Raw genomic sequence first — 53,636 nt, 5'->3', positions numbered from 1 at the left:
TTTATGCTCGTAGAGTACATCTGACGCACAATCTTTGTGCGGTATTGCCTTAAAAGAGTAATGTTTCACGTGAAACAAACCAAGAGGTGAACCTATGAAAACCTGGAAAAAAATCATACTTGTCACGCTATGCAGCCTGTTTTTGCAGCTGCTGCACTGGGTGATCTACCAGTGGACATCCTTCCCGGCAGGATTGCTGTTTCTCACGCCATTGCTGCTGTGTGCGGTGTACCACGTTTACCAATCCGATACCCTGGAAAACCGTGGAATACGCCGGCTGCATGTATTTTTCGGCGGCGTGCTAATTCCTCTGGTGCTCAGCGTGCTGGTATCCCTGGGAATGTTCCTGCATAACCCGGATATGTCCCTGTACCACCCATTCCAAGAACCCCAGGGCGGTGCTGCGGAAACAGTGGCGCTCTATTCCGGGCGGATGATGCTCACTTCCCTGTATCTGCTGATTTTTTCCGGCATTGACGTTCTGCTGCTCCATTTGCAGGACAGCCGCCGGGAGCGCAAGTCTGCCGGAGGTGCCGCATGATCTGGCTGGGAATATTGGGGGCATTGTTTCTGCTGGTGCTGCTCTGGTTCTGCGTGGAACAGAATCTGCTGCTGGTGCGGAAAAAACAGATCACTCTGGAGCGTCTGCCACGGGAATGGGACGGCGTAACGCTATTGCAAATTTCGGATATCCATCATCGGGAACTGGGACGGGAAAATTGCCGTATCGTGCAGAAAGCACGTGAACTACAGCCCGATTATATCGTAATCACAGGCGATCTCATCTCCCGGGATATGCAGGATTTCTCCGGAATTGCGTCATTTTTACAGCAGCTGCGCAGTATCTGCCCCGTGTATCTTTGCCCGGGAAATCATGAACTGGATTTGTCTCAGGGCGTGTGGATGGAACTGCAAAAAGTGATCGGTGCATCCGGCTGTCACCTGCTGCTGAATGAAACAATTCCCCTGACTCGGAACCCCGGCGGTGCACCCTTATATCTGGCAGGTGCCACGCTGGCATCGAATATTTACCGTGACGAAAACAGGGGCTTTCGCCATCTGGCGGAATATACTGCTGCCGATCTGGCACAGGCGCTGGGGCAGCCCCAGGGATGTACCATCCTGCTGGCGCACAATCCTTTTCTGCTGGACACCTATGCCGGATGGGGTGCAGATCTGGTGCTGTGCGGCCATGTTCATGGTGGTCTGATACGCTTGCCCTTGGTGGGCGGCGTATTGTCTCCGGAGCGGCGGTTTTTCCCGAAATATGACAAGGGCTGGTACCAAAAAGGCAAGACCCAGATGTATGTATCCGGCGGCCTCGGAAAGCCGAGATTCTGCAATCCGCCGGAGATCAATTTGCTCTATTTGAACAGCGTCCAGACGTAATAGATCAGTCCATAGAGCATGGATGCCCCTGTGCCATACAGGATCACTGGTCCGGCAATGGCGAAAATACGTGTGCCAATGCCCAGGATCCAGCCCTCAGAACGTGCTTCAATAGCGGAGGAAACGACGCCGTTGGCGAATCCGGTGATGGGTACTAGTGTACCTGCGCCGGCGTGCTTGCCCAGTTTGGCATACCAGCCAAGGCCTGTGAGAATGGCGCTGATGGCGACAAGGGCAATGGAGACCCAGGCGGAGGCAGGCTTTTTGTCCATGCCGCAGTATTCTGTGAGAATATGGATGCCGGCTTCGCCGATGGTGCAGATGAGACCGCCGATGAGGAAGGCAAGGGGGATGTTTTTCCAGGATTTCGACCTGGGCGCAGTCTGATCCTGCATGGTTTTGTAAAGTTCCTGACTGATTTTCATAGTAAGCGCTCCTTTCGAGGAAAGTATGCGCAAAGTAAAGAAATTTATGCATAAGAAGTTATCACCCAGACTTGTCTCAGATTTATAATATTCGTAAGGCAACATCGCACAAAGATTGTGCGTTAGATGCGCCGTCAGATTTTTCGTCAGATGAAACAAAAAGCGGAGTGAATACTTTGTGTATTCACGAGCATTTTTGTGAAATATGACGGAAAAGATGCAAGCATATGACGTGCAAAGCCGTTAGGCGCTCTTTGTGCGGTGTTGCCGTAAGATTCCAACCACGCCGCAGGCGGCAATGAAGTTTTTTGATCCAGCAATTTTTCAAAAATGCTGGTGGGGTCAAGGGGCAAAGCCCCTTGTCGCCGTCCGCAGACGGCGAAACACCCCGGCGCATACTTTTGCGCCGCGGAGAAAAGGGGTGAGAAAAGCGACAGCTTTTCGAGGGGGCTGAACATCTTTGGTGAAGTCTGTCGAAGCCATTTCCGCTGGGCTTCGATTGGAAGCGGACAAGACCGCTTTCCCCTTGTAAACCTTTTTCAATAAGTAAAATTTTGAAAACGTCCCGGTGGGACGTTTTCAACGCAACTTCTCTCTCAATTATAAATGTTTCACGTGAAACATGTGTTCCTCGGATTTTGGCTCCAATGGGTAACGCAATATTCTGAATGTGCCTCCGCAAGACTGTCCGGCGAAATTCGCTCGCTTGTGCTCGCTGTTCGCCTGGGGCGCAAAGCCGTTGTTGGGTTGGATAGGGTGATGTACTTTTCATTTTGTTTTTTTGAGACGGGCGGCGGTTCCTTTTTTATGACGGCTTTGCGCTTTGCTGTTCTGGGTTTGGCTTTTTGCAAGGGGTGTTTCTTCTTTTTCTTTTTGCTGAAAAAAGAAAAAGAAGAAAAAAGAAAAAAGAGGTCTCGCTTCGCTCGGGTTCGGATTTGTTAACCCTATTGAATTTTTTTCCAAATGGTGTACTGATATAGTACGCCATTTTTTTGTATAATTTCATCCCTGCGGTGCATACTACTGCTGAGGTGATTCACATGGTACGCACATTATCCCGAGCCGTTTTTCAATACACTGCTCCCCCGCAGATCATCGGCTATGCATCCACTGTCGGTCAGAAAGAAGGCGACGGCCCCATGGGCAGCTGCTTCGACCACATCGAACCCGATGCCCATTTCGGACAGGATACCTGGGAACAGGCGGAAAGCACCATGCAGCGGCAGACCATTCAACTGGCATTATCCAAAAGCGGTCTGAAAGACAGCGATCTCAGCTGCATCTGCGCCGGCGATCTCCTGAATCAATGCATTGGTTCTACCTACGGTCTCCGTCCCCTGGAGATTCCCCTGCTGGGGATCTACGGCGCTTGTTCCACCATGGCAGAGGGCATTCTCGTGGCATCGCTCCTGGCGGAAAGCGGTGTGGGCGAATATACAGCGGCAGTCACGTCCTCCCATTTTTCCACAGCAGAACGCCAGTTCCGTTTTCCCCTCTCCTACGGCGGTCAGCGTCCGCCCACGGCGCAGTGGACATGCACCGCTTCCGGCGCTGTGATTCTCCAGCAGCCTGACGGCGAACCCGAGGGCGTCTGCGTCACTGGTGGCTGTATCGGCACCATGGTTGACCTGGGCGTGACCGATGCCAATCACATGGGCGCAGCCATGGCGCCTGCCGCTGCGGATACGATCGTCCGTTATCTCAAATCTGCCGGAACCCAACCCACTGCCTATGACGCTATAGTCACCGGCGATCTGGGACTGGTAGGCAGCGAATTGCTCTGTGATCTGGTCATGAAACAGGGCTATGATATTGCAAATGTGCACAAGGACTGCGGCGCAATGATGTTTGACCCGGATACCCAGGACACTCACGCCGGCGGTTCCGGCTGTGGATGCAGCGCCAGCATTCTCTGCGGCCATTTTCTCCCGTCCCTGCAGCGTGGCGGATTGAAAAAAATTCTCTTCGCCGCAACAGGCGCTCTCATGTCCCCCACGGCATCCCAACAGGGCGAAAGCATCCCCGGCATTTCACATCTTGTGGAATTGACCAGTTTTCAAAAATAAGGCATTGCATTGTGGAAAACAGGGCATAAATGAAATGCATCGTGTATAATTTCGGGGTTTACTGCGCTCAGAAAACAAAAATATTCCCAATATTGTTTGAGGCAACACCGCACAAAGAGCGCCTGACGTCTTTGCACGTCATATGCTTGCATATTTTGCGTCATATTTCACAAAAATGCTCGTGAATACACAAAGTATTCACTGCGCTTTTTGTTTCATCTGACGAAAAATCTGACGGCGCACCTGACGCGCAATCTTTGTGCGGTATTGCCTTGAATATTTCATCGCAGGCAATACCGTGCTTGTGCAAAATGAACTACGCATCCATCTTCAGACTGTTTTCCACAATTTCCAGTGGAAAACAGAAAAAATTGTGGAAAAGACTCTCGGAATAAGCGCATAGTGCTGTCAAAGGAGGAAAGGTTATGATCAAGGACTTAATCTGGGCATTTATCGTGGGCGGTGTGCTGTGCGCCATCGGACAGGTGCTCATTGACTATACAAAGCTGACCCCAGCACGAATACTGACTGCTTATGTTGTGGCAGGTGTGCTCCTGTCAGCGGTAGGCATCTACCCAAAGATGGTGGAGCTTGCCGGCGGTGGTGCCAGCGTGCCTCTGACAGGCTTCGGGAATCTCCTGGCGGAAGGCGTCAAGGAATCCGTGGACGAAAAGGGCATTCTGGGCATCTTTATGGGCGGACTTACGGCATCCTCAGCCGGAATTACGGCGGCAATGGTATTCGGCGTGATTGCAGCGGCAATTTTCAAGCCGAAACAAGACTGAAGCGTATTTATCGTGACAGTCTCGAAAATCCGGCATATCTCCCAGAAAAGCAGCGAGAAACTGCACAGGTCAACTATATCACCAAATAAGATACAAAGAACGGTCTGTGTTTTGTGCAAACAGACGAATTTCAAAAAAAACCTTGACAATTGTCTGGAAATGTAGTATACTATCATAGTCGCAGGAAATGCAGAAACGGTGTGAAATGCTGTTTCAGAACTGCTTTTTGATGTGGCGGCATAGCTCAGTTGGCTAGAGTACTCGGTTCATACCCGATTGGTCGCTGGTTCGAATCCTGCTGCCGCTACCATACGGCCCGTTGGTCAAGAGGTTAAGACACCGCCCTTTCACGGCGGAATCATGGGTTCAATTCCCGTACGGGTCACCAAATCACATTCCCGAAAATGACGCATAAACGCCATTTTCGGGATTTTTCTTTACAGCCATTTGTAAAATAATATCCCGAAAAAAGGACTGCTCCGGAACAAAACCGTTCCCGAACAGTCCTTTTCTGTAAGAGCAGTCAGCAGCCGCCCATAATCGCAGTGTTACCTGTTTTTTTTCTTTTTTCTGTGATAAGGTTGTGCCTTCGTACCGCTGGAAATAGGGGTACATTTCTTCTGTTCCTGGTAGACCCACCAGGTGAACTTGTCCGCCATAGCAAGCACTTGTTCCAATTTGACAACATGCAACATCGTTTACAATACCACACCATTCTGTTCCAACAGCGCCTGTGCCGTCTCCACGGAATCCACTCCAGTAGCATTTTTCACCGGTGCAAACTCCTTGGCACGCTCTACCTCAAATGCAAGGCAGCTGTCCTGCATGTGTACCATATCCAGCACTAGTGTCTCGAATTTATAGCCGTTTGGTTCCTCAGGCTTTATAAATTTTCCATCCTGGTTGAGATACGGGATTTTCTTGTGGGCAATGTGCAGAGGAAAATCCGATCCCAGGGTGTCCATGAGTGCATCCACCCGGAACAGATAGTTCAGAATCACGCCGAACCGATAGGCAAGACTGCCGTCCGCATTGCGCAGAGTGCGCATTTCCTCTGTCATCTCATAATATTCCACAATGGAGGGCTTGTTATCCTCCAGACAAAGCACACCCACACGCTCGTCCGGCGCTGCCTTGCTGACAACTTTTCCGCCGGATGCACAGCCCGAAGCAATGGTAGCACCAATGAATACCGGATCTGCGATCTGCTGGAGCACATTGTCCACTGCAAAGACATTGAGCCATTCAATGCCGATCTCCTCTACGGTTTTCAACAGTCCGGCACGCTGCATAGAAGAGAACCAGCCGCCGTTGCCGTTTGGTGACAGTACGATCTGATCCGGCGCAGACATGAGTACCTTTCCTGCTTCGTCTACCGCCGGTTCTGTTTCCTGTTTGAAGAAATGCACATTGTCTGCGCTGTAGCCGAAATAGTTGTGTTCCTTCAGAAATGCACGTGTTTCTGCATCATTCTGTTCGCTGGTCATGATCATCAGCGGCACATATGCACTGGCTTCGTTCGTCACCCGGAGGAGATTCTGGATAAGACACTGGAAAATATACAGCTCCCGGGTCTTTCCCATATTAAACATCCCCTTGGGATGGTCAAAGCCCAGCCGGGAACCCTGACCGCCGGCAAGGAGTACCGCACCCACCTTGGCATTTTGAATCGCCTCAATGCCGATCTTGCGATAGGTTTCCTCGTTGGCGCGGATCTCTTCTAATGTCAGTGCACCCAGGGGAGAAAATTTCCCCCGCTTCTGGGTGAGCGCACTGCGATCCCGGAACTGGGGGCGTTCCAGTCCCAGACCGGCGATCTGTTCCAACAGCTTTTCCTGCTGCTGGGGCAGCAAATTGTCATAAAACCGAAGCAAATGCTCCTGTCCGTGTGCAGTTAGATACTGCAACGCTTCCTCATATGTCATATGTCTGTTCCTTTCTGTTTCATGTGCCGGTTTTCCCCTTCTGCCGGCAGCTAGGGTGAATAAGGTAGTAACCGTATTATACCACAATATTTGAAAAAAAACAAGATGTTTTTACAGAAAAACACGCAAATCAATTTATTTTTTTCGCTATAAACCCCTCCACCGCCTGTCGGCGGTTCCTCTCCCCTTTCAAGGGCGGCTAAGAACGTCGAAATTAAGCAAATGGTGGATTTCTCGATTCATGCCTCCCCTGAAAGGGGAGGGGGGACCATTGCACAGCAATGGTGGAGGGGTTCGTACCAATACCGTATTATGACAGTTTCAAACAAAAGATTACAAAACGGGACATATTCTTTGTTTCAATATTTGTGGTAACTGCACAAGATCAGGAGTCGAATTTTGTACAAAACTATTCAGAATCGTAAAAAATTGGAACAAACCGAGCAAAAGTCTTGCAAATCGGTTACAAGCATGGTATAATAGCATATGTACGGTGACCACTGCCTCCCGGCGGACATGCTTTCTGCATGTGTTCCGGAGGACAACCGTCTGCCGTCCGTCTGTCCAAAGCATTCCGGCAGACGGGGCAATGCAGGCGGCGCACAAGTTCCAAGGGGATCGAAGATCCCAGGCGGATTGTCCGTGTTACGACAGATCCTCTGATCCGTCAGGACAATGCCGGCAGAGCGTAAAACAGCCATCCGCCCCAGGACCGGACAGGCGTGTGCCGTTGTTTTTATTCAGTTCTCTTACAATTGAATATGACGCGCATTGCAAGCGGCGGCTCTGCCGTACTGCGATGCAGCGGCTGCTGTAGACGCAAAAATCTTAAAGGAGCGAAAGTATGCGTAAAAAAATCATGGCAGTCGTTTTATCCTGTCTTACATTTCTGACACTGGTCTTTTCTTCCTTTGCTGTCCCCCTGCGGGCGTCGGCAGTTTCTGTGGATGAGATGACACAGGTCGCAGTGGAAATTATCACACGAAACGAAGGAACCTATGGTTCCATTAACCGCAACGATAACGGTGCAGTGAGCATCGGTATCCTGCAATGGCACGCAACCCGTGCACTCCAGCTGATGCGCTCGATTGCAAACGCTGACACAGCATCTGCACAGAGCATTCTGGGAAGCACTTTTTATAATGAAGTCATGACCGCCTCCAGCTGGAACACCCGGACCTTTTCTGTGGCAGAGGGCACAGCAGCATCGAACCTGCTGACCACTTCTGTGGGAAAATCCAAACAGGACGCTCTGGCATTCAGTGATGTACAGGGCTATATCAATGCCGGAAAGAAATATGGTCTGACAAATGCCGGCGTTTTGGTTTATTATGCAGAGCTCTATAACCGCGGAAGCGGCGTGGCTGCACGAATTCTCTCTGCCGCAAAGGGCAGCGGTTCCTATGCAGACATCACCCTGGCAACTCTGCACAATGCGGCACTCACTGACCGCGGAAACAGCTCCGGCTATTACACCAGCCGGCTGAACGATGCCTATAACACCGTGATCTCCCTGGGCTGGGGGGATGCGTCTGTGACAGAGGGCACATCTGCACAGCCCAGCACACCGGACACCTCTGATTTTTCTGAGAGCTATGCCGGTACATATACCGTGACCGCTTCTTCTCTGAACATCCGCAGCGCACCCTCTACCTCCGCTTCGAAGGTGGGTTCCATTCCGAACGGTGCGACAGTAACTGTTTCTTCCGGAAACGGCAGCTGGGCGGCTGTTTCGTATAACGGCGTGAATGGTTACTGCTCTATGGATTATCTGAAGGCAGCAGCTGCACAGACAACTGCTCCGGCAGCTACCACTACTGCGGCGACCACCACAACGACGACGACAACAACAGAAGCAGTTACCACCACAACAACAACTACCACAACCACCACTGCTGCGGCAGAGACGACCGCAGCACCGAGTCAGACAACCACAGCAGAAACCACTGCTGCAACGGTACAGTCCTCTGTCGCTGTTGTAGGCGTTGCCGATCCGACTTATGCTTCGATTTACGGCGACGTGAACTGTGACGGCACAGTAGATGCCGCAGATGCAGTTCTGCTGCAAAAATATCTGAACGGCTGTGTATTCCTCAATTATACCCAGCTGTCCAACGCAGATTGTCAGCGTGACAACGTACTGGATACCACTGACGTAACAGTCATTATGCAGTACCTCATCGATAATCTGATTGCCCTTCCGGTAGTATAAACCGGAGGTGCAGAATGCATTTTCCTGAGACCGGGAATATGTAAGACAACGATAAAACGACGATCCGCCGTATCACGATTGTGGTACGGCGGATTTTTGGTTATGAACTTGAAAAAAGGGACTGTTGCAGCATGGGAATCAATTTAATAGGAAAGAACCCCTCAGTCACGGCTGCGCCGTGCCAGCTCCCCTTTCAGGGGAGCCTTAGCTGCAATGTCATTAACTTAAAACGGCCTTAGCTGCCTCCCCTGAAAGGGGAGGGGAACCATTGCGCAGCAATGGTGGAGGGGTAATTTGGTTGAAACATAAGGCAACACCGCACAAAGACCGCCTGACGGCTTTGCACGGTATTGCCTTCATTTTTATCGCTCTTCTAACGGCACATAATTCTGGGGTTCGGATACGGAGAGATACGCCGGGCGAATGATCTTCCGGCAATTGATCAGCTCCTCCAGCCGGTGTGCAGACCAGCCAGCGATCCGGGCAATGGCAAAAATAGGCGTAAACAGATCCATGGGCAACCCCAGCATCCGATATACAAACCCACTATAGAAATCCACATTGGCACAAACGCCCTTATAAATCTTCCGGTTCTGGGTAATAACCTCACCGGCAAGGCGTTCTACCGTTGCATAGAGCTGGAACTCATCGTGGCAGCCCTTTTCCGTAGACAGCTGTTCCACAAAGGATTTCAGGATCACCGCACGGGGGTCGGAAACAGAATAAATGGCATGACCCATGCCATAGATCAGCCCCGTATGGTCGAAGCCCTCACCCTTCAGCAGCCCCTGCAAATAGGCACGCAGAGCGTCCTCGTCCTTCCAGTCGGGACAGTGCGCCTTCAGATCTGCAAACATCTCCATGACCTTGATGTTTGCGCCGCCGTGCTTCGGACCTTTCAGGGAGCCCAGTGCCGCTGCAATGGTGGAATAGGTGTCCGTTCCCGAAGAGGAAACCACGTGGACAGTAAATGCCGAGTTGTTACCGCCGCCGTGCTCTGCGTGGAGCACCAGACACAGATCCAGAAGCTTTGCCTCCAGTTTGGTATACTTTCCGTCGGGACGCATCATATAGAGGATATTCTCCGCAATGGTCAGCTTCGGGTCGGGCTTCTGAATGAACATGCTCTTGTCATTCCGGAAGTACATGGATGCCTGATAGCCGAACACCGCCAGAGAGGGAAACTGGGAGATGAGCTGGATACACTGGCGCATAACATTGGGCAGGCTGGTGTCGTCCGGCTTCGGGTCATAGGCGTGGAGTGCCAGGACACATTTCGCCATGGTGTTCATAATGTTGTCGCTGGGCATTTTCATGATAACGCCGCTGTTGAAATGATTGGGCAGCAGCTGATAATCCACCATCAGCTGATGGAACTGGGTCAGTTCATCCTGCTTCGGCAGATGTCCCATAAGCAGCAGATAGACGATTTCCTCAAAGCCGAAACGATCGTGGGTCACAAATCCCTCTACCAGTTCTTCGATGGGAATCCCCCGATAATAGAGCCGTCCCGGACCGGGAACTTCCCTGCCGTCCACCATCTGCGTTGCACAGACCTTACTGATGGTAGTCAGACCGGCACGCACGCCCCGTCCGTCCAGATCACGCAGTCCACGCTTGACTTCGTGCTTGACATAGAGTTCCTGTTCGATCTGATAGTGCGGCTCAGCGTCAGCAGTGAGCTGGTCTACCAGTTGCATGTCGTGCTTGTACTGTGCGATCATTTGTTGGATCTTTGCGGAATGCAGCAGTGTTTCTCTCTTCATATGGTCAGTCCTTTCTGAAGCGGCTTCTTGCCGGATGCCGGAAAACACGGCATTTCGGGCAATTTTATCTTGCTTCGTTTCACATCGGATGGGCGGATATTGTTTTTCCATTTGTGCATCTATCACCCTGCACAATATACTTATGAAAAAGTTGATTTCTTTTTATTATACCAGATTTCCACGATTCTGTCAAGCCAGCGGCTGTAAGCATCGCAAAAATCCATTTTATGACATATTACAATATTTTTCAAACAAAACATGGAACATTGTAGGGGCGAACTGTGTTCGCCCGAAAATCCTCCGAAGAACATAAGGAAAACTCATTGTAGTATTTTGTAATACTTAAAAATGTATCCTACCCGTTTTCAAAAAGGTTGCTCAGGCTGCTGGTCCAGCTGAGCACAGCTGGCGCAGGTCCAGGGTTGCGGAAGCCCTGGCAGAGTCCAGGGACAGCGTCCCTGGTCGCTGTCCGCAGACAGCGAAACACCCCGGCGCATTCTTTGCGCCGCGGAGAAAAGGGGTGAGAAAAGCGACAGCTTTTCGAGGGGAAAGCGAACAAGACCGCTTTCCCCTTGTAAACCTTTTTCAACAAGCAAAATTTTGAAAACGTCCCGGTGGGACGTTTTCAACGGAATAAATTTTAAGATGTGACAGGGTAGTAGGGGCGACCATTGATCTCCCGTTTTGGTTTGCCTGAATTTTTGGCGGGCTACAGTTGCACCGAATTTGTGTAATTGTGGGGAATATGGCGGGCGGATGATATCCGCCCCTACAAAGGGTTCTCCTTAGGTTCTTCGGGAACGGTGGGAGCAAGCCCCCGTCCTACGCTTCTGGTTTTCAAATCAATAGCAGTAGGGGCGAACTGTGTTCGCCCGCACTTCCACTGATTTACACAGCACTTGCATAAGACACTGGACTTTCTATCAAGATTATGGTATAATAATAGCATTCTCATTCTGAACCGAAAGGAAATGTTGCATGAAACGTGTGGTTCTCTTTGCAGCTTCAGCTGCCACTCTGGTACAATTTACAAAAAATGACCTCACTGCCCTCCAGACCCTGGGCTGTGAGATCCATATGATCTGCAATCTGGAGCAGCCGAATCTTTCGCCGGCTGCACTGCATGAATTTAATCAGAACAATCCGAAGCTCATCTGGCATGATCTCCCCTTCTGCGACAGCGTCCACGGGCTGCGCCGGAACCACAGAGCATTTCAGATGCTGGATGAACTGCTGGGAGAACTGAAGCCCGATCTGCTCCACTGTCACGGCACCATTGCCGGCATGTACGGACGAAAGGCTGCACGAAAGCGGCAGATTCCTGTGTTTTATACTGCCCACGATTTCCGGGTATACCGTGGCTGTGTACCGGCAGAACGGCTGTTTTTTTCCTCCCTGGAACGGCGGTACAGCAAAGATACCGATGTGATGTTCACCGTCTGTCCCGAGGACGCTGCCTATGCAGAAAAGCGGCTTCATGCCGAAAAGGTGGTCTCTCTGCCGGATGTGGGACTGGATTATGACAAATACGCCACACCTATACGCAGCCGCAGTGAGATGCGCCGGGAACTGCATATTCCCGAGGATGCCGCTGTATTGCTCTCTGTAGGAACGCTCCGGATGCAGAAGCGGCTCCGGGTGGTGTTGCAGGCAATGGCACGTCTGCGGAATCTGCAAAATCTCCATTATGTCATCTGCGGCGAGGGATCGGATATGCTGTTCCTGCAAAAACTCACCCAGAAGCTTCACCTCACAGAACGGGTGCATCTTCTGGGCTATCGGACAGATATTCCCGATCTGTTGGGGGCGGCAGATATTTTCTGTATGCCGTCCCGCCGGGAAGGCTGCGGTATGGCAGCACTGGAGGCAATGGCAGCCGGACTGCCCCTCATCACCGTGCGCAGCCATGGTACAAAGAGCTATGCCCACAATGGCGAAGGTGCCTTTTGCCTCAAGGGTGATCTCGTGGTGTCCTGTGTAGACGCCATTGCACAGCTGGAAGAAAACCGGCTTCTCCGGAAACAAATGGGTGCATACAACCGTGCCGCCGCAAAGGCATTCTCATCTGAGGGCATGATGATGCAGATGCGGGGATATTATCAGAAGGCACTGAAATGCTAATGAATGGGCTGTTGCAGACAGTGAAAATCCAACAGGAACACGGTGCGATCATGGAAATCAATTTTATAGGAAAGAACCCCTCAGTCACGGCTACGCCGTGCCAGCTCCCCTTTCAGGGGAGCCCTAGCTGCCTCCCCTGAAAGGGGAGGGGAACCATTGCGCAGCAATGGTGGAGGGGTGATTGGATTGAAACATAAAATTGATTTCCGTGCGGTGCGATCCTCACATCGATCTGTGAACCAGGATTTTACTGCCTTTGCAACAGCCCGTTATTTCTCGAAAAGATTCCCCTGCAATTCCTCCCACGGACAGACCACGGAAACCCTTTTATGGGTATCCGGGTCGGGAAATTCCACCGAAGTGCAGTGGAGCATGTGCCGCTGAAACCGGGACAGATCGCCGCCGTACAGGGAGTCCCCTGCCAGCGGATACCCCACATGTGCCATATGTACCCGGATCTGGTGGGTTCGTCCCGTTTCCAGGGTCAGCTCCAGGAGGGTATACTGTCCGTCATTGCCCAGAGGGACAAAGTGCGTCACTGCCGGCTTTCCGTCTGCTCTGACACAGCGGCGGATAATGGAGTCGGATTCCCTGGCAATGGGCGCATCCACTGTGCCGGGAGATGTGAGAATACCGCAGACCAGGGCAAGGTATCGTTTTTGAATCTGTCCCTGGAGCAGCTTTGCGCTATAGGCAGATTTTGCGATCAGGCAGATGCCGCTGGTATCTCTGTCCAGGCGGTATACAGGGCGAAAGGGCAGCGTTGGAAATGCCGCCGCAAAGACATTCCCCAGGGTATCGTCATGGTGCCTCTGAGAGGGATGGACTGGCATGCCAGGGGGTTTGTTGTAGAGAAGATAGGACGCTGTTTCCGCCAGGATCGGCACGTGAATATGGGGTGATGGTGACAGTTCTGAAGCATGTTCCGGCTCGGTGAGGACGATGCGGTCGCCGGGAAATATGGGGTCAATGGTGCGGATGGGTTTTCCGTTGCAGCAGATGCCGCCGGGGGTGTGCTTCAGCCGCACCAGCATCCGATGGGAGATGCCCTTGTGCCGCCGCAGGAATTGTTCCGCCGTCATAGGCTGTTCCAGATCATCCGCCACAAAGACCAAAGAATTCGCCATAAGTTTTATCCTTTCTTATTGCACGAGAAGTTATGTTAAAAGCCAAATCGCCGCAGGCGGCAATGAAGCTTTTTATAAATGGGAAGGTGACTTTCTGATTGTTACAGAATGCGGCGTGCTGTATTTTTCTTCTGCTATGCGCACACGGATATTGAAAAATACCGTCACCGCTACCCCTGCCCGGGGCAGAATCCATGGAATCGTCACAATGGGCAGCATCTGCATCGTATACCACGCCAGTATCCCCAGCAATTCCCGTCTGCCCCCACGCATAACATCCATGGCACGCAGCGGAATACGCCACAGCGGCAGCTCCGGCTTTGAAAACCACACAAACGGCACACAGCAAAGCCCCAGACTCACATAGATCCACACACAAAAACACGCCACGCCCAGCACCGCCAGCTGCACAGCGCCGAATAACCAAGGTGCACTTTCCCTGTGCTGCGCCGCAGTTTCCCACATCCGGTACGCTCCGAAAAAGCACACCGTCACACTCTGGAGCAGCACCGTCCGGATCAGTTCGTTCTGAAACGCCAGAAGCAGCATTTTCCCCCTGGAATAATGCCGTTTTTCCGGCAATATCCCCGCAGCACGGGTACAGCGCAGCCATACTGTCCAGCTGCACCAGATCCACGCCAGACCGCATGGAATTCCCAGGAATATCTGCACCAGCCGCCATAGTATGCCGTCCTCTGCCATCAGTGCCGCCGGCGTTTCGCCGCGGATACGCAATAACAGTACCGCCGCCGACCATTCCAGCAGCTGCATGAGACCCAGCAGCACCAATAGTCCCGGAATCTCCCACAAAAGCCGCCGGTTCTCCCGGAGTACCGTTCCGGCAAAGCGCTGTCCCTCCAATATCTGCATTCCATTCCCTCCCGTGCGTTTTGTCAGGAATAGTATGGCAGGATTGGGGGGATTCATGCAATGGCGTTTCGGTTGAGTTCTTCTGGAATACTGTAGTACATAGTCCCACTTAAAACTTCATCTTACTACAATTGAAGATTTCAGATAAATACGGCGGGAGCAAGCCCCCGCCCTACGTTTCTGATTTCCAGACAGAAAGTAAAGTTTTAAACGTGACAATGTAGTAGGGGCGAACTGTGTTCGCCCGATTATTTCCCGGCATTTCCGGCGGGCGAACACAGTTCGCCCCTACAATTTCATTCCTTGCCGTCAGCGGCGTAATTATGCATTATACGGCGTCATTCCCAATATCTCAAACGCCTGGGAGCGCTGCCACAGATCTGCGGTGATATGAATATCAAAGCCCTCTCCCGGCTGGCACTGCAATTCCTGCGCCGGAATTTTCGGCAGTCCGAATCCGGCAAGCATATTGGCAATGATGCCGCCGTGGGTGATCATGGCGCAGTGGAGCAGATCTTCCTGCATCATGTCCGAGATAACCTCCCGGAGCGCCCGGAAAATACGCAGCTGTATCTCCTTTACGCTTTCGCCCTGGGGCGGACGGCAGTCCACACCGCCCTTGAGCCACTCCTTGAAATCCTCCCGGTTTACCAGCTCATCCGCAGATTTTCCCTCGAATTCGCCGAAATCCATCTCAATGAGATTGTCCACCGTCTGCACCGGCACATCGGGAAATAAAATTTCCGCCGTTTCCATACAACGCCGCAGAGGACTGCTGTAAACACGTGCCACATTGGGGTACACAAACTCGTCCATTTTTCCGGCAAGCTCCGCCGCACCCTTGTCCGACAGAGGATAGTCCGTTCTGCCGATGTAAATGCCCTTGTCGTTTGCGGCTGTTCTGCCGTGGCGAATGACGCTGATGCGATATCCTTTCATGAAAAAGACCTCCTTATGTCTGCAATTCGAAATAAGAAGTTAGGAAATACCAACTCCCTATTTTGGCGAAAATTATTGATTTTTATCTTGTGGTCACCTCTAAAAACCCGCTCACCCGTCATCTGCGGCGCATCTTTACGCCATCTTCCCTTGTGGAAAAACTTGAAATACATCGAGTATTCCTGCGTTTTTCCGCAAGGGAATCTGTCGCAAATCTGCACCACATCTGACGGATTCGGGGTTTTTAGAGATGCCCTTATTATTTTCAGGGAAATCCAAAAAATAATTTGGTTTCAAAAAAGACAATGTTTTTCGGTTTACAATGCTGTCGATTTGTATTATAATGAGAAATGGGTTTTTTGAAAAAATCGGACAATTGCCCGAAAGGTATACTATGAAGTACACTGTATAGTATATCATGTTCCGACCATAAAGGAAAGCATTATTTTATGATTTGGAAAAAACTTTTTTCATCTGTTCTGCCTTTGGTATTTCTGACATCCTGTGCCGCACCGGCAGAACAGACCCGGACAAAAACGGTGTGGGTCATGGATACGGCGTGTACTATGACCCTCCAGGGCGGCGATACAGAAGAGGTTGCCCAGCTGCTCCAGTCTCTGGACAAAGCGCTGGACAATTATGCCCCGGACAGCGCTGTTTCCCGGCTGAACCGGGATGGCACACTGTCGGGGAATGCCTATGTATCCGACCTGGTTTCCCGGACGCTGGAGTACAACGAACGCTACGGCGACCTGGTGGATATTACCATAGGCGCTCTGACGAAGCTCTGGGGTATCACTACGGAGACACCCCATGTACCCTCCCAGGCGGAGCTGGATGGGGTTCTGCCCACGGTCTCCCCTGCCCATGTGACGGCGGAGAATGACACAGTCACTCTGACAGACGGTGCTCAGCTGGACGCCGGGGCGGTGGCAAAGGGCTATGGGCTGGACTGCGTGAAGCAGCTGCTGGATGAAGCCGGGGAGACGAGCTACGGCACAGTTTCCATGACCTCGTCCATTTTGTTTTACGGCGAAAAGCCCGGCGGAAAACCCTTTACGGTAGAGATCCGTGACCCGGACGGAGACGGCATTCTGGGGACAGTCTCTACAGAAGCCTGTTTCCTGTCCACATCCGGCGGCTATGAACGCTATTTCACCGCCGATGACGGCAAGGAATATTGTCATATTCTCGACCCTGTCACCGGAATGCCGGCGGAGTCGGATCTGACTACCGTGACCGTATTCTGCGGCAGCGGCTTACAGTCGGATTTTCTCTCCACCCTCATCTGGCTGGAGGGCACGGAACATATTGACCGCCATTTGCAGGCAGAGGACTACAAAATTGTCGCCCAGGACATAAGCGGAACGCTGTATATCAGCGATGGGCTGCAATTTGAGACAATTTGAAACATTTTTGTTTGTGAAAGAACCCCTCCACCATTGCTGTGCAATGGTTCCCCTCCCCTTTCAGGGGAGGCATTAGGTGATTATTCACGGAAAATCTGCCTCCCCTGAAAGGGGAGGGGAACCGCCGACAGGCGGTGGAGGGGTATTCAACATAAACAAAAAAATATCGTCAAAATCTGAAAGCATGAAAAGAGAGGAGAAAACCTATGAAAAAACTGCATGGTGTCCACCTGGCGCACCATAAAAACACAGAGAACAGTGCATCTGTTTCCCTGCCGCTGCCAAAGCTGGTGCGGATTCCCATGAGTATGCACATCGGCGCACCCTGTACACCTGTGGTAAAGCCACGGGATACGGTGCTGGTGGGGCAGAAAATCGGCGATACAGATGCCTTTATGGCAGTACCCATTCACTCTGGTGTATCGGGAACGGTGAAGGCGATCTCCACCTACCGCATGTCCAATGGCAGAACCTGTCCCATGGTGGAAATCGAAACGGACGGACAGCAGACCGTCTGTCCCGATGTGAAGCCCCCGGAAATTACTGACAAGGCAAGCTTTTTGGCTGCCATCCGGGAAAGCGGTCTGGTGGGCATGGGCGGCGCAAGCTTTCCCACGCACGTGAAGCTTGCACCCAAGCAGAAGGTGGATACCCTGTGTATCAATGGGGCGGAATGTGAGCCGTATATCACATCCGACTATCGTCAGATGGTAGAAGCACCTGACGAAGTACTGGATGGTGTATTGCAGGTGCTCCACTGGCTGGAGATTCCCAAAGCCATGATCGGGATCGAGGCAAACAAGCCCGAAGCCATCCGTGTCCTGACGGAAAAGGCAAAGGCGCACCCGGAGATCCAGGTGGTGACATTGCCTACCACATATCCCCAAGGTGCAGAAAAGGTGCTGATTTATAATACCCTGGGACGTGTGGTCATGGAGGGACAGCTTCCGGCAGATCAGGGCGTTATCGTCATGAATGTATCCTCTGTTGCCTTTGTGAGCCGTTACCTCAAGACAGGTATGCCCATGGTGCAGCGTATGGTGACTGTGGACGGCGATGCAGTAGGAAAGCCCTGCAATGTCATGGTACCCATGGGAACACCTGTGCAGGATGTACTGGACTTTGCCCAGTGCGACATGGAACGGGCGAAAAAGCTTCTCTACGGCGGCCCCATGATGGGCATTGCCATCCCCGACCCGGCAGACCCGGTGCTGAAAGCCAACAACGCTATTCTGGCGCTGGAGAAGTTCGTCTCCCCGAAGGCGTCCGCCTGCATCCACTGCGGCAGATGCGTCCAGGCATGTCCTCTGCGGCTCATGCCCACGGAGATCGCAAAGGCGTTCCGGAATGAGGACGCCGATGCACTGGGCAAGCTGAAAGTTACCCTGTGCATGAACTGCGGCTGTTGTACCTACGCCTGTCCGGCAAAACGTCCTGTGGCGGAAAATAATCAGCTGGCAAAGGCGTTTTACATGTCAAGCATTAAGAAATGAGAATGGATGTTTCGCTTTTGTTTACTGGTATAATACCCCTCCACCATTGCTGCGCAATGGTCCCCCTCCCCTTTCAGGGGAGGCTCGATATAGGCTCCCCTGAAAGGGGAGCTGGCACGGCGCAGCCGTGACTGAGGGGTTCAATCGTAAACAATTGGCATATCACATTTACAATAAGGAGGAAGAAAAAACATGGCATCATTATTCACCGTATCACCGTCACCTCATGTGCGGAGCGGTATGACCACCCAGAAAATTATGCTGCTGGTGGTGCTGGCGCTGGTTCCGGCAATTGTGGCGGCGACTGTGTTCTTCGGCCCCCGTGCCCTGCTGCTGGTGGTATTCTGTGCCGCTGTCAGCATATTCACGGAGCTGGTCTGTCAGAAGCTTATGAAAAAGGAGGTCACCATCGCCGACGGCAGCGCACTACTCACCGGTGTGCTCCTGGCACTGAATCTCCCGGCAACGCTGCCCCTGTGGCAGGCTGCCATTGGCTGTATTTTCGCCGTGGCTGTGGTAAAACAGCTGTTCGGCGGATTGGGCTGCAACTTCGCAAACCCTGCTATTACGGGACGTGTATTCCTGCTGTTGTCCTGCGGCGAAAGCATGACCACCTGGGTGAAACCGTTCTATTACCAGGATGGCAGTATGTTCGCCTCATCGGGCAATCTGGCAGACGGCGTGACCGGGGCAACACCTCTGGCATCGGGAGATGCAAACCTGCTGGATCTGTTCCTGGGCAATGTGGGTGGCTCTCTGGGTGAGACTTCTGCCCTGGCACTGCTCATCGGCGGTATTTTCCTGCTGGTCATCGGCGTGATCTCCTGGCATACGCCGGTATCCTATCTGGGCGGTCTGGCTGTGCTGGAGCTCTGCTATGTCCTGGCAACCGGCGGCGAAATGACCGATGTGCTCTACGCACTCCTCAGCGGCGGCGTGATCCTGGGGGCATTCTTCATGGCAACAGACTATGTCACCACGCCTATGACCGGCGCAGGCAAGCTGATCTTCGGTCTGGGCTGTGCCATACTTACCTTTGTTATCCGGGAATTTGCCAATATGCCTGAGGGCTGTTCGTTCTCCATTCTGCTCATGAACCTGCTGACTCCGTATATCGACCGTTTCACCATGACGAAACCCCTGGGTGCAAAACCTGTGGAAAAGGAGGCGAAGAGCAATGGCTGATGCAGCAAAATCCTCTGCAAAACATATGATCGTACCACCTCTGGTACTGGCACTGATCTGCGCTGTATGCTGCGGTATGCTGGCAGTTGCCAACAGCGTGACCAAGGACAAGATCGCCGCTGCGGAAGCAGACGCTATCCAGTCCAGCTTACAGGAATTGCCGGATGCAGGTACTTTCGAAGAGATTACCGATTTCACCCCGGCAGACGGCGAAAAAGCCGCTGCTTCGGCACTCTATGTGGACGAAAAGGGACAGGCGGCTGTTCTCGTTACCGCAGACGGCTATAACAAAGGCGGCTTACAGGTCATTATCGGCGTGGACAAGGACGGCGCTGTCACCGGTGTCTCCTTTGTTTCCGTCTCCGAAACACCGGGTCTGGGTACCAAGGTGGAATCCGATCCGGAACTGCTGGTAGACAAGCTGGTGGGATTAACTGACGCTGCCGCTGTGGACGGCGTGGATAATATCACTGGCGCAACCTATTCTTCCAAGGGTATGAAAGCCGCCGTCAACTGTGCACTCGAAACAGTCAGCGCAAATCAGGAGGTGATCGGCGCATGAATTACGGAAAAGAATTCACCAAGGGCATTATCCAGGAAAACCCCACCCTCGTGGGATTGCTGGGTATGTGTCCGACACTGGCGGTAACTACCGGCGCATTCAACGGCATCGGCATGGGACTTTCCACCATGTTCGTGCTGATCTGTTCCAATATCGTCATTTCCCTGCTGCGGAAGGTGATTCCGGAACAGGTGAAGCTCCCCTGCTATATTGTCATTATCGCATCCTTTGTGACCCTCATTCAGTTTCTGGTACACGGCTTTGTGCCATCACTGTACACCAGTCTGGGGGCATTCCTGGAACTCATTACCGTAAACTGTATCATTCTGGGGCGTGCGGAAATGTTTGCATCCAAGAACAATGTCCTGGCGTCTGCCCTGGACGGCGCAGGCATGGGTCTGGGCTTTACGCTGGCGCTGTTCCTCATGGGCAGTGTCCGTGAGATCCTGGGCTCCGGCACATGGTTCGGACTGACCGTTCCGGGTATGGTGAACCACACCATGAGTCTGTTTGTCATGCCGGCAGGCGGCTTCCTGGTACTGGGCTTTGTCATTGCCATTGTCTGTGCGCTGGCGAAGAGAAAGCCCCCGAAGAAGATCGGCTGTGCATCCTGTCCCAATGCGGCAGTATGCGGCGCAAAACAGGAGGAGGCTGACGCATGAGTACGTATATTACCATTATCATTGCCGCCGTACTGACAAACAACTTTGTCTTGTCCAAATTCTACGGCATCTGCCCGTTCCTGGGCGTTTCGAAAAAGCTGGATTCCAGTATCGGCATGGGCGCAGCCGTTGTCTTTGTCATGTTCTGCGCCTCTCTGGTGACCTATCCCATTTATTACTTTATTCTGGAACCACTGGAGCTCACATATCTGCGGACGGTGGCGTTTATTCTGGTCATTGCGGTATTTGTTCAGCTGCTGGAGATCGTCATCAAGAAGCTTATGCCGCCTTTGTATAAGACCCTGGGCGTATATCTGCCCCTGATCACCACCAACTGTGCCGTACTGGGCGTGACCATCATGAACATTGACGAAAGCTACAGCTTCGGTCAGTCTATGGTGAATGCCGTATTCTCCGGTCTGGGCTTTGCCCTTGCTATGGTGATCTTCTCCGGTGTACGCTCCCGTGTGGACGACGCAGAGGATTCCACACCCAAGACATTCCGGGGCGTTCCCGCAACGCTCATTGCAGCCGCCATTGTGTCCATGAGCTTTCTGGGCTTCGGCGGACTGGGTTCATAAGGAGGATGTGCCATGGAATATATCTATCCCATCTTGATTTTTGTGGTCATGGGCATTGTGTTCGGCGTACTGCTGGTGGTCATCTCCAAGGTATTCGCCGTGAAAGTGGATGAGCGTGCCGTGAAGATCACAGAAGCATTGCCCGGTGCCAACTGCGGTGCCTGCGGCTATGCAGGCTGTGCGGACTATGCTGACGCCATTGTAAACAAGGGTGCTCCCATGAATGCCTGCCTGCCCGGCGGTGCCAATGCGGCAACAGCCATCGGCGACATTATGGGCGTATCCGTTTCCGCTGCGGAACGGATGGTGCCGGTACTCCACTGCAACGGTACCTGCAATGCCACAAAGCGAAAGTTTGACTTTGACGGCGTACAGTCCTGTGCAGCGGCAAAGCGGTTCTACGGCGGCACCGGCGTCTGCGCCTATGGTTGTCTGGGACTGGGAGACTGTGTCAATGTCTGCGAGAATGACGTGATCTCCATCCAGAACGGCATCGCCACATTCTGCACGGAAAAGTGCGTCTCCTGCAACAAGTGCGCAAAGGTCTGTCCCAATGGACTCATTGAACTGCGCTCTGAGAAGAAAAAAGTGGACGTGCGCTGTTCTTCCCGGAATATGGGCAAGGTTGCCATGCAGTCCTGCGAAAATGCTTGCATTGGCTGCAAAAAGTGTGAGAAGATCTGTAAGTTTGAAGCCATTGTGGTGGAAAATGCCTATCCGGTCATTGACTATGACAAGTGCAAGTCCTGCGGTCTGTGCGTAAAGGAATGCCCGAGAGGATGCATCACCAATCTGCGGATGCCGAAGGTTGTTGCTCCGGCAGCGGAAAAGACTGGGGAAAAAGCAGAGTAAGCACTTGACATTTTCGGAAAAACCGGGTATAATAAAAGAAAGAGAGCATACCAGTAAGCGGTCTGCTCCCGAAATTGATTAGGTTTTAGAAAATAACCGTCTCAAGTTTGGTCGCTGGGGCGGTTATTTCTTTTTATGAAAAATGGCGTATAATACGGATACCAATGCAATCAGCATATAAGTATACTGAATCAGATCAGCCCAGGTTACTACGTTATCCATTTTATCACCTCCCTTTTTACAGGGAGCAAGGAACGACCGCCTACCGTTTTTGGTATGCCCTTGGTTTACCATTATACCAGATGCGACAGAAAATGTCAAATGAACCCCTTGACATTCCGGCAATGATGTGGTATGATAAAAGAAAGAGAGCATACCAGTAAGCGGTCTGCTCCCGAATTTGTAAGTAAAGTTAAAGAATAACCGCCTTACTGGGGAGTGGGCGGTTATTTCTTTTTATATCGGTTCAAAAACGTCATTGCCCCTTGCGGCGATGGCGTTTTATGCTTCGTGAATGGCTTTCGCCAGAGCTGCCAGCTGTGTTTCATCCTCTGCTTTCACCGCAGAACGGATGGAGACAACCGGCTCCAGCACAGTGAGATTTTTCATGGTGTCCAGATAGGAGTGCATTTTCTTCGCCGCTGACGGTGCCCAGGAGCCGTTTTCCACCAGAGCAATGGTGCGGTTCTGGAATGCCTTCGCCTGGAGATGGATGAGAAATTCCTCCATGGGCAGGAACACGCCGCCGTCATAGCTTGCTGCCGCCAGGACAGTTCTGTCATAGCGGAACGCCTGCTGTACTGCATCGGCAACATCGCACCGCGCCAGATCCAGTATAGTTACCGTTTCACCCATGCTGCGCAGCTGGTCTGCCAGGTATTTCGCACCCTCGGCGGTATTGCCGTGAATAGACGCATATGCCACCAGAACGCCCTTTTCCTCCGGCGTGTAGCTGCTCCAGGTCTGGTATTTTTCCACATAGGGGGTCAGATCTCCCGTCAAAATGGGACCGTGCAAGGGACAGATGGTCTGGATATCCAGCTTCGCTGCCTTTTTCAGCAGGGTCTGTACCGGCATGCCGTATTTTCCCACAATATTGATGAAATACCGCCGTGCCTCGTCCGTCCATGGCTCGTCTGTATCCAGTGCGCCGAACTTTCCGAAAGCGTCCGCAGAGAACAGGATCTTTTCCGTCTCCTCATAGGTCACCATGACCTCCGGCCAGTGCACCATGGGTGCCATGACAAAGTGCAGGGTATGGGCACCCAGAGACAGGGTGTCCCCTTCCTTTACGGCAAGGGTGGGGTTCTGGGGTGCACTCCTGCAGAAATTCGGCAGCATCGCAAGTGCCTTTGCAGAGCCAACCAGTGTCATCTCCGGATAGCGCTCCGTCAGGGCGCAGATGCTCCCGGCGTGATCCGGCTCCATGTGGGAAATGATCAGATAATCCGGCGTAATTCCCTCCAGGGCTTCGGTGAGGTTCTCCAGCCATTGTGTAGTGGCACGGGGATCTACAGTATCCATCACCGCAGTTTTTTCATCCCTTATCACATAGGCATTATAGGAAACGCCCTTGGGCACGGGATACTGGCTCTCGAAAAGGTCGATGGTCTTATCGTCTGCGCCGACATAGAAAACAGATGTACTCTGGGAAACCGGATGTAACATGAAAAGCCCTCCTTCAGAAGCATATGAATGATTATTATGGGCAACACCGCACAAAGAGCGCCTGACGGCTTTGCACGTCATATGCTTGCAAATTTTCCGTCATATTTCACAAAAATGCTCGTGAATACACAAAGTATTCACTGCGCTTTTTGTTTCATCTGACGAAAAATCTGACGGCGCATCTGACGCACAATCTTTGTGCGGTATTGCCTATGATATATAGTATACCAGCAAAACCGACAAATTTCATGAACATTTTGCAGACAATGTCGAAACAGTCTGGAGGCATTCCGGAAATCAGCAATGATTCATAGAAAAATAGCATGAAAATGGGGCTGTCTTTGCAACAGCCCCATTTTCATTTATATCTGAGAAATGTTATTCTTCGAAACCGTATTACGCCGGAGCACGCTGCCCACCAGCAGCACCAATCCTGCCGCCAGCAGAACAATGCCCACGATCAGCACAGCCTGCACCAGGGTTGTCATCGTGCCCGTAAAGACAGCATAGACCGCCGGTTCTTTCAGGGCAAACCGGGAGATCACCGATGATCCCAGCACCCATGCCGCCGGAACGGTCAGCAATACACCATCTGCAAACAGGCTTGTGCCGATCCAGTAGCAGGGACGATCTTTCAGGCATACCAGCAATCCTGCCAGCACCAGAGAAAGCACACCGCATACCACTGCCAGCAGCGTCAGCAGATTCCGGTGGTCAAAGACCTTGTCCCAGATACCGGCATCTTTCATGGTTTGGATGTGGTAGACATCCACGGCGTCCTGGACTGCCGCTTTTGCATCGGCAATGGTTTCGGACAGTTTTTCTGTGTAGATGTCGTCCTTTTCGCAGTTGTTTTCCGCCGCATACTGTTCAAAATATGCTGTGATGGATTCCTCCAGGGCGGTAAAATCAATAGATGGGTCTGTTTTATTGCCGTTTGCCTGGGAGTAATTGCCGGTGATCCATTGTTTCATGGCATCTTCCATCCACGCCACGGTGACAACATCCATATACACTTCCGCCGGAACGGCAGTGGTGTTGTATTCCATGTCAAATTTGGATTGCAGGGAATCGTGTGCCTTTTGCGGGGCATTCTGCTTTTCCAGCTGGGATACCAGCAGAGAAGAGGATGCCGTCACATAGCTGCCCAGCACGCCGCCCACTGTGCCCAGCAGCGTGAACACCAGCAGGACACTCAGCACCAGACGGAGCAGCAGACCGCCTGCACCGGATTTGTTCTTGCTCATGGTGTGCCTCCTTCCCCAGTCTGGAAAAACGCCTTATCCGTCAGCTTGCACACAACGCCCACACGCTTGGACGAGGAGCCGAGAAGCTGCATTTCACAGGTATACAGGGTGAGACGATCGTCCTCCGTCTTTTTCAGATAGGACTTATTGGAAGCATCGAACTCGATGCGTTCCGATACCTCATAGGTGAATTTGCCGTAGGTGGTGTATGCTGTAACAGTATCGCCCACTTCCAGCTGGTTCAGATCGTGGAAAAAGGTGTTCACGTGGGCACTGATCACAGAATTGCCCTCGCTGCCCAGGGCAGCCGATGCCGGGGTATGACATGCGCCCTGTTCCAGCAGCTCCGAACCGCCGCCCCAGTAGACGGGGACATACAGGTCAATGGCTTCGCTCTCCAGCACGGCGCACTGGCTGCCGTATGCCGGAATAATCACTTCACCCTCCGGAGAAGTCTCGCCGGAATAGTTTGTGTCAATATCCGTTTCCACAATGTTCAGCCCGGCAGTACCGCCCTGGGAAACGGTACCGCTGCCGTCCATAAAGCCCACACGGAGATAGGTTTTTCCCAGCTCATAGGGACGGATGGCGCAGAGCAGCACAATGCCGCCGCAGAGTAATGTCACCAGCACCGGCAGCAGAAGCTGTACCGCCAGGGGCAGGTGCATCTTGTTTTTTTCCGTATTCATGGCATATCCTCACTTCTTCGTACTGCGTACCAGGACAACACCCAGCCCGGCAGCTGCCAGCAGAATGGCACCGCCGCCCACCAGAACGGGTACGGTGTAGGGAATACCTGTGGCTTCGACAGTATCACCGAAGGTGGATACGCTCACCAGATTGCCGTCTGCATCCCGGGCACTGATGGCAAGTGCGCCGTCAGAAATGGAGTCCACGGAATAGCTCAGACCAAAGGCGTCTCCCACATCCAGCATACTGGAAACCACTTCCAGCTGTTTGCTGGTATCCATCTGCTTGAGAAAGCTGTTGCGTACATCGTTGCTCATGTTGTCCATGAATTCCGTGCGCTTGTCAGCGGGCAGGCTGTTCACATAGTTCACCTTTTCGTCCAGGGACATGTTGATGAATTCCTGTTCCGTGGGGGCTTTGGTGGTCGTCTGTGCACCTGCGGCATTTCCGGCAGCAGTTGTGGTGGTCTGGGCTGCGGAGTCGCCGGCGGCGGTGGTAGTGCCTTCGTTAATGACATCGTCAACGGCGTTGTTCCGTTCCGCTGCCCACTGATCCAGCGCAGCGATCGCCTGATCGCACTGTTCAGATGTGTAAGTGCCGCCGCCGTACTGGTTAATGCACGCCTGAATCTGGGATTCCGGCAGACCTACGGCATAGGCATGTGCAATGACATCTCCCACGGTCGTAGCGGAGGCAGTCATACTGCCCACGCCGGCAGCCAGAAGCAGTCCCAGACTGCAGACCAGCCCGGCAATTTGTTTGGTATGTTTTTTCATGTTGAAATCCTTTCCCAAAATTGGTTGGTTCGTATGTGTTCCCTGTTCTCCCCTACAAATTCGCCGGGAGAAGCACCCCTATGAGAACATGCGGACGCAAAAAATGTTCGCTTCCTTTTATTATACAGGATTTCTACCGAAAAAGCAAGACCTTTTTCATGAAATGCACGCAAATCAATTTTTGTGAAATATGGATTATTGTAGGGGCGACCATTGGTCGCCCGTTGCGGTTTGCCTGGATTTTTGGCGGGCGAACAATGTTCGCCCCTACATAAAATGATTCATTTTACAGCATATAATTTAAAAATTGATTTGCGTGCATGAAATGGTAAATTGTTGTTTTTGGCACGACCCCTCCACCGCCTGTCGGCGGTTCCCCTCCCCTTTCAGGGGAGGCTGAAAATAACTTTCTTTCGCAAATTGTGAATTTCACGAATCATGCCTCCCCTGAAAGGGGAGGGGGACCATTGCGCAGCAATGGTGGAGGGGTATTCTACAAGAGGCAACACCGCACAAAGAACGCCTGACGGCTTTGCACGTCATATGCTTGCAGATTTTCCGTCATATTTCACAAAAATGCTCGTGAATACACAAAGTATTCACTGTGCTTTTTGTTTCATCTGACAAAAAATCTGACGGCGCATCTGACGCACAATCTTTGTGCGGTATTGCCCAAAATTTATTCCGTAAACGAGACAGAAACGTCCACCACCTCGCTGTCCCCTGCGATCTCCACTACATTTTCGGAGTCGCTGTGATAGCTGTCGGCGAAAGAGGAAATGACGTTGTAGTCGGATCGTCTGCCCAACAGGTTCAGGTCAATGTCTCCCAGCTCTGCGTTGATGGTCGTTTTTCCGTAAAGGGCAGTCTTTCGGACATCCATGCTGCCGCAGTTCAGTTCGCAGGAAAGCTGGTACAGGGTGCAGTTTTTCAGATTCAGATCCCCCAGGGACAGGGTGAGGGTGCTTTCTTCGTCCTTTTTGGTTTCTGTGCAGTCGGTCATGGAGAGACTGCCGCAGTCCAGAGCAATTTCAGACCAGGCACATGTCACATCGGTCAGATTTACGTCACCCAGGTCTGCTTCGATTTTGCAGGCGTTGCCGATGGTGGTCTGTTCCAATGTGATCTCGCCGCAGTCTGCATCCAGCATTGCCGTGCCGTCTATGGTGCTGTTGGAGATGGTCACATCGCCCAGGTTACAGATCACAGTACAGCTTGCAGTATCTGCATTCTCAATGACGCATTCGCCGCAGTCGGCGTCAACAGAAATGGTGCTTGCGGTCAGGTCGGAGATGCTGCAATTGCCGCAGTCAGCACCTACGGCAATTGCCTGGTAGGATTCTTCCGGCAGGGTCACGGTGATTTTTGGCATCGGCGCAGAAATGGGACCAAGCTGAATATGGCGGTACCAGCTGTTTTTCCACTGATATTTCTGCTGGATTTGCAGCATATCGTCCTGGACGGTGACGCTGTAGGTATCCGCTTCGATATATTTCGCCTCCACAGAAGCGGTCTCGCCGGGCTGGATGGTGATGTCTGCATATTCCGCATCAATGATGACCGAGTGAAACTCCTCTTCGGGGGTATCGGTCTGGTCGGTGAGATCCAGTTTTTTTACATAACGGGACGGATTGAGTGCACCGGCGGCAATGGCTGCGGTGCTGAGAACGACGCCTGCGCCCATACAGCACAGACCGGCAATGATCCAGGGTTTCATAGGGGTTCTCCTTTCGTGAGGGGGTTTTGTTTATGGGTGTAATACCCCTCCACCATTGCTGCGCAATGGTTTCCCTCCCCTTTCAGGGGAGGCTGAATATAGGCTCCCCTGAAAGGGGAGCTGGCACGGCGCAGCCGTGACTGAGGGGTTAAACAGAGAATTATTTCTTCTGCGGAAACAGGGCACACCATAGCTTTTTTGTCGTAAAAACAGCGAATTTGACAATGGCGCAGGCGGCAATGGAAAGAGGTTTCCAGAGCAGGATCAGCACGCCGGCGCTGAATACGCCCATACCCAACAGGAGCAGCGCTGTGGGAATGTCATGGAACAGCACCAGGACAAAGCACAGGATGCCGCTCAGCAGGACGGCGGCAAAGGAAAGGGGGATACATGCAATGACGATGATCGCCGACAGCAGGATGATATACCATGCCAGCAGCAGGGACAGCCAGATGGGCGAGGTGAAGGTGAGGGCGATGATCTTCCAGAACATGCCCATGGCGGAGTTGTTCGGCGGTGCCGGGAATGCTGGGGTGGTTTGGGGCGGAATGCCGTTTTCCTGTAAAATACGCCGTGCAAGCTCTTCCGGCGTGCCAAGCGTTGCACGTTCCTCGTCACTTGCTTCCTCCAGAAATTCCAGATAATAGCGTATGGTTTCCTGCCGCTCCTCCGGCGGCATGGGGGATAACGCCCGTTCCAGCTGGGCGCAGTATTCTTGTGGGGTCATAGTAATCCTCCTTGGCGTAAAATGAGATGATATGCGGCGGGAGCAAGCCCCGCCCTACATTGGGCTTTGGCAAATTGTAATGATACGAAAAAGAAAAAACTCGTAGGGCGGGGGCTTGCTCCCGCCGTTTCAAATTATTGCGAATCCAGGAAAAAATCCACCTGGCTTTTATAATTGCACCAGTCCTTCCGGTACTGATCCAGCAGCGCCTTTCCTGTGACGGTGATGCGATAATAGCGGCGGTTTCTCCCCTGATAGGGACGGTCGTAGGTGGTCAGGCTGCCGTTTTTTTGCAGCCGCCGCAGCACAGGATACAGGGTCGATTCCGACACGGCGAAGTGCTCCTGGATATCCTTTGTGATCTGATATCCATAGGTGTCCTCCTGCGCCACCACCGCCAGCACCATGGCGTCCAGAAGCGTTGCTCCAATGGGAAATGCAGACAAAATATCACCTCCTGGATGGGATAAGCTTTTGTTTGTGGAATCATTTGCGATTCCATTTGTAGGGGCGACCATTGGTCGCCCACAGGGAAACCATTTGCAGACGGAAAACACCGGGCGAACACAGTTCGCCCGGTGTTTTCATTCTGTAGGGAACGACCTCCGTGTCGTTCCGCCAGGCAAACCGGTATGGGATGGAACGACACAGGGGTCGTTCCCTACGGCAGATGCCGATTTTTTTGTTTCTATAATACTATACAACATATAATATATGTTATGCATATATTATATCACGTCAAATAGGGTTTGTCAAACCAAATCATGGTATTTTTAGCTCTGAATGTAAATATTCATAAGATATTATGTAAATTCGAGTTCATAGTTGCACGTCGGCGTGCAACTTTTGGCCTCTGCGGCGCTATTAGTGAGAGGGGTTGTTCGCAGAGAGCAAAACCAATCGCAAAAAATCGAAAGGAGAAATGGAACAATATGGCAAACTCCAATGAATCCAAACGGCGCAGCTTATTCTGCTGCCACTATGCAAGACTGGGGGACGTGACCGAGGCGGCACGGTGTGCAGGCTATCCGCCGGAGACGGCGGCAGCAGATGGTGCAGCCATTCTGCGGCAGGGATGCTATCGGCGCATGGTAGAGACTTATCGCAGTGTCCTCCAGGACAATCCGGCGGCAGTGGTTCGTGCCGGGCTGGAACGGTTGGCATTCGGGCGCACCAATGACGCAGTACAGCTGGTGCTGGCGGAAGAGATGCCCTCGCCGGAACAGATACAGGGTCTGGATCTGTTCCCGGTGTCGTCCATCAAGCGAGATAAGAACGGCGGCATGGAAGTGCATTTCTTCGACCGTCTGAAAGCGCTGGCGTCTCTCTATGAGTACAGCGGCGACGCAGACGGCAAGGCGGCGGCACATGCCCTTTTGTCGGCACTCTCCGGGGGAACGGAGGCGGATGGGGAATGACCTTTCAGACCTTTTCCAAGAACCAGAAGCTTGCCATGTCCTGGTGGAGCCGGAAGCCCTATAGCGGCTATGACGCCATCATCTGTGACGGTGCGGTGCGGTCGGGAAAGACGCTGTCCATGTCCATCGGTTTTGTCAGCTGGGCAATGACTTCCTTTCAGGGCGGCAGCTTTGCACTCTGCGGCAAGACCATTACCTCTCTCAAGCGCAATGTCATGACGCCGCTTATGGATCTGCTGGGGAATCTGGGCTTTACCTGTCTGGAGAAAGTCAGCAAGAACTATGTGGACGTGACCCTTTCGGGCATCACAAACCGGTTTTATCTCTTCGGCGGCAGAGATGAAAGCTCTGCCTCTCTCATCCAGGGCATGACCTTATGCGGTGTATTTCTGGACGAGGTGGCGCTTATGCCGCGTTCCTTTGTGGAACAGGCACTGGCGAGATGCAGCGTTACCGGGTCACGGATGTGGTTCAACTGCAACCCCGACAGTCCCACCCACTGGTTCTACCGGGAGTGGATCCGCAAGGCGGAGGAGAAGCATGCTCTTTATGTGCACTTCACCATGGCGGACAACCCTTCCCTCTCCAAGCGGGTGCGCCAGCGGTATGAACGGCTGTACAGCGGTGCGTTCTACGACAGGTTCGTCCTGGGAAAGTGGACGGCGGCAGACGGGCTGATCTATCCTATGTTTTCGGAACAGCAGCATGTGGTGGAACATGTGCCGACATGTGACCGCTATTGGATCTCCTGCGACTACGGCACAGTGAACCCATCCTCTTTCGGGCTGTGGGGACACTGCGACGGGGTATGGTACCGGCTGAAAGAGTATTATTATGACGCAAGAACCGAGGGCGAACGGCGGACGGACGAGGAGCATTATGCTGCTCTGGAAGAACTTGCCGCCGGGTATGACATCGAAAGCGTGGTGGTCGATCCTTCCGCTGCAAGCTTCATTGCCTGCATTCACAGCCACGGACGGTTTCGGGTCATTCCGGCAGACAACGACGTGAACGCCGGGATACAGCAGGTCAGCAGCCTGCTGAAACAGGACAAGCTCCGGTTCTGCAAAGCCTGCCGGGATATCCGGCGAGAATTCAGCCAGTACTGCTGGGGCGATTCGGTTCGGGGCGATGCGCCGAAAAAGGAACACGACCACGCCATGGACGACATGCGCTATTTCGTCCGCACCATTGCCTGCCGGAACGGCGCAGACGCATTTTTTGCCGTTTCGGCGAAACGGTGAGGCGTTCTGCGAAAGGAGGTGAAATGAAATGGGATTATTTCCACGAAAGAAGAAACCGCCGGTTTCCGGGGGTGTGCTGCAAAGTGCGGCGAGAAATGTGGATGGCTATGGGCTTTCTGAGGGATGCCATGCTGTGGAAGGCAGTCTGTATGCAGGGCTGCGCGGAGCAGTGCCGGTCATTGACGCTGCCATCGGGAAGATCGTCCGGCTCACGGGGAGTTTCCGTCTGGTGTGCGATTCCGGGAGAATGCAGGCACAGCTGGACGAGTTTGTCCGGGATGTCCCCGTGGGACTGACGGGGCAGTCGCTGCAATGCTTCATAGACGGCTATCTGGACAGCCTTCTGACCTATGGCAATGCCCTGGGGGAGATGCTCATTAACCCCAGAACAGGTATGCTCGCCGGGTTACAGAGCGCACCGGCAGACCGGGTGCAGATCCGTGCCGGAAAGCAGCCCATGGAGCGGGAATTTTGGCTCCGCGGGGAACAGGAAGCGGACAGTGTCCGCATTGCCCACCCGGAGCGCATTCTGTTCACGGCGCTGAATCCGCCGCCTGGCGGGATTTACGGCGTGTCGGTGCTCCATGGGCTGCCGGCGCTGAGCCAGATTCTGCTGCGCATTTTTGAGTGCATCGGGCAGAATTATGACCGCATGGGCAACGTGCGCTATGCAGTGACCTACAAGCCATCCAATGACCCGGCAGAGCGTGCTTATGCCGGTGACCGGGCGAGACAGATCGCCAAGGAATGGAGTGAGGGAATGCGTGCCGGCGCACACGGCGAGATCCGGGACTTTGTCTGTGCCGGAGATGTGGATATCCGTGTCATCGGTGCAGACAATGCGCTGCTGGACACGGAAGTGCCTGTGCGGCAGATGTTGGAACAGCTGATTGCAAAGCTGTCCATTCCGCCCTTTTTGCTGGGGCTGAACTGGTCGTCCACTGAGCGCATGAGCACCCAGCAGGCGGATATCCTGACTTCGGAGCTGGAGTATTACCGCCGTCTGCTGGAACCGGTGCTTCGCCGGATCGGCACGGCATTCCTGCGCCTTGCAGGGTCTGCGGCAGAGGTGGCTGTGGAGTGGAGCAATATCAATTTGCAGGATGAGACCGAGCTGGCACAGGCACGGCTCTGGAATGCACAGGCAAAGCAGCTGGAAATGCAGATGGAAGGTTAAATCATCGCTTTTTGGTGAAACACCTTCCCCACCATTGCTGCGCAATGGTCCCCATTTCGTAGGAACGACCTCCGTGTCGTTCCGCAAGACATATTGGTATCGGATGGAACGACACAGGGGTCGTTCCGCGAGACATATTGATATCGGATGGAACGACACAGGGGTCGTTCCCTACGGTTCCATCCAAAGAAACACATGATTTGAAAAGGAGAAATGATTTATGTACAAGGATCTGAAACTGGAAAAGGGCATGTATCACATTACTGGAAAGAGCTTCACAGAGGTGCTGGAGACCATGGATCCCTCCGGGCAGTATGCGGAGACACCTCTTGCGGGACTGGACGCCTATGAGCGCCAGCTGAAGCGCTTCGATATTCGTGTCAGCGGTCCCCATTGTGACCGTGTGGAAAAGTTCTTCTCCACCACAGACAGCGCTGTGCTGTTTCCGGAGTTTATCCGCCGTGCCATCCGCAGCGGTCTGGAGCAGTCTGTCTTGTCTGACATTGTGGCAGTGCACACGAAGTCAGAATCCGGCGAATTCCAGCCGGCGCTGCTCAGTGACACTGCTGCGTACAATACAAAGACCTCTCAGGGCAACGCACTTCCCACAGCTACTTATATGGAATCGGCGTCCACCACGCATCTGGATAAGTTCGGGCGTGCCATTCATGCATCCTATGAGGCGATCCGCCGCCAGCGTCTGGACAGCTTCGGAACACATCTCCGTGCAGTAGGTGTGCGTCTGTCCAACGCCATCCTGGGACAGGCAGTGGTGAAGATGGAGGCAAACGCTGGCTCTCTGGTGAGTGTGGCAACGGTGAACACGCTGACCTATGCGGATCTGACCAAGCTGTACGGCGCATTCAAGGATTTCAACATGAATACGGTACTGGCCGCCCCTGCCATTGCGGCAAAGATCATGACACTGGATCAGATGAAGGAAATGGCTTCGGCACAGCCCAATGTGATCATGCTGCCCTTTGGTGCACAGCTGCGCAAGTGCGCCGGCATGTCCGAGGGCTATATGATCGGTCTGGATGATAAGTTCGGTCTGGAAATGATCACAAACGGTGATCTGCTGCTGGAGACAGACAAGCTCGTTGACAGTCAGCTGAATGTTATCACGGTTTCTCTTCGTGTGGCATTCCGTGTGATCCAGGGAGACGCTGTTCATGTGCTGAGTCTCTGATGTTCGGAAAGGGTGTGTGGAAATTGAGTAGAATTTGTGGAAAGTCCCGTGCGCCGCCGAGGGGCGGAATAAATTTTCCACAATTTCAATTCAACATGTTGAAAGTACAGGAGGAGGAAAGATGCAGGAAGAAGAACAGACTCTGGCGGTACGGCTGGAACAGCTGAATCAGTTTACCCGGCGTATCCATACCCAGGAAGAAGTATTTTTATTTGACGTGCGGCTGTGTGACAATGAGATCGACCGGGACGGCGAGCGGTTTTCTCTGGAGGCGCTGGCACAGCTGAAAGACCTGTTTGTGGGCAAAACGGGGATTTTCGACCACAATCCCAAGGGCGAAAACCAGACGGCACGTATCTTTGCCACAGAGCTTGTGGAGGATCCCTTGCGGCAGACCACTGCCGGAGAAGTGTATACTTATCTGAAAGGTCATGCCTACATGATCCGCACCGATGCCAACCGGGATCTCATCCGGGAAATTGACGGGGGTATCAAAAAGGAAGTGAGCATTTCCTGCGCAGCGGCATCCCAGACCTGTTCCGTCTGCGGCAGCGACCGCCGGAAATCGCCCTGCGCGCACCAGCCGGGGCATACCTATGGCGGCAGTGTGTGCCATACGGTGCTGGGAGAGATCACGGATGCCTATGAGTGGAGCTTCGTGGCGATCCCTGCCCAGCGGGAGGCTGGTGTCACAAAGCAGTTCAGCACGGACGCCGGCGATGCCGGACGGTGCAGACAGCTGGAGGCACAGCTCCGGGAGAAAAATGCCCTGCTGTCCCGGGTGGAGGAACTGGTGCGCCGGGATATTGTGCGCCTGCGGTTTCTCACAGAGGGAACGACAGAGCAGGACGCTGTTTCTGCGGCGGCAAAGCGCATGGATCTGGAGGAACTTCTGGCATTCCAGGAGACCCTCCGTACTAAACAGAAGCAGCAGTGTCAGGCACAGCTGACGCCGACGGCTGCAAATCACAGCGGAAACAAGGCGTTTCGGATGTAATTATTTGTTTGTATGTAGAAGAACCCCTCCACCATTGCTGCGCAATGGTCCCCCTCCCCTTTCAGGGGAGGCAAATTAGGTTCCCTGAAAAGGGGGAACCGCCGACAGGCGGTGGAGGGGTTACGATGGAGGTGTTATCATGAATCAGGAGCAAATCGCATTGCTGTTCGGGCTGTTTGCCGGAGAAGATGTACTGGCGGAGACCTATGGCGCAGTGCTGGAAATGGCGGTGCAGGAAGTGAAACAGGCACTGAAAGCAGATGCGGATGAAACAGATGCACGGCTGTGTTATCTGGCGGCGGCGGTGGCATTTCTGCGGTATACGGAGATCACGGCGGCGAGAGACCGCGCCGCATGTACCTTTGCGGGAACCATTGCCCAGAATACAGACGCTTCTCAGAAGCTGGCGTTTGCCCAGTCCCTGGTGTGGGCATACCGTGGGCTGTGCCGGAGCTTATTGGAGGACGAGACATTTGCATTTCAGGCAGTCTGAACGGGAGGTGAAGCAGTGTGCTGCTGGAAAAATTACTGAGTGATCTGAAGGCTGCATTGGAGGAACGGTCGGGCATGAGCGTCTATCTTTCCTATGACCCCACCCCTCTGGCGCAGCGGCCGGCGCAGTTTGTGGTGCTGGGCATGGACTGTGTGGAGACAGACCGTCCTTTTCTGACGGATACGGACTTGTATTATGCATTCATAGCGGCGGTGCGTGTGACCCTTCTGGCACCGCCGGAGACAAACGAAAGCCATATGTACAGCACCTTTTTCCGGGGCATCCAGTCGGGAATGCTTTCTTCCGGCTTTACTATGAAAAGTCTGCGGAGCGGCACCCCGGAAGAAGTGCGGAAGCTGCATAAAATGACGCTGTTCGGGACATTTACCCTTTCCGGTCTGATGCAGATGCGCAGAGAGGAGGCAGGCGTATGAGTGCACTTTTTTATCCCATACCGCCCAGATGCTTTCCCATTACTCTGGGAGATACCACATTTTATATTACATCCTGGAAACTCACCGGCTCCAGGAATTATGCCGAGCAGAGCGGCGTGGCAGGCAGCGGATTTGTGACGAATTTCGGAAAGCGTGCCAGACGGCTTGAGATGGAAGGACGGTTCTATTTTCGTGGGAAGCTGGCGAATGTGCTTCTGCCTCTGGATACGGCGATCCAGGAGAACCAGCGGTTTGTGCTGGATATTCACGGCATACGGTATGTGGGAGCATCCCTTGTGTCCTATACGGCGGAGGAGTCGGCGGAAGAGGGTATCCTGCCCTGCCGCATGACATGGGTGATACAGGGAAATATGACGGAAACACCGGCGGAAACGGAGGAGACATCATGAGCCAGGTAAAGTTTCAGCTGATCATGGAAAAATCCGTCATGACCATCATCGACCGGATCGCCGCCTTTACCCTGGAAAAGGAAATCTACACCCCCTATTCCCAGCTGACCGCCACATGCTACGGTACATTTTCCACAGATCAGTTTCAGAGCGTCTATCGGATACGAATGCTTCTGGACGATACGGAGATCCACCTCGGCACCGTGGAACAGCTGCGGCTGGTGCGGCGAAACGGCGTGAGCTTCGTGCAGTTCACTTCCCGTGGACTGACGGCAATGCTATTGCAGAATCAGCTGACCCCGGGTCTGCACACCGGCATGTCCCTGGACGGGCTGATGACGGAGTATTACACCTTTCCACAGGAGATCACCTGGGAGCACAGCACGGACACCAGCAATTATCTCTATGTGAAAGAAAACACCAGCATGTGGGATGGTGCTGCCAATCTCACCTATAAGCTCTATGAACGCTACCCTTTCATCTATGGTGCAAATGAGATCCGGATGCATCTGCCGGAGAGTTATACACATTTTTATGGGAAAGACAGCACGCTCCTGGGGGCAGGCATGGTCACAGACCAGTCCCGGATCTACAGTGATTTCTATATGGCAGATGTGGATGACGACTACGGTGCGTTTCACGAAACTGAGCCGGAGGCGGCAAAGCGTGGCATTGTCCGCACCCGTCAGCTGGCGCTGGACAGACAGTATCTGTACAATCCCCAGCAGGCGCTGATCTTCCGGCGGAAATTTGCAGACCGTGGGCTGATACGGTATTATACAGAATGGACCGGTGCAGTGGGAGCAAATCTGGGCGACCGGCTCAGCTATGGGGATGTGCTGGACGGTGCAGTCATCACCCATATCCGCATGACCGGCAATCAGAAGGGCATCCGCACCCGGCTGGAGGCATATCTGGATGCGTTTTATAATACGTGATGGAGTATCTCCCCTGCACCGTATCCCATGCGTTTGCATATAATGGAATGAATCACAATAGCAATAGGAAGGTGACGTGAGGTGCAGAATCCGGAAACAGTCCGGCCGCTGTGTGCCCTGCAGCGGGGTGAAACGGCGGTCATTGAAGCGCTCTACTTACACGGCGCAATGCGGCATCGGCTCCAGGATCTGGGCTGGATCCCCGGAACTCGGATCCAGCGGCTTCAGACTGCCGGCAGCGGCGATCCCACAGCCTATGCCGTCCGTGGTGCAGTCATTGCACTGCGCCGGTGTGATGCAAAACTGGTGCTGGTTTATCCGACTACTTCGGTAAAGTAAAGGCAATACCCCGCAATCTTGCGGTATTTCCCAAAGACGGCCCTGTTTCTCAGAAACGGAGCCGTTTTTGTGCAGATGGTCTGGCGATGTTCCATCGTATCTATTTGACGTAAAATCACTTTTGTGATATAATTCCCCTAAGGCAATATCGTACATTCTTTGTGCGGTGTTGCCTTAAATTTTTCTTTTGATGAAACCAAACGCCCTTTTTCCGTGTCTATCTAAGTGAACGGCCGTGATCACAACAGAAAGGAGGATCGATCCATATGCAGGATGTCAGCACACTGGAGCTTTACCCGGCAGCCGGGCTGCAGGAGAAAAAGTGCAGCCGCACCAAGGATGAAAAGCTGCTGGAGCAACTGAAACAGCATGACCGAAAGGCGCTGGAGCGTGTCATGGCACGGTATACCAACTATGTGGGCACCATTATCCGCAATATCCTGCGAAATCAGGCGACCCAGGAGGACGTGGAGGAGCTCACAGCAGATGTGTTCATTGCACTGTGGGAGCACGCACCGGAGATACGCACGGAGAATCTCACGGGCTATCTCGCCGGCATTGCACGCTCCAAGGCACTCAACCGGATCCGGAAACGGCGCATAGAGACAGAGCCGCTGGAGGATCTGATCATAGCAGACGACACGGATATTTCCGCCCAGACGGAACAGGCGGAGATGGCGGAGATCTTGCAGGAGACACTGGACGAGCTTCCGGCGCAGGACAGAGAGATCCTCATCCGGTATTACTACTATTACCAGACCGTGCGGGAGATCGCCGGAGAAATGCATATGAAAGAGGCAACCGTAAAAACCAGAATGCATCGGAGCAGAAATAAACTGCGCCAGATTTTTACAGAAAGGGGATATGGTTATGAGCAAATGGAATTTATCTGAGATATTTTCTCACCTGGATATGACAAAGCAGCACATGCCGAAGCTGCGGAAAACCCTGCGGCTTTCCAGAAAAAATGTTCGCTCCAGCGTCATGGAACAGCTGGATATGGAATCCGAAAGTGAAACCGCTGCCCAGCGGTGCTGGAGATTTGGCAGAGTGCCGGCAATTTTCACAGCAGCGGCACTGCTTCTCAGCGGTACGGCGATCACAGCCGCAGCCGCAACCGGCGGATTCCGGGAACTATTTCAGATCGCATTCGGAAAAGATGCAGAATATCCCGAGACTCTGGAGGAATTGTACGCCGTACCCGAGGCAGAGATTACCGATACCTGCGATGCCATTGACTGCAAAGTTGCCGGTGTGTTCGGGGACAGCCGGTCGGTAACCGTGGTACTGGAATTTACCGGCGAAAACGGCTTTACGCTGCCGGAAAAATTTACATCAACCGGGGGCTGGGGTATGGTAGACTACGACAAAGCTGCCGATCTGGATGGCTTTAGCGGCAGCTGCTCCCCCAGCTGGAACTATGACCCGTCAGACAATGGTCATCTGTACTGCATTCAAAAGATGAATTTCAGCGTTGATGTGCAGCCGGGATTCCGATTCCACTATGACAGCGGTACATTCTTGAAAGCAAGAGATTCCGATGAAAATGGGAATGCTTTTTATTTTGATTACGGCTATGGCTGTCCGGATCGGACATATGATATGCGTGACATCCGGAACTGGCTGGGATTCAGCGGTGCAGATATCAACCAGAGGCGGGCGCTCACTGCGGAAGAAGAGCAGCGTGTCTGGGAAAACTTTGTCTGCATTCAGGAGGGCATCGACTACAACGGGGAAGAAAACCCGGAATGCCAGCAGTTTGTCTTAAAGGACGATGTTCTGACAGAGGGCAGCATTACCGTGGATTTTGCCCTGGAGTATCCCAAGACGGAACCGCTTACGGACAGCTTTATCTATACAGACGCCAAGACCGGGGAACAGACACCCATGGAAATGACACTGAATCCATGGTGTGCAGAATTCACCTGGGATGTGGGCGAGCCGTTGCCGTCCTTTGTGACCACTTATGTGGGCTCTAATGCAGAAAACGCCGAACTGTATGCCAGAGGTCACGTGCAGCTGACAGACGGCACCATTACAGAGCCCCTGGAATTCGGGGAATATGAAAGAGCATGGGGCAGTGTCACGTATTCCAGCGATAACAATCAGGCGGATGCTGCGGAATCCAGCCGCAAGTGCACCCTCACCATTACCTTCAGCCAGCCCGTAGACCCGGAGCAGGTACAGGAGGTATACTGCCTGAAAGATACTGTTCTCTGGGCGAAGAATTGACGCCTACGGCGTTTGTCGTTAACAACATCTCGTTTCACAGAAACATCACATACTCCCATGCAAAAGCGCACACCCGGAGGACATACCGGATGTGCGCTTTTTGCGGCATTGTAAATTCCCATAAATTCCTATTAAAAAGTAGGAGATAGCCTTGACAAACCCAGGGAGATTGCATATAATAGGACTGATAGAGCAAGTCCCTGCGGGATTAGTATTAGGTCACCTCTAAAAACCCGCTCACCCATCATCTGCGGCGCATCTGACGGATTCGAGGTTTTTAGAGATGCCCATTATTTATGGAGGTTTCATATGAAAGCATGGTTGTCAAAATTTGCGCCGGGGATCGGTGTATGTCTGCTCATTGCCGTTCCGGCATGGCTGCTGGTGAAGCTGGTTCCGGCGCTGGAAATCGTCGGCGCACCGGTCATTGCCATTCTCGCCGGCATGATCGCCACCATTTTCTGGCGGGACAAGCACAGGGCACAGGCAGGGATCGGCTTCTGCGCCAAGGCAGTGCTGCAATGTGCCGTGGTACTTCTGGGCTTCGGGCTGAACCTGTCCACCATCGCAAAGGTGGGTGCCACATCCCTGCCCATCATTCTCTCCACCATTGCCACCTCTCTCATTGTTTCGTTCCTGCTGTGCAAGCTTCTGCGGATTCCGTCCAAGACGGCAACGCTGGTGGGTGTGGGTTCGTCCATCTGCGGCGGCTCGGCAATTGCCGCCACTGCACCGGTCATTGATGCAGATGATGCAGAAGTGGCGCAGTCTATTTCGGTTATCTTCCTGTTCAATGTCATTGCGGCAGTGGTATTCCCCACCCTGGGCGGCATGATCGGACTGTCTGACGACGGCTTTGCCCTTTTCGCCGGAACTGCGGTCAATGATACCTCTTCGGTGACAGCGGCGGCTTCCACCTGGGACTCTCTGCACAAGACCGGCGGCGCTGTGCTGGAGGGTGCTACGATTGTAAAACTGACACGTACTCTTGCCATTATTCCCATTACCCTGGTACTGGCGCTGGTGCGGATGCGCAAAGAGAAAAAAGCCGGTGCAGCCGGCACTTCCGGCGTCAGCTTCAAGAAGATTTTCCCCATGTTTATCCTGTACTTCGTGCTGGCATCCGTTGTAACGACCCTGGTGAATCTCCTGCTGTCCGGCGGTGCGTTGGAGACGGCAAACAGCATTTTCGGCGGTCTGAAAGAACTGAGCAAATTCTTTATTGTACTGGCAATGGCTGCTATTGGATATAATACGGATATTGTGAAGCTGGTGAGAACCGGCGGAAAGCCCATTCTCCAGGGCTTCTGCTGCTGGGTCGCCATCACCGGCGTCAGCCTGGCAATGCAGCATGTGCTGGGTATCTGGTAAAAACAAGACGGCTTCGAAAAACAAAAAACACCAAAGGAACGGCACGGGATGTGTGTTCCTTTGGTGTTTGTTTTTATTTATGGCAACACCGCACAAAGAGCGCCTGACAGCTTTGCACGTCATATGCTTGCATCTTTTCCGTCATATTTCACAAAAATGCTCGTGAATACACAAAGTATTCACTGCGCTTTTTGTTTCATCTGACGAAAAATCTGACAAAGTTTATGCTCGTAGAGTACATCTGACGCACAATCTTTGTGCGGTATTGCCTTATGTAACATTACAGGATCAGCCCAGGAGGGATTCCCATGTCACATCAATGCCTACAGAGGATTTTGCATAGAATACCAGGACCAGATATGCATCGTCGGCGTCGATCTTGCCGTCATGGTTGACATCTGCTGCCGCATTCTGTGCTTCGCTGAGGTCGGAGGCACTGCCTACAGAAGCCTGGGCATAGGCAACCAGTACCAGATAAGCATCGTCTGCGGTTATGGTACCGTCTCCGTTCAGATCGCCGGTTTCCAGCTCCGGTTCTGTGGTTTCTGTGCCCGTTGTGGTGGTGATATTTGTTGTCGTGGTGTCAGCGGTGGTATCAGTGGTTTCCGCGGTTGTGGCAGATGTGGTTTGTGTTGTTGTCGTGGTGTCCGTGGTGGTTTCTACGGTCTCAGTTGTTGTTTCAGTGGTGGTAGCTTCTGTCGTTGTCGTAGTTGCTTCCGTTGTAGTGGTTGCTTCTGTTGTTGTAGTCGTTGTTTCCTCTGTCGTGGTAGTGGTCTCTTCCGTAGTCGTCGTCTCCTCTGCATCCAATGCGACGAACTCCAGACCATAGGTATCCGCATAGGTATGAGCAGTGGAAACGTTATAGCCGTAAATGGTGCCTCTCAGGGTATTGCGTACATCATAGATCTCGCAGTCCGGGTTCAGAACGGTGATACGCTCTGCATCGCTGCCATAAAACGCCTCTTGTCCGATGGAAGTCACGCTCTCCGGGATAGTTACTTCTGTAAGACCGCTGTTCTGGAATGCTCTGGGACCGATCTCTTCCAGCGTTTCCGGCAGGGTCATATTCACAAGGCTGTTGCTGTTGACAACTGCATTGTCATTGATATACCGCAGCCCTTCCGGCAGGTTCAGTGTCTCCAGACTCTTCAGACCAGACAATGCAGATGCAGCAATGCCCACTGTGCCGTTCTTGACGGTCATTTCGGTTTCGTTCTGATTGTTGGAATTGTAGCCGATGACCCAGTTGTCCGCATATTTCAGCTTGGACAGGGTGTTGTCCTGCAAGCCGGAATTGGTAAATGCGGAACTGTCAATGAAAGTCAGACTGTCCGGCAGGTCAATACTGCTCAGGAATGTGCAGCCCAGAAAAGTATTTTCCGGAAGGGTTGTGAGTCCCTCGCCGATGGTGACATCTGTCAGTGCGGTGTTACCATTGAACACATTATTCCCCAATGTCTCCAGACCATCTCCAATGGTGATAGTAGTCAGATTGGTGCAGTCGTAGAAAGCATCTGTATGAATCTCCTTCACGCCCGGCTCAATGGTCAGAGTCTCAATTTTGCTAGAACGGAAAGCTCTTGTTCCAATCGATTCCACACTTCCCGGGATCGTAAGAGAAGTCAATCTGCAGCTTTCAAATGCATGTGCACCGATCGTTTTCAGTCCCTCCGGCAGGGTGATCTCTGTATAGAAGTTATAGCAAAGTATTGCGTTGCTGAAAGCAGAGTCACCGATATACAAAAGACTGTCCGGCAGCTGAACGGAGTTGATATTGTTGAAACAGCTGTTCGCAACGCCTACAGTTCCGTCTTTGATCACAATATCCTTTTCATCATCGCTGCGGCTGCCTTTCACTGTAACTGCCCAATTGCCCACGTATTTTACAATGGATTCCTCGCCGTTTTCTTCCACCTGGTTATTTAGAATGGCGGTGTTTCTAAAAGCATTCTCTCTGATTTCTGTGACGCTGTCCGGGATATTGACGCTGGTCAGGGATGTGCAGCCCTCAAAAGTATACCCAGGAATCATCGTAATTCCCTCGGGCAGTGTTACGCTTGTAAGCGCTGTGCAGTTCTTGAATGCACCGTTTGAGAAATACGGATCCTCTTCCAGTGTCTGAACGGTATCCGGCAGGTCAACGGACTCCAGCTGTGCGCAGCCGCTGAAAGCATTTATGCTCACGGAAACATACTTCACATGAACCGTTCCATCATCTGTTTCCACTTCTGTGGGAAATTCCACTGAGGTGGCTGTCGTGTCCTTGAGCCCTGTGATACGCATATCCAGGGTGCCGTCCTCTTCTGTTTCCACGATCTCGCACTGTACATTGCCGATATAAGTGCTTGTCGCTTCCACAAGCTGCTCCGGGCTGTCCACGATCTCCGGCAGTGCAGACGCACTGAATGCGCCAGCAGTCATGCTCATCATCGCCAGGACTCCTGCCGACAAGAGCGCAAGACCTCTCATTGTTTTCCTCTTCTCCCGCATCTTCTTTTTCCTCCATTTTTTATTATGGGCAACACCGCACAAAGAGCGCCTGACGGCTTTGCACGTCATATGCTTGCATATTTTCCGTCATATTTCACAAAAATGCTCGTGAATACACAAAGTATTCACTGCGCTTTTTGTTTCATCTGACGAAAAATCTGACTGCGCATCTGACGCACAATCTTTGTGCGGTATTGCCTATGAGTCATGAACTGGAATGTTGCAAAATCCAGCCATTACCTATTATAATGCATAGAAAAAGCATCGTCAAGCGAAATAAAGCAATTTCTACAAGAAAGTATATTTTTTCGCGAAAAAATACGCCGGATTTGTGTTTCCTGCCGGACGATGGACAGATGGCGTCTAGGCGGGAACTGGTTTCCAATCTGCTTGAAATGCAAACCACCGCCTCTGAATCGCATCAAAGGCGGTGGTATTTCTTACTGCATTTTCTGCGGCAGAGGCAGAATTTTCTGCACTGCCTGGATTTCTTCCATAGTGGCAAGATTCTCAGAAAAGGCACTTGCCGCACCTGCCGCTGCGCCCAGATGGAGCGCCTTGCTGTAGTCGTGAGTCTGCATCCATCCGGTCATGAAGCCGGCGATCATGGAATCTCCGGCGCCCACATCGTTGACCACCGTGCCCGAAGCGGCATCCTGCACCAGCACCTGCCCATCCTCTGTACAGAGCACAGCACCCTGACTGGACATGGAGACAAGCACATTCCGGGCACCCTGTTCCAGAAGCTTTTTGCCATATGCGGCGGCATCCTCCCGGCTTTCGATCTTTACGCCGAAGAGATCCCCCAGTTCGTGGTGATTGGGTTTCACCAGAAACGGACGGTGCGGCAGTGCCTGGAGCAGCGTATCCCCTGTTGCATCCACGATAATATCCAGCCCGGCATCCCGCAGCCGTTCCATCCAGTTTGCATAGACCGTTTTCGGCATGGACGGCGGCACACTTCCGGCGAGGATCAGCACATCTCCCGGTACCATTTCCGTCAGCTGGCGCAGCAGTTCGTCCTGTGCGGCGGCGGAAATATCCGGACCGGGTGCGTTCAGCTCCGTGGTCTTATCGGTGCCCCGGAGCTTCACATTGATTCGGGAGCAGCCGTCCTCCAGATGGATAAACCGGCAGTGACAGCCGCTTTTTTCCATGCACAGTTCGATTTCATCCCCCACGAATCCTGCCACAAAGCCCAGGGCAGTGGTTTCCATGCCAAGATGGTGGAGCACCACAGACACGTTCAGTCCTTTTCCACCGGCGAGAAGTCCCACTGCATCGGCACGGTTCGTTTCGCCGGGCTTCAGCTGCCCCAGCTCCATGCGATAGTCCAGGGATGGATTGCAGGTCACAGTATAAATCATATCAAACACCTCTTATCAATGCATCATTATAATATCTGCACTTCTCTCTTGAATTATGCATTATGTATTTCATGATGTTTTGTACAAAGGTTAATGACAGGGATACCCTTTTGTCTTGCCATGCGCACAGTCTGTGCAGTGCCGGTTCTGCCGTCCGGCTCCTGGCAGTAGCAGATACAGCAGTCCGCCAGATCCACCAGCCGCTTGTTCCGCCGGCGCATGCAGGTTTTGGTATATTCCTCAGAGACAAACTCCCGGGAATCTGCCGCCGCATAGATGCAGTCATAGGCAAGGCGCTGTTCCGGTGTCCAGCGCGCCGTCTGTTCCTCCCGGGAACAGGGGAGCACCAGATGCAGTGCGATTCCCGGATAGTCCTCCCGGAGATCCAGCACCAGCTGGGCACAATAGGTATCCCAGCCCACAGCACCGCCGGTGTAGAAATCCACAAAGCCGTTGGAAATGGCTGTTTCCAGGATGCGCTGCAATTCCCGAAGCACCTCCGGGAGAAACTGCTTCGGGATGGTACGATGTCCCGTAAAACATATGGCTTTTTCCATGGCACACCTCTCCCTGTAAAAAATCACCGCCCGGATCACGAGGCGGTGAGGTTCTTTTATAGTATACCCGTTTTTACCGGAACTGTCAAGGAAAATATTGGGCAACACCGCACAAAGAGCGCCTGACGGCTTTGCACGTCATATGCTTGCATCTTTTCCGTCACATTTCACAAAAATGCTCGTGAATACACAAAGTATTCACTGCGCTTTTTGTTTCATCTGACGAAAAATCTGACGGCGCATCTGACGCACAATCTTTGTGCGGTATTGCCATTGCAATATTTCTACAAAACAGGCGCACATCTACCGATGTACGCCTGCTGTGTTTTACCATATTCTGTTTATGCAAAGGGATTCTCCGTGGGATAGCGCACGCCCTTGGGCTGATTGTAGCCGATCTGCGTCACATCTACGCCCAGATACTTGAACACTTCATAAATCGCCTTGCCGTGGTGACCGAATGCCACTGCGCCGTGGTGGGGGAAGTTATTCTGGATGAGCACATGGCGGTAGAACCGTGCCATTTCCGGAATGGCGAAAACGCCGATGGCGCCGAAGGAATGTGTTGCCGCCGGAAGTACCTCACCCTGTGCGATGTAAGCATTCAGCTTGGCATCGGCTGTGGACTGGAGACGGAAGAAGGTAATATCACCCGGTACAATGTCGCCTTCCAGTGTGCCCTGGGTCACTTCCTCCGGGAGGCTCCGTGCCATGATGAGCTGATACTTCATCTCGCAGAAGGACAGCTTCTTGGTAGTGGTGTTGCCGCAGTGGAAGCCCATAAAGGTATCTGTCAGAGTATAGGGGAATTTCCCGGCAATTTCGCTCTCATACAGATCTCTGGGCACAGTGTTGTTGATATCCAGCAGTGTTACTGCATCCTCGCTGACTACGGTGCCGATAAATTCGCTCAGTGCGCCGTAAATATCCACCTCGCAGGAAACGGGAATGCCTCTGCCTGTGAGACGGCTGTTTACATAACAGGGTACAAAACCGAACTGGGTCTGGAATGCCGGCCAGCACTTTCCGGCAATTGCCACATACTCCCGATAGCCTCTGTGCTCCTCGATCCAGTCCAGGAGAGTCAGTTCATACTGTGCCAGCTTCGGCAGGATATCCGGCTTCTTGTTGCCGTCACCCAGTTCTGCCTCCATATCCTTGACCACCTCAGGGATACGGGGGTCACCTTCGTGTTTGTGGAATGCTTCGAACAGATCCAGCTCGGAGTTTTCCTCGATCTCCACGCCCAGATTGTACAGCTGCTGAATGGGAGCGTTACATGCCAGGAAATTCAGAGGACGAGGGCCGAAGCTGATGATTTTCAGATGGTTCAGACCATAGACCGCACGGGCAATGGGCAGAAATTCGTGAATCATGTCGGCGCATTCTTCTGCCGTGCCCACGGGATATTCCGGGATGTACGCTTTTACGCCCCGGAGCTTCAGATTATAGCTGGCGTTGAGCATACCGCAGTAGGCATCGCCACGGCTGCATGACAATACGCCGGTGTTTTCCTCCGCAGCGGCGCAGAACATTTTCGGGCCGTCGAAGTGCTTCGCCAGCAGGGTCTCGGCGATCTCCGGGCCGAAGTTCCCCAGATAAACGCACAAAGCATTGCAGCCGGCTTTTTTCAGATCGTCCAGCGCCTGCACCATGTGGATCTCGCTCTCCACGATACATACCGGGCACTCGTAAATGTCCGCAGCGTCATACTTTTTCGTGTAGGCATCCACCAGTGCCTTTCTCCGGTTCACCGAAAGGCTCTCCGGGAAACAGTCCCGGCTCACGGCAACAATGCCGACTTTCATTTTTGGGATATTTGTCATGAGAAAACGTCCTTTCTTTGTGTAGATTGTATTTGGCGGTGTACCCCTCCACCGCCTGTCGGCGGTCCTCCTCCCCTTTCAAGGGAGGCTGAATATAGGCTCTCTTGAAAGGGGAGCTGGCACGGCGCAGCCGTGACTGAGGGGTTATGCATGCAACAAAAATCTACGATATTTTCTCTAGTATATCACATCTCTCCGTCTTTGGCAACTGTATTTCTTTGAAATTTCCCCAAATTCTTATGGCAATACCGCACAAAACCGCCAGGCGCTCTTTGTGCGGTGTTGCCTTATGGACATTTGCCGGAGAATATGGTATACTGAAAGCAGACGAACCCGCCGACTTTTCAGAAAGGGAAAGACAGCATGAAAATATACCACAGATGGATCGCCGCCGCAGCGGCACTTGCCGTATTGCAGCTGCCCCTGGATATCACCGCCGCAGCCCGGACGGATACCGACCGGACAGCGAATATGACCCAGTTCTACGACAACTGGAAAGCACGCTATCTTGTACAGGATACCTACGTTACGGACGAGACGCAATATTATGTGTACTATAGTGACGAACACTACAGCGGAAATGGCTCTGTGCCGGTGACTGTTTCCGAAGCCCACGGCTATGGAATGCTCATTACGGCATCCATGGCGGCATATGACCCCCAGGCACAGGAGCTGTTCGACGGCATGGTGCGGTATTACCAGGCGCACACCAGCGAGATTGGAACACATCTCATGGCGTGGCAGCAGAGCGACAACGGCTCGGCGCTGGTGGAAGAAGCCGGCGCAGATTCCGCCTCTGACGGTGATATGGACATTGCCTATGCGCTGCTCCTTGCCGACACGGTATGGGGCAGTGACGGTGCATACAACTACCGGGATATGGCGATTTCTGTCATCTGTGATATTATGGAGTACGAAGTGAACCACACCACCTGGACCATCAATCTGGGAGACTGGGCATACTGGGAGGAAGAGGGTGACCAATATTACGGCGCAACCCGTTCCTCGGATTTTCTCCTGCAATATTATCCGGTTTTCGCCCAGGTTACCGGAGATGACAACTGGCTGAACGTCTACGACAGCACCAATGCCATCATTGACAGCGTAGTGGAACAGTACGGAACAGGACTGCTGCCAGATTTCCTGATTCCCGACGGAAACGGCGGCTATATGCCGGCGCCGGAAAATTTTCTGGAAGATGTGACAGATGGGCAGTATGCCTATAACAGCTGCCGCACACCGTGGCGCATTGGCATGGACTATCTGGTGAACGGCAATGCAACGGCGAAAAAATGCCTGGATGCCATGAATGCCTTTATTGTGAGCGATACCGGCGGCGACCCCTGGGAGATCCGGGCAGGGTACACCCTTGAGGGACAGGCGACTCAGGATTACAACGACCTGTGCTTTACGGCACCTTTTCTCATTGCAGCAAAGTGCGGTGAGAATAACGATTGGGAGAATGCCCTCCGGGAATGCATTCTGGAATACGGCGATGACGTGTACTATGGGGATACCATAAAAATGCTTTGTCTCATTGCAGATGCAGGCGCATGGATTGTTCCCGGCGGCACTGACACGGCAGGAGATATTAACGGTGACGGCGAGACCACGCTGGCGGACATGGTACTGCTGCTGCAATATCTTCTGGGGAATGAGAAGCTTTCCCGGGAACAGGCGGCATGTGCAGATCTACAGCAGAATGGTGTGGTGAACGGTATGGATCTCACGGTGCTGCGGCAGATTCTGGTTGGATAAAAAATACAAAACCGCATTTGCCCTTTTGGGGTTCAAATGCGGTTTTTCACAGGCAATGACTGCATTTTCTTTTGTTAAGCCGATTTTTTGAGGATGATGTATGAGAACTTGTACATGCGCTTATTTCACCGCAAGTTCAAAGGGTGTCGAGGCAGAGCGGGCAGCTTGCTCTGCTGCGATCTGTACAGCCAGAAAGGCGATCACCTCCTCCGGTGTGGGGATCTCCTCCTTGCTGGGAATGGCATTCCACGCCTGCCGTACCACTGGATCGGGACAGTACATCCCCTCCTGGATCGCCGCCGCGATTTCCTCTCGGATCTCCTCCACGGAAACCTGATTCTCACGTGCAATTCGTTTTAAGATCTGCTGCATCTGAAACCCTCCTTTTTTCTATGGGCAACACCGCACAAAGAGCGCCTGACGGCTTTGCACGTCATATGCTTGCATCTTTTCCGTCATATTTCACAAAAATGCTCGTGAATACACAAAGTATTCACTGCGCTTTTTGTTTCATCTGACGAAAAATCTGACAAAGTTTATGCTCGTAGAGTACATCTGACGCACAATCTTTGTGCGGTATTGCCTATGTATCATTGCGTATGGCTGATCCGGCAATTTTATTATAGCATATTCCGCTGTCGGCTTTTGTCAGAACCTGTGACAGGGCGGGGATTTTTCGGCACTTTTTTCAGGTCGGCAGGCGTTTTTCTCCGGAAAGGCGATTCCCTCTTTGTTTCTGGAAAATTTCCTGGTAAAAAGAAAAAAATTGCAAAAAGCAGTTGACAAGGGTTTTTTTTTGTGATATAATATATGACGTTGCAGGTTCTCTGCTTCAAAAGCATACAAATAGGGGTATAGCTCAGCTGGTAGAGCAGCGGTCTCCAAAACCGCGTGTCCCGAGTTCGATTCTTGGTGCCCCTGCCACCCCCCCATTTTTATGGGGGGGTATTATTTATTTAAAAAAGGATGGATATTATATGAAAATGAAGAAAATAGCAGCAGCGTTAACAGCTGCAACAATTTTAGGCTCTAATGGTGCTCTTGTTGTAAGTGCTTCAGCAGAGACAAATGCAGTGAATATCACGACTAGTACTGTAACAGAAGCAATTGCAACTGCTGATGGAACAATTATTCCTGAAGGCGCAAAAGCAATCTCTCTTGAAATTCAGAACAATACTGGTTTTGATATTTCGGAGATTAAACTGAATGTAAATACTTCTTTATTGTCTGATGCGAGTGGAATGCCCATTGTTTCTGTTGGAAATGTATGTGGAGATTCTACTGTAGTCGCTGCACAGGAAGGTGGAAATGTAGCTATTACCAGCATTGCATCAAGTATTTGCAATGCAGACGGCGTCTTGGCAACTGTTTATGTAAACAATACAGCATCCATTGCTGTTGAGGATGCGGAATTCCGAAAAGGTTCTCTGACAAATTATAATGAAAGTGGCATATCTTCTTACGCTGAGACCGTGGAGTACACGATTGGAGATGTAAATGGCGATGGAAATATTACAGCAGATGATGCTTATATCGCTCGCAATGCATTTGCTATTGCACAAAAAAATGGGGAGTTAAAGCGGTATGGTTCCTCTTCATATTATTATTTGGACGGTCTTGATGTATTGTCAGATCCTCAAAAATATGGTTTTACAAGAGTACGATATGCAATAGCTGCTGACGGTGATGAAAATTACAGACTCTTTGATTGCGACTTGCAGTCTTTATCTGATGTTTATCAGATTCTTTACTACTATACTTGCACGAGTATAGGAAAGAATTATAATGTATCTGGCTGGTATATTGGAGAAGAAAGAACTTTTTAACTATTCTATGCAACAAAAAACATGATTTTTGAAAGGAATTTTCTAATGAAAAAAATGATTGCATGTATCTCTGCAATTACTTTGTTTTTCACGGGCATTGCTAAAAGTCTAACAGATACAATTTTCGCAGCGGAATATGATATAATAGACACAGAAATTCCTATTTTCCAAGAAACTGCTGTGGAAGACAGTGCATTAAAACAACTAGCTGTCTCTCATGGATTAGGTACAGATACTTTTTCCTTTCCGAATCATATTTATGATACTACAACAAACAGAGCCGAAGTTGTACTTGAGAATTACACGAAAAATCTTACGGCAACTGAACGGTTTATGTATTATGAATACAAATTCGAAAATCTAACAAATTCGGGGTGCTGTTTTGGGATTGCTGCATTAACAGTTTTGGTTCATAATGGAATTCTTTCTCCAAGTGATATTTATGCGGATGCAAAAACGCTATATGATATTCCATTGACAGAAGATGTGGATGATTTGATTGCTGCATATTCTCTGGTACAAGCACACAAACCCGTCCAATACAGTGCCGGATTAAACAGTACTTATTCTGATGCAGAAAAAGTGGAACAGCTTCTGGATTGTGCAAAACAATGTCAGGAAAAAAGCGAGTATTTTTTAATTAGTTTCCAGGATGAAAGCATCTCTCATGCGGTGACCGGATTGGGAATGACAACAGGAAATTGGGATTGGAACGGAACTTCATATGATACATGTATTCTGACTTATGACAGTAATTGTGTTAGTGCCGAAGAAGATCACATTCCTTTTCGAGATGAACAATGCATTTATATTAATTCTGAGACTAAACAATTTTATATTCCAATCTATGAACTTGGTTCTGAAACTGGGGCAAGCTTTACATTAGTGACAAACAATGCAGATTTACTCCTTTATAAAGCACCGTATTCTGAAACAATACTTGACGCTACAGAAACATCAAATATTGTACAATGCAGACTGTTTCACGGTAATGCAGAGGGATTGAAAATTTCAATAGATGGGTCAGAAGCTGCGGAATATGATTTTTCAAATACTGTTTATTATTTAGAAGGAGACGCATTTCATATTGAACAGGAATTATCTGAGCCGGAAATAGTAGATCTTAGAATTTCTGGAGATACCTATATTTCTCGCTATGATGCATTCGATGCTGAAAAATATACAGCAGATATGTCAAGTCAATCTGTTTCGTTAACGAACAAAGGTGAACAGCAATTTACTTCAACCTTGTATCTAGCATATGATACAGAAACATGCAATTATAGCCCTGCTAACTGGTTTGACTATATTGGTGTTTTATCGCCAGAGCACACCTTAACGCTTTCCAAACAAGAACGAGGTGTTTTAATTTCTGGTAATTCACCTATTTCTGGAGATGCTCAGTACATTTTTGATTGCAGTTATGCAGAAGAAACAACTGGAAACAGCATCAAGGGCACTTCTTTTCGCATATATACGGAAGAATCTGAAGTTCTTGTCACTTATGACACAGAAGAAGAACATGAAAATTTCTATCTCGACTTAGACAAAGACGGAATATATGATAACTTGATTGAAATTGGTGATGCGAATGGAAATGGATTCTCTTATGAATTGGATGATGCATATCAAATTTTATTAAGCTATGCGTCTCAATCAGTTGGAAAATCGCGATTTGTCAATACGTATCTATGTGATATAGATAAAAACAATCGAATTGAGCCCGATGATGCCTATGAGGTGTTAGTACGATATGCGGAATGTTCTGTTAGGAAGTAAAAACATTACAGTGTACTTGCATTTACAGCCCTCCTTAAATTAATAACATAGACTTGATAAAAGCTCAGAGAAAACACATTTCAAATAAAGAAACCCGTCCGAGAAACTGCTCGGACGGGTTTGTATTTATTTCAGCATTTCCAGAATCTTTTCCTTGGGCATTGCGCCTACAGCGTGGCGAACCAGCTTGCCGTTTTCCACAACTGCCAGGGTAGGGATGCTGGAGACCCCGAACGCCTGTGCCAGTTCCCGCTGCTCGTCCACATTGACTTTGCAGACATGGACATCCGACTGTTCTTCGGCGATCTCGTCCACCACCGGGGAAACCATCTGACAGGGGCCGCACCAGTCCGCATAAAAGTCGATCAGCACCTTTTTCGATGCCTCCATGACCTCTTTTTTGAAATTGTCCTTTGTCAGTATTGTCACTGCCATGAGAAACACTCCTTTCTGAATTTGCCTGTAGTTTTAGTATACCCTATTTTTTGTAATTTTGCAAGAGATAGAAGGGTATTTGTACGCAAATCAATTTTAGAGGTGTCCTAAGGCAACACCGCACAAAGAGCGCCTGACGGCTTTGCACGTCATATGCTTGCA

At 51.8% G+C, this 53,636-nt stretch carries 49 protein-coding genes and 3 tRNA genes; 33 read left to right on the top strand and 19 right to left on the bottom strand.

Annotated elements, in window-relative coordinates; translation table 11 throughout:
* The first annotated feature begins 94 nt into the window (after positions 1-94).
* The gene (locus Q0418_RS01320; protein ID WP_298481739.1) at positions 95-541 is read left to right on the top strand and encodes a hypothetical protein; all 447 of its coding nucleotides are present in this window, start codon (positions 95-97) and stop codon (positions 539-541) included.
* Complete coding sequence (locus Q0418_RS01315) at positions 538-1,389, top strand: metallophosphoesterase (protein ID WP_298481738.1); 852 nt, start codon at positions 538-540, stop codon at positions 1,387-1,389. The genes Q0418_RS01320 and Q0418_RS01315 overlap by 4 nt, the downstream gene beginning before the upstream one ends.
* Here Q0418_RS01315 and Q0418_RS01310 read toward each other — a convergent pair.
* Entirely contained in the window at positions 1,365-1,814 is a 450-nt protein-coding gene (locus tag Q0418_RS01310) for a SpoVA/SpoVAEb family sporulation membrane protein (RefSeq protein ID WP_298481737.1), read from the bottom strand. The two genes, Q0418_RS01315 and Q0418_RS01310, sit on opposite strands and share 25 nt — an antisense overlap.
* Positions 1,815-2,429: 615 nt before the next feature.
* On the opposite strand from Q0418_RS01310, the gene Q0418_RS01305 reads away from it, so the two are divergent.
* From Q0418_RS01305 to Q0418_RS01285, 5 genes are all read left to right on the top strand, one after another.
* Positions 2,430-2,756, top strand: a complete 327-nt coding sequence (locus tag Q0418_RS01305; protein ID WP_298481736.1) for a hypothetical protein — start codon at positions 2,430-2,432, stop codon at positions 2,754-2,756.
* 98 nt (positions 2,757-2,854) lie between these two features.
* Complete coding sequence (locus Q0418_RS01300) at positions 2,855-3,880, top strand: stage V sporulation protein AD (protein WP_298481735.1); 1,026 nt, start codon at positions 2,855-2,857, stop codon at positions 3,878-3,880.
* A gap of 425 nt (positions 3,881-4,305) precedes the next feature.
* Positions 4,306-4,665 carry a stage V sporulation protein AE gene (spoVAE, locus tag Q0418_RS01295; protein WP_298481734.1) on the top strand — a complete coding sequence of 120 codons (360 nt, stop codon included), beginning with the start codon at positions 4,306-4,308 and terminating at the stop codon, positions 4,663-4,665.
* 233 nt (positions 4,666-4,898) lie between these two features.
* Positions 4,899-4,975, top strand: a tRNA-Met gene (locus tag Q0418_RS01290).
* A gap of 3 nt (positions 4,976-4,978) precedes the next feature.
* Positions 4,979-5,053: transfer RNA gene (locus tag Q0418_RS01285), tRNA-Glu, on the top strand.
* A 310-nt stretch (positions 5,054-5,363) separates the two neighbouring features.
* Here the strand turns inward: Q0418_RS01285 and Q0418_RS01280 are convergent.
* Positions 5,364-6,590, bottom strand: a complete 1,227-nt coding sequence (locus Q0418_RS01280; RefSeq protein WP_298481733.1) for a UDPGP type 1 family protein — start codon at positions 6,588-6,590, stop codon at positions 5,364-5,366.
* A gap of 844 nt (positions 6,591-7,434) precedes the next feature.
* Here Q0418_RS01280 and Q0418_RS01275 point away from each other — a divergent pair.
* Positions 7,435-8,802: an SH3 domain-containing protein gene (locus Q0418_RS01275; protein ID WP_298481732.1), complete on the top strand. Its 1,368-nt coding sequence runs from the start codon at positions 7,435-7,437 to the stop codon at positions 8,800-8,802.
* Positions 8,803-9,164: 362 nt separating this feature from the next.
* Here Q0418_RS01275 and Q0418_RS01270 read toward each other — a convergent pair whose 3' ends face one another.
* Complete coding sequence (locus Q0418_RS01270) at positions 9,165-10,502, bottom strand: citrate/2-methylcitrate synthase (protein WP_298481741.1); 1,338 nt, start codon at positions 10,500-10,502, stop codon at positions 9,165-9,167.
* A 1,044-nt stretch (positions 10,503-11,546) separates the two neighbouring features.
* Between Q0418_RS01270 and Q0418_RS01265 the strand changes: the two genes are divergently transcribed.
* Complete coding sequence (locus tag Q0418_RS01265) at positions 11,547-12,689, top strand: glycosyltransferase (protein ID WP_298481731.1); 1,143 nt, start codon at positions 11,547-11,549, stop codon at positions 12,687-12,689.
* 269 nt (positions 12,690-12,958) lie between these two features.
* Here Q0418_RS01265 and Q0418_RS01260 read toward each other — a convergent pair whose 3' ends face one another.
* The 3 genes from Q0418_RS01260 to Q0418_RS01250 all read right to left on the bottom strand — a co-directional run bounded on the left by Q0418_RS01260 (position 12,959) and on the right by Q0418_RS01250 (position 15,625).
* Entirely contained in the window at positions 12,959-13,816 is an 858-nt protein-coding gene (locus Q0418_RS01260; protein ID WP_298481730.1) for an RluA family pseudouridine synthase, read from the bottom strand.
* Between the two features lie 72 nt (positions 13,817-13,888).
* Positions 13,889-14,686 (bottom strand): hypothetical protein, encoded by a 798-nt coding sequence (locus Q0418_RS01255; RefSeq protein ID WP_298481729.1) that lies wholly within the window; start codon positions 14,684-14,686, stop codon positions 13,889-13,891.
* Between the two features lie 321 nt (positions 14,687-15,007).
* A complete protein-coding gene (locus Q0418_RS01250) occupies positions 15,008-15,625 on the bottom strand; it encodes a histidine phosphatase family protein (RefSeq protein ID WP_298481728.1) in 618 nt (205 codons plus the stop codon).
* A 449-nt stretch (positions 15,626-16,074) separates the two neighbouring features.
* Between Q0418_RS01250 and Q0418_RS01245 the strand changes: the two genes are divergently transcribed.
* From Q0418_RS01245 to Q0418_RS01215, 7 genes are all read left to right on the top strand, one after another.
* Positions 16,075-17,034, top strand: coding sequence for an FAD:protein FMN transferase (locus tag Q0418_RS01245; protein ID WP_298481727.1), 960 nt, complete (start codon positions 16,075-16,077; stop codon positions 17,032-17,034).
* A 206-nt stretch (positions 17,035-17,240) separates the two neighbouring features.
* Complete coding sequence (gene rsxC, locus Q0418_RS01240) at positions 17,241-18,527, top strand: electron transport complex subunit RsxC (protein ID WP_298481726.1); 1,287 nt, start codon at positions 17,241-17,243, stop codon at positions 18,525-18,527.
* A 192-nt stretch (positions 18,528-18,719) separates the two neighbouring features.
* Positions 18,720-19,712 (top strand): RnfABCDGE type electron transport complex subunit D, encoded by a 993-nt coding sequence (locus tag Q0418_RS01235; protein ID WP_298481725.1) that lies wholly within the window; start codon positions 18,720-18,722, stop codon positions 19,710-19,712.
* On the top strand, positions 19,705-20,274 hold the full coding sequence (locus Q0418_RS01230) for an FMN-binding protein (RefSeq protein ID WP_298481724.1): 570 nt from the start codon (positions 19,705-19,707) through the stop codon (positions 20,272-20,274). The genes Q0418_RS01235 and Q0418_RS01230 overlap by 8 nt, the downstream gene beginning before the upstream one ends.
* Positions 20,271-20,936: an electron transport complex subunit RsxE gene (rsxE, locus tag Q0418_RS01225; protein WP_298481723.1), complete on the top strand. Its 666-nt coding sequence runs from the start codon at positions 20,271-20,273 to the stop codon at positions 20,934-20,936. Before Q0418_RS01230 ends, rsxE begins: the two co-directional genes overlap by 4 nt.
* A complete protein-coding gene (locus Q0418_RS01220; protein WP_298481722.1) occupies positions 20,933-21,517 on the top strand; it encodes an electron transport complex protein RnfA in 585 nt (194 codons plus the stop codon). The genes rsxE and Q0418_RS01220 overlap by 4 nt, the downstream gene beginning before the upstream one ends.
* A 12-nt stretch (positions 21,518-21,529) precedes the next feature.
* Positions 21,530-22,369: an RnfABCDGE type electron transport complex subunit B gene (locus Q0418_RS01215; protein WP_298481721.1), complete on the top strand. Its 840-nt coding sequence runs from the start codon at positions 21,530-21,532 to the stop codon at positions 22,367-22,369.
* A gap of 501 nt (positions 22,370-22,870) precedes the next feature.
* Here the strand turns inward: Q0418_RS01215 and Q0418_RS01210 are convergent.
* The 7 genes from Q0418_RS01210 to Q0418_RS01180 all read right to left on the bottom strand — a co-directional run bounded on the left by Q0418_RS01210 (position 22,871) and on the right by Q0418_RS01180 (position 29,601).
* Positions 22,871-24,037, bottom strand: a complete 1,167-nt coding sequence (locus tag Q0418_RS01210; protein ID WP_298481720.1) for an FprA family A-type flavoprotein — start codon at positions 24,035-24,037, stop codon at positions 22,871-22,873.
* 362 nt (positions 24,038-24,399) lie between these two features.
* The gene (locus Q0418_RS01205; RefSeq protein ID WP_298481719.1) at positions 24,400-25,284 is read right to left on the bottom strand and encodes a hypothetical protein; all 885 of its coding nucleotides are present in this window, start codon (positions 25,282-25,284) and stop codon (positions 24,400-24,402) included.
* Positions 25,281-25,973 (bottom strand): class D sortase, encoded by a 693-nt coding sequence (locus tag Q0418_RS01200; RefSeq protein ID WP_298481718.1) that lies wholly within the window; start codon positions 25,971-25,973, stop codon positions 25,281-25,283. The genes Q0418_RS01205 and Q0418_RS01200 overlap by 4 nt, the downstream gene beginning before the upstream one ends.
* A 9-nt stretch (positions 25,974-25,982) precedes the next feature.
* Positions 25,983-26,750 carry a hypothetical protein gene (locus tag Q0418_RS01195; protein ID WP_298481717.1) on the bottom strand — a complete coding sequence of 256 codons (768 nt, stop codon included), beginning with the start codon at positions 26,748-26,750 and terminating at the stop codon, positions 25,983-25,985.
* A gap of 679 nt (positions 26,751-27,429) precedes the next feature.
* A complete protein-coding gene (locus Q0418_RS01190) occupies positions 27,430-28,467 on the bottom strand; it encodes a DUF4097 family beta strand repeat-containing protein (RefSeq protein WP_298481716.1) in 1,038 nt (345 codons plus the stop codon).
* Positions 28,468-28,627: 160 nt separating this feature from the next.
* Positions 28,628-29,194, bottom strand: coding sequence for a DUF1700 domain-containing protein (locus Q0418_RS01185; protein ID WP_298481715.1), 567 nt, complete (start codon positions 29,192-29,194; stop codon positions 28,628-28,630).
* Between the two features lie 134 nt (positions 29,195-29,328).
* Positions 29,329-29,601 carry a PadR family transcriptional regulator gene (locus Q0418_RS01180; RefSeq protein WP_298481740.1) on the bottom strand — a complete coding sequence of 91 codons (273 nt, stop codon included), beginning with the start codon at positions 29,599-29,601 and terminating at the stop codon, positions 29,329-29,331.
* 525 nt (positions 29,602-30,126) lie between these two features.
* On the opposite strand from Q0418_RS01180, the gene Q0418_RS01175 reads away from it, so the two are divergent.
* From Q0418_RS01175 to Q0418_RS01115, 13 genes are all read left to right on the top strand, one after another.
* Complete coding sequence (locus Q0418_RS01175; protein ID WP_298481714.1) at positions 30,127-30,612, top strand: terminase small subunit; 486 nt, start codon at positions 30,127-30,129, stop codon at positions 30,610-30,612.
* The gene (locus Q0418_RS01170; protein WP_298481713.1) at positions 30,609-31,856 is read left to right on the top strand and encodes a PBSX family phage terminase large subunit; all 1,248 of its coding nucleotides are present in this window, start codon (positions 30,609-30,611) and stop codon (positions 31,854-31,856) included. Before Q0418_RS01175 ends, Q0418_RS01170 begins: the two co-directional genes overlap by 4 nt.
* 28 nt (positions 31,857-31,884) lie before the next feature.
* On the top strand, positions 31,885-33,033 hold the full coding sequence (locus tag Q0418_RS01165; protein WP_298481712.1) for a serine/threonine protein phosphatase: 1,149 nt from the start codon (positions 31,885-31,887) through the stop codon (positions 33,031-33,033).
* Positions 33,034-33,253: 220 nt separating this feature from the next.
* Positions 33,254-34,222 (top strand): hypothetical protein, encoded by a 969-nt coding sequence (locus Q0418_RS01160; protein ID WP_298481711.1) that lies wholly within the window; start codon positions 33,254-33,256, stop codon positions 34,220-34,222.
* Positions 34,223-34,343: 121 nt separating this feature from the next.
* Entirely contained in the window at positions 34,344-35,219 is an 876-nt protein-coding gene (locus tag Q0418_RS01155; RefSeq protein ID WP_298481710.1) for a hypothetical protein, read from the top strand.
* A 139-nt stretch (positions 35,220-35,358) separates the two neighbouring features.
* Positions 35,359-35,712, top strand: a complete 354-nt coding sequence (locus Q0418_RS01150; protein WP_298481709.1) for a hypothetical protein — start codon at positions 35,359-35,361, stop codon at positions 35,710-35,712.
* A 17-nt stretch (positions 35,713-35,729) separates the two neighbouring features.
* Positions 35,730-36,146 (top strand): hypothetical protein, encoded by a 417-nt coding sequence (locus Q0418_RS01145; RefSeq protein WP_298481708.1) that lies wholly within the window; start codon positions 35,730-35,732, stop codon positions 36,144-36,146.
* Positions 36,143-36,556, top strand: coding sequence for a hypothetical protein (locus Q0418_RS01140; protein ID WP_298481707.1), 414 nt, complete (start codon positions 36,143-36,145; stop codon positions 36,554-36,556). The genes Q0418_RS01145 and Q0418_RS01140 overlap by 4 nt, the downstream gene beginning before the upstream one ends.
* Positions 36,553-37,494 (top strand): hypothetical protein, encoded by a 942-nt coding sequence (locus Q0418_RS01135; RefSeq protein ID WP_298481706.1) that lies wholly within the window; start codon positions 36,553-36,555, stop codon positions 37,492-37,494. The genes Q0418_RS01140 and Q0418_RS01135 overlap by 4 nt, the downstream gene beginning before the upstream one ends.
* 81 nt (positions 37,495-37,575) lie before the next feature.
* A complete protein-coding gene (locus Q0418_RS01130; RefSeq protein WP_298481705.1) occupies positions 37,576-37,833 on the top strand; it encodes a FeoA domain-containing protein in 258 nt (85 codons plus the stop codon).
* Positions 37,834-38,099: 266 nt separating this feature from the next.
* The gene (locus Q0418_RS01125) at positions 38,100-38,726 is read left to right on the top strand and encodes an RNA polymerase sigma factor (protein ID WP_298481704.1); all 627 of its coding nucleotides are present in this window, start codon (positions 38,100-38,102) and stop codon (positions 38,724-38,726) included.
* Positions 38,704-40,065, top strand: coding sequence for a hypothetical protein (locus Q0418_RS01120; RefSeq protein WP_298481703.1), 1,362 nt, complete (start codon positions 38,704-38,706; stop codon positions 40,063-40,065). The genes Q0418_RS01125 and Q0418_RS01120 overlap by 23 nt, the downstream gene beginning before the upstream one ends.
* 309 nt (positions 40,066-40,374) lie before the next feature.
* The gene (locus Q0418_RS01115) at positions 40,375-41,436 is read left to right on the top strand and encodes a YeiH family protein (protein ID WP_298481702.1); all 1,062 of its coding nucleotides are present in this window, start codon (positions 40,375-40,377) and stop codon (positions 41,434-41,436) included.
* 288 nt (positions 41,437-41,724) lie between these two features.
* Here Q0418_RS01115 and Q0418_RS01110 read toward each other — a convergent pair whose 3' ends face one another.
* From Q0418_RS01110 to Q0418_RS01095, 4 genes are all read right to left on the bottom strand, one after another.
* Positions 41,725-43,905: a leucine-rich repeat protein gene (locus Q0418_RS01110; protein ID WP_298481701.1), complete on the bottom strand. Its 2,181-nt coding sequence runs from the start codon at positions 43,903-43,905 to the stop codon at positions 41,725-41,727.
* Between the two features lie 461 nt (positions 43,906-44,366).
* Positions 44,367-45,293: a 1-phosphofructokinase gene (gene pfkB, locus Q0418_RS01105; protein ID WP_298481700.1), complete on the bottom strand. Its 927-nt coding sequence runs from the start codon at positions 45,291-45,293 to the stop codon at positions 44,367-44,369.
* A 53-nt stretch (positions 45,294-45,346) separates the two neighbouring features.
* Positions 45,347-45,850, bottom strand: coding sequence for an SLOG family protein (locus Q0418_RS01100; RefSeq protein ID WP_298481699.1), 504 nt, complete (start codon positions 45,848-45,850; stop codon positions 45,347-45,349).
* A gap of 341 nt (positions 45,851-46,191) precedes the next feature.
* Positions 46,192-47,676 carry an L-fucose/L-arabinose isomerase family protein gene (locus Q0418_RS01095; protein ID WP_298481698.1) on the bottom strand — a complete coding sequence of 495 codons (1,485 nt, stop codon included), beginning with the start codon at positions 47,674-47,676 and terminating at the stop codon, positions 46,192-46,194.
* A 363-nt stretch (positions 47,677-48,039) separates the two neighbouring features.
* Between Q0418_RS01095 and Q0418_RS01090 the strand changes: the two genes are divergently transcribed.
* Entirely contained in the window at positions 48,040-49,434 is a 1,395-nt protein-coding gene (locus Q0418_RS01090) for a glycosyl hydrolase family 8 (protein WP_298481697.1), read from the top strand.
* A gap of 120 nt (positions 49,435-49,554) precedes the next feature.
* Here Q0418_RS01090 and Q0418_RS01085 read toward each other — a convergent pair whose 3' ends face one another.
* The gene (locus Q0418_RS01085) at positions 49,555-49,806 is read right to left on the bottom strand and encodes a hypothetical protein (RefSeq protein WP_298481696.1); all 252 of its coding nucleotides are present in this window, start codon (positions 49,804-49,806) and stop codon (positions 49,555-49,557) included.
* Between the two features lie 476 nt (positions 49,807-50,282).
* Here Q0418_RS01085 and Q0418_RS01080 point away from each other — a divergent pair.
* The 3 genes from Q0418_RS01080 to Q0418_RS01070 all read left to right on the top strand — a co-directional run bounded on the left by Q0418_RS01080 (position 50,283) and on the right by Q0418_RS01070 (position 53,039).
* Positions 50,283-50,358: transfer RNA gene (locus Q0418_RS01080), tRNA-Trp, on the top strand.
* A gap of 53 nt (positions 50,359-50,411) precedes the next feature.
* A complete protein-coding gene (locus Q0418_RS01075; protein ID WP_298481695.1) occupies positions 50,412-51,260 on the top strand; it encodes a hypothetical protein in 849 nt (282 codons plus the stop codon).
* A gap of 45 nt (positions 51,261-51,305) precedes the next feature.
* Positions 51,306-53,039, top strand: coding sequence for a hypothetical protein (locus Q0418_RS01070; RefSeq protein WP_298481694.1), 1,734 nt, complete (start codon positions 51,306-51,308; stop codon positions 53,037-53,039).
* Between the two features lie 126 nt (positions 53,040-53,165).
* Here the strand turns inward: Q0418_RS01070 and trxA are convergent, their stop codons facing one another.
* On the bottom strand, positions 53,166-53,474 hold the full coding sequence (trxA, locus tag Q0418_RS01065) for a thioredoxin (protein WP_298481693.1): 309 nt from the start codon (positions 53,472-53,474) through the stop codon (positions 53,166-53,168).
* Between the last annotated feature and the right edge of the window lie 162 nt (positions 53,475-53,636).

This window comes from uncultured Ruminococcus sp. (assembly GCF_937915125.1).
Taxonomy (GTDB): domain Bacteria; phylum Bacillota; class Clostridia; order Oscillospirales; family Ruminococcaceae; genus Ruminococcus_C.
The sequence above is the reverse complement of the archived record's forward strand: the minus strand, read 5'-3'. Positions and strand labels throughout refer to the sequence as shown.

Coding starts and splice junctions, on each gene's coding strand:
- Q0418_RS01245 (WP_298481727.1), top strand. CDS start 16,075: ATGATTTGGAAAAAACTTTTTTCATCTGTTCTGCCTTTGGTATTTCTG.
- Q0418_RS01300 (WP_298481735.1), top strand. CDS start 2,855: ATGGTACGCACATTATCCCGAGCCGTTTTTCAATACACTGCTCCCCCG.
- Q0418_RS01070 (WP_298481694.1), top strand. CDS start 51,306: ATGAAAAAAATGATTGCATGTATCTCTGCAATTACTTTGTTTTTCACG.
- Q0418_RS01255 (WP_298481729.1), bottom strand. CDS start 14,686: ATGCAGATATTGGAGGGACAGCGCTTTGCCGGAACGGTACTCCGGGAG.
- rsxC (WP_298481726.1), top strand. CDS start 17,241: ATGAAAAAACTGCATGGTGTCCACCTGGCGCACCATAAAAACACAGAG.
- Q0418_RS01210 (WP_298481720.1), bottom strand. CDS start 24,037: ATGTTACATCCGGTTTCCCAGAGTACATCTGTTTTCTATGTCGGCGCA.
- Q0418_RS01160 (WP_298481711.1), top strand. CDS start 33,254: ATGTACAAGGATCTGAAACTGGAAAAGGGCATGTATCACATTACTGGA.
- spoVAE (WP_298481734.1), top strand. CDS start 4,306: ATGATCAAGGACTTAATCTGGGCATTTATCGTGGGCGGTGTGCTGTGC.
- rsxE (WP_298481723.1), top strand. CDS start 20,271: ATGAATTACGGAAAAGAATTCACCAAGGGCATTATCCAGGAAAACCCC.
- Q0418_RS01315 (WP_298481738.1), top strand. CDS start 538: ATGATCTGGCTGGGAATATTGGGGGCATTGTTTCTGCTGGTGCTGCTC.
- Q0418_RS01275 (WP_298481732.1), top strand. CDS start 7,435: ATGCGTAAAAAAATCATGGCAGTCGTTTTATCCTGTCTTACATTTCTG.
- Q0418_RS01175 (WP_298481714.1), top strand. CDS start 30,127: ATGGCAAACTCCAATGAATCCAAACGGCGCAGCTTATTCTGCTGCCAC.
- Q0418_RS01260 (WP_298481730.1), bottom strand. CDS start 13,816: ATGGCGAATTCTTTGGTCTTTGTGGCGGATGATCTGGAACAGCCTATG.
- Q0418_RS01280 (WP_298481733.1), bottom strand. CDS start 6,590: ATGACATATGAGGAAGCGTTGCAGTATCTAACTGCACACGGACAGGAG.
- Q0418_RS01120 (WP_298481703.1), top strand. CDS start 38,704: ATGAGCAAATGGAATTTATCTGAGATATTTTCTCACCTGGATATGACA.
- Q0418_RS01085 (WP_298481696.1), bottom strand. CDS start 49,806: ATGCAGCAGATCTTAAAACGAATTGCACGTGAGAATCAGGTTTCCGTG.
- Q0418_RS01075 (WP_298481695.1), top strand. CDS start 50,412: ATGAAAATGAAGAAAATAGCAGCAGCGTTAACAGCTGCAACAATTTTA.
- Q0418_RS01200 (WP_298481718.1), bottom strand. CDS start 25,973: ATGAATACGGAAAAAAACAAGATGCACCTGCCCCTGGCGGTACAGCTT.
- Q0418_RS01095 (WP_298481698.1), bottom strand. CDS start 47,676: ATGACAAATATCCCAAAAATGAAAGTCGGCATTGTTGCCGTGAGCCGG.
- Q0418_RS01310 (WP_298481737.1), bottom strand. CDS start 1,814: ATGAAAATCAGTCAGGAACTTTACAAAACCATGCAGGATCAGACTGCG.
- Q0418_RS01250 (WP_298481728.1), bottom strand. CDS start 15,625: ATGAAAGGATATCGCATCAGCGTCATTCGCCACGGCAGAACAGCCGCA.
- Q0418_RS01215 (WP_298481721.1), top strand. CDS start 21,530: ATGGAATATATCTATCCCATCTTGATTTTTGTGGTCATGGGCATTGTG.
- Q0418_RS01270 (WP_298481741.1), bottom strand. CDS start 10,502: ATGCAACTGGTAGACCAGCTCACTGCTGACGCTGAGCCGCACTATCAG.
- Q0418_RS01320 (WP_298481739.1), top strand. CDS start 95: ATGAAAACCTGGAAAAAAATCATACTTGTCACGCTATGCAGCCTGTTT.
- Q0418_RS01090 (WP_298481697.1), top strand. CDS start 48,040: ATGAAAATATACCACAGATGGATCGCCGCCGCAGCGGCACTTGCCGTA.
- pfkB (WP_298481700.1), bottom strand. CDS start 45,293: ATGATTTATACTGTGACCTGCAATCCATCCCTGGACTATCGCATGGAG.
- Q0418_RS01140 (WP_298481707.1), top strand. CDS start 36,143: ATGAGTGCACTTTTTTATCCCATACCGCCCAGATGCTTTCCCATTACT.
- Q0418_RS01230 (WP_298481724.1), top strand. CDS start 19,705: ATGGCTGATGCAGCAAAATCCTCTGCAAAACATATGATCGTACCACCT.
- Q0418_RS01100 (WP_298481699.1), bottom strand. CDS start 45,850: ATGGAAAAAGCCATATGTTTTACGGGACATCGTACCATCCCGAAGCAG.
- Q0418_RS01150 (WP_298481709.1), top strand. CDS start 35,359: ATGAATCAGGAGCAAATCGCATTGCTGTTCGGGCTGTTTGCCGGAGAA.
- Q0418_RS01180 (WP_298481740.1), bottom strand. CDS start 29,601: ATGGTGCTGGCGGTGGTGGCGCAGGAGGACACCTATGGATATCAGATC.
- Q0418_RS01205 (WP_298481719.1), bottom strand. CDS start 25,284: ATGAGCAAGAACAAATCCGGTGCAGGCGGTCTGCTGCTCCGTCTGGTG.
- Q0418_RS01115 (WP_298481702.1), top strand. CDS start 40,375: ATGAAAGCATGGTTGTCAAAATTTGCGCCGGGGATCGGTGTATGTCTG.
- Q0418_RS01265 (WP_298481731.1), top strand. CDS start 11,547: ATGAAACGTGTGGTTCTCTTTGCAGCTTCAGCTGCCACTCTGGTACAA.
- Q0418_RS01190 (WP_298481716.1), bottom strand. CDS start 28,467: ATGAAACCCTGGATCATTGCCGGTCTGTGCTGTATGGGCGCAGGCGTC.
- Q0418_RS01195 (WP_298481717.1), bottom strand. CDS start 26,750: ATGAAAAAACATACCAAACAAATTGCCGGGCTGGTCTGCAGTCTGGGA.
- trxA (WP_298481693.1), bottom strand. CDS start 53,474: ATGGCAGTGACAATACTGACAAAGGACAATTTCAAAAAAGAGGTCATG.
- Q0418_RS01235 (WP_298481725.1), top strand. CDS start 18,720: ATGGCATCATTATTCACCGTATCACCGTCACCTCATGTGCGGAGCGGT.
- Q0418_RS01155 (WP_298481710.1), top strand. CDS start 34,344: ATGCAGGAAGAAGAACAGACTCTGGCGGTACGGCTGGAACAGCTGAAT.
- Q0418_RS01125 (WP_298481704.1), top strand. CDS start 38,100: ATGCAGGATGTCAGCACACTGGAGCTTTACCCGGCAGCCGGGCTGCAG.
- Q0418_RS01135 (WP_298481706.1), top strand. CDS start 36,553: ATGAGCCAGGTAAAGTTTCAGCTGATCATGGAAAAATCCGTCATGACC.
- Q0418_RS01110 (WP_298481701.1), bottom strand. CDS start 43,905: ATGAGAGGTCTTGCGCTCTTGTCGGCAGGAGTCCTGGCGATGATGAGC.
- Q0418_RS01185 (WP_298481715.1), bottom strand. CDS start 29,194: ATGACCCCACAAGAATACTGCGCCCAGCTGGAACGGGCGTTATCCCCC.
- Q0418_RS01165 (WP_298481712.1), top strand. CDS start 31,885: ATGGGATTATTTCCACGAAAGAAGAAACCGCCGGTTTCCGGGGGTGTG.
- Q0418_RS01220 (WP_298481722.1), top strand. CDS start 20,933: ATGAGTACGTATATTACCATTATCATTGCCGCCGTACTGACAAACAAC.
- Q0418_RS01170 (WP_298481713.1), top strand. CDS start 30,609: ATGACCTTTCAGACCTTTTCCAAGAACCAGAAGCTTGCCATGTCCTGG.